This is a genomic window from Tychonema sp. LEGE 06208 (genome assembly GCF_015207505.1).
GTDB lineage: Bacteria > Cyanobacteriota > Cyanobacteriia > Cyanobacteriales > Microcoleaceae > Microcoleus.
In genome coordinates this window covers 1-53,420 of sequence record NZ_JADEWT010000026.1, presented here as the reverse complement: position 1 = coordinate 53,420, position 53,420 = coordinate 1, and the positions used below count along the sequence as shown (strand labels likewise).

Annotated in this window: 70 protein-coding genes and 1 pseudogene; 19 read left to right on the top strand and 52 right to left on the bottom strand. The window is 46.6% G+C overall.

Annotation, left to right across the window (positions count from 1 at the left end):
* Positions 1 to 156: 156 nt before the first annotated feature.
* Both IQ263_RS09670 and IQ263_RS09665 read right to left on the bottom strand, forming a co-directional pair.
* Complete coding sequence (locus IQ263_RS09670; RefSeq protein WP_333092051.1) at positions 157 to 522, bottom strand: helix-turn-helix domain-containing protein; 366 nt, start codon at positions 520 to 522, stop codon at positions 157 to 159.
* Positions 523 to 702: 180 nt separating this feature from the next.
* Positions 703 to 1,059 carry a helix-turn-helix domain-containing protein gene (locus IQ263_RS09665; protein WP_333092052.1) on the bottom strand — a complete coding sequence of 119 codons (357 nt, stop codon included), beginning with the start codon at positions 1,057 to 1,059 and terminating at the stop codon, positions 703 to 705.
* A gap of 136 nt (positions 1,060 to 1,195) precedes the next feature.
* Here IQ263_RS09665 and IQ263_RS09660 point away from each other — a divergent pair, with 136 nt between their 5' ends.
* Positions 1,196 to 1,612 (top strand): hypothetical protein, encoded by a 417-nt coding sequence (locus IQ263_RS09660; protein WP_194067225.1) that lies wholly within the window; start codon positions 1,196 to 1,198, stop codon positions 1,610 to 1,612.
* A gap of 15 nt (positions 1,613 to 1,627) precedes the next feature.
* On the opposite strand, the gene prfA is transcribed toward IQ263_RS09660, so the two are convergent.
* From prfA to rplC, 31 genes are all read right to left on the bottom strand, one after another.
* Positions 1,628 to 2,722, bottom strand: a complete 1,095-nt coding sequence (prfA, locus tag IQ263_RS09655) for a peptide chain release factor 1 (RefSeq protein WP_194010364.1) — start codon at positions 2,720 to 2,722, stop codon at positions 1,628 to 1,630.
* Positions 2,723 to 3,068: 346 nt separating this feature from the next.
* Positions 3,069 to 3,377 (bottom strand): 50S ribosomal protein L31, encoded by a 309-nt coding sequence (gene rpmE / locus IQ263_RS09650; RefSeq protein WP_194010363.1) that lies wholly within the window; start codon positions 3,375 to 3,377, stop codon positions 3,069 to 3,071.
* Between the two features lie 290 nt (positions 3,378 to 3,667).
* On the bottom strand, positions 3,668 to 4,081 hold the full coding sequence (gene rpsI, locus IQ263_RS09645; protein WP_194067224.1) for a 30S ribosomal protein S9: 414 nt from the start codon (positions 4,079 to 4,081) through the stop codon (positions 3,668 to 3,670).
* Positions 4,081 to 4,536, bottom strand: coding sequence for a 50S ribosomal protein L13 (gene rplM, locus IQ263_RS09640; protein ID WP_194067223.1), 456 nt, complete (start codon positions 4,534 to 4,536; stop codon positions 4,081 to 4,083). Before rplM ends, rpsI begins: the two co-directional genes overlap by 1 nt.
* Before the next feature lie 124 nt (positions 4,537 to 4,660).
* Complete coding sequence (truA, locus tag IQ263_RS09635) at positions 4,661 to 5,503, bottom strand: tRNA pseudouridine(38-40) synthase TruA (RefSeq protein ID WP_194067222.1); 843 nt, start codon at positions 5,501 to 5,503, stop codon at positions 4,661 to 4,663.
* Between the two features lie 29 nt (positions 5,504 to 5,532).
* Positions 5,533 to 5,883 (bottom strand): 50S ribosomal protein L17, encoded by a 351-nt coding sequence (rplQ, locus tag IQ263_RS09630; RefSeq protein ID WP_194010371.1) that lies wholly within the window; start codon positions 5,881 to 5,883, stop codon positions 5,533 to 5,535.
* Between the two features lie 129 nt (positions 5,884 to 6,012).
* On the bottom strand, positions 6,013 to 6,957 hold the full coding sequence (locus tag IQ263_RS09625) for a DNA-directed RNA polymerase subunit alpha (RefSeq protein ID WP_333092058.1): 945 nt from the start codon (positions 6,955 to 6,957) through the stop codon (positions 6,013 to 6,015).
* A 177-nt stretch (positions 6,958 to 7,134) separates the two neighbouring features.
* On the bottom strand, positions 7,135 to 7,533 hold the full coding sequence (rpsK, locus tag IQ263_RS09620) for a 30S ribosomal protein S11 (protein ID WP_006634980.1): 399 nt from the start codon (positions 7,531 to 7,533) through the stop codon (positions 7,135 to 7,137).
* Between the two features lie 84 nt (positions 7,534 to 7,617).
* Complete coding sequence (gene rpsM / locus IQ263_RS09615) at positions 7,618 to 8,001, bottom strand: 30S ribosomal protein S13 (RefSeq protein ID WP_194067221.1); 384 nt, start codon at positions 7,999 to 8,001, stop codon at positions 7,618 to 7,620.
* Positions 8,002 to 8,083: 82 nt separating this feature from the next.
* On the bottom strand, positions 8,084 to 8,197 hold the full coding sequence (gene rpmJ, locus IQ263_RS09610) for a 50S ribosomal protein L36 (protein ID WP_015178722.1): 114 nt from the start codon (positions 8,195 to 8,197) through the stop codon (positions 8,084 to 8,086).
* A 363-nt stretch (positions 8,198 to 8,560) separates the two neighbouring features.
* Complete coding sequence (infA, locus tag IQ263_RS09605) at positions 8,561 to 8,785, bottom strand: translation initiation factor IF-1 (RefSeq protein WP_006276978.1); 225 nt, start codon at positions 8,783 to 8,785, stop codon at positions 8,561 to 8,563.
* 449 nt (positions 8,786 to 9,234) lie between these two features.
* A complete protein-coding gene (locus IQ263_RS09600; protein ID WP_194067220.1) occupies positions 9,235 to 9,816 on the bottom strand; it encodes an adenylate kinase in 582 nt (193 codons plus the stop codon).
* Positions 9,817 to 9,821: 5 nt separating this feature from the next.
* On the bottom strand, positions 9,822 to 11,126 hold the full coding sequence (secY, locus tag IQ263_RS09595; protein ID WP_194010358.1) for a preprotein translocase subunit SecY: 1,305 nt from the start codon (positions 11,124 to 11,126) through the stop codon (positions 9,822 to 9,824).
* Positions 11,127 to 11,228: 102 nt separating this feature from the next.
* Complete coding sequence (gene rplO, locus IQ263_RS09590; RefSeq protein ID WP_194010357.1) at positions 11,229 to 11,675, bottom strand: 50S ribosomal protein L15; 447 nt, start codon at positions 11,673 to 11,675, stop codon at positions 11,229 to 11,231.
* Positions 11,676 to 11,821: 146 nt separating this feature from the next.
* A complete protein-coding gene (rpsE, locus tag IQ263_RS09585; RefSeq protein WP_194067219.1) occupies positions 11,822 to 12,370 on the bottom strand; it encodes a 30S ribosomal protein S5 in 549 nt (182 codons plus the stop codon).
* 127 nt (positions 12,371 to 12,497) lie between these two features.
* Complete coding sequence (rplR, locus tag IQ263_RS09580; RefSeq protein WP_194067218.1) at positions 12,498 to 12,860, bottom strand: 50S ribosomal protein L18; 363 nt, start codon at positions 12,858 to 12,860, stop codon at positions 12,498 to 12,500.
* A gap of 2 nt (positions 12,861 to 12,862) precedes the next feature.
* Entirely contained in the window at positions 12,863 to 13,411 is a 549-nt protein-coding gene (gene rplF / locus IQ263_RS09575; protein ID WP_194010354.1) for a 50S ribosomal protein L6, read from the bottom strand.
* A gap of 237 nt (positions 13,412 to 13,648) precedes the next feature.
* The gene (rpsH, locus tag IQ263_RS09570) at positions 13,649 to 14,053 is read right to left on the bottom strand and encodes a 30S ribosomal protein S8 (RefSeq protein ID WP_194010353.1); all 405 of its coding nucleotides are present in this window, start codon (positions 14,051 to 14,053) and stop codon (positions 13,649 to 13,651) included.
* Between the two features lie 22 nt (positions 14,054 to 14,075).
* Positions 14,076 to 14,621: a 50S ribosomal protein L5 gene (gene rplE / locus IQ263_RS09565; protein ID WP_194010352.1), complete on the bottom strand. Its 546-nt coding sequence runs from the start codon at positions 14,619 to 14,621 to the stop codon at positions 14,076 to 14,078.
* A gap of 120 nt (positions 14,622 to 14,741) precedes the next feature.
* Positions 14,742 to 15,104, bottom strand: coding sequence for a 50S ribosomal protein L24 (gene rplX, locus IQ263_RS09560; RefSeq protein ID WP_228041975.1), 363 nt, complete (start codon positions 15,102 to 15,104; stop codon positions 14,742 to 14,744).
* Position 15,105: 1 nt separating this feature from the next.
* Positions 15,106 to 15,474 carry a 50S ribosomal protein L14 gene (gene rplN / locus IQ263_RS09555; RefSeq protein ID WP_194010351.1) on the bottom strand — a complete coding sequence of 123 codons (369 nt, stop codon included), beginning with the start codon at positions 15,472 to 15,474 and terminating at the stop codon, positions 15,106 to 15,108.
* A gap of 114 nt (positions 15,475 to 15,588) precedes the next feature.
* Positions 15,589 to 15,837: a 30S ribosomal protein S17 gene (gene rpsQ / locus IQ263_RS09550; protein WP_194010350.1), complete on the bottom strand. Its 249-nt coding sequence runs from the start codon at positions 15,835 to 15,837 to the stop codon at positions 15,589 to 15,591.
* Positions 15,838 to 15,900: 63 nt separating this feature from the next.
* On the bottom strand, positions 15,901 to 16,182 hold the full coding sequence (gene rpmC / locus IQ263_RS09545; protein WP_194067217.1) for a 50S ribosomal protein L29: 282 nt from the start codon (positions 16,180 to 16,182) through the stop codon (positions 15,901 to 15,903).
* A 157-nt stretch (positions 16,183 to 16,339) separates the two neighbouring features.
* Positions 16,340 to 16,759, bottom strand: coding sequence for a 50S ribosomal protein L16 (gene rplP, locus IQ263_RS09540; protein WP_194010369.1), 420 nt, complete (start codon positions 16,757 to 16,759; stop codon positions 16,340 to 16,342).
* A 109-nt stretch (positions 16,760 to 16,868) separates the two neighbouring features.
* The gene (gene rpsC / locus IQ263_RS09535; RefSeq protein WP_194067216.1) at positions 16,869 to 17,597 is read right to left on the bottom strand and encodes a 30S ribosomal protein S3; all 729 of its coding nucleotides are present in this window, start codon (positions 17,595 to 17,597) and stop codon (positions 16,869 to 16,871) included.
* 192 nt (positions 17,598 to 17,789) lie between these two features.
* Positions 17,790 to 18,149, bottom strand: a complete 360-nt coding sequence (gene rplV, locus IQ263_RS09530; protein ID WP_194010347.1) for a 50S ribosomal protein L22 — start codon at positions 18,147 to 18,149, stop codon at positions 17,790 to 17,792.
* 98 nt (positions 18,150 to 18,247) lie between these two features.
* Positions 18,248 to 18,520 carry a 30S ribosomal protein S19 gene (rpsS, locus tag IQ263_RS09525; RefSeq protein ID WP_194010346.1) on the bottom strand — a complete coding sequence of 91 codons (273 nt, stop codon included), beginning with the start codon at positions 18,518 to 18,520 and terminating at the stop codon, positions 18,248 to 18,250.
* Positions 18,521 to 18,645: 125 nt separating this feature from the next.
* The gene (gene rplB / locus IQ263_RS09520) at positions 18,646 to 19,509 is read right to left on the bottom strand and encodes a 50S ribosomal protein L2 (protein WP_194067215.1); all 864 of its coding nucleotides are present in this window, start codon (positions 19,507 to 19,509) and stop codon (positions 18,646 to 18,648) included.
* Between the two features lie 156 nt (positions 19,510 to 19,665).
* Positions 19,666 to 19,974 carry a 50S ribosomal protein L23 gene (locus tag IQ263_RS09515; protein WP_194010344.1) on the bottom strand — a complete coding sequence of 103 codons (309 nt, stop codon included), beginning with the start codon at positions 19,972 to 19,974 and terminating at the stop codon, positions 19,666 to 19,668.
* The gene (gene rplD, locus IQ263_RS09510) at positions 19,967 to 20,599 is read right to left on the bottom strand and encodes a 50S ribosomal protein L4 (RefSeq protein ID WP_194067214.1); all 633 of its coding nucleotides are present in this window, start codon (positions 20,597 to 20,599) and stop codon (positions 19,967 to 19,969) included. Before rplD ends, IQ263_RS09515 begins: the two co-directional genes overlap by 8 nt.
* Before the next feature lie 175 nt (positions 20,600 to 20,774).
* Positions 20,775 to 21,410: a 50S ribosomal protein L3 gene (gene rplC, locus IQ263_RS09505; RefSeq protein WP_194010342.1), complete on the bottom strand. Its 636-nt coding sequence runs from the start codon at positions 21,408 to 21,410 to the stop codon at positions 20,775 to 20,777.
* 170 nt (positions 21,411 to 21,580) lie between these two features.
* Between rplC and IQ263_RS09500 the strand changes: the two genes are divergently transcribed.
* Positions 21,581 to 21,769 (top strand): hypothetical protein, encoded by a 189-nt coding sequence (locus IQ263_RS09500; protein ID WP_194067213.1) that lies wholly within the window; start codon positions 21,581 to 21,583, stop codon positions 21,767 to 21,769.
* Here the strand turns inward: IQ263_RS09500 and IQ263_RS09495 are convergent.
* Positions 21,766 to 21,951: a hypothetical protein gene (locus IQ263_RS09495; RefSeq protein WP_194067212.1), complete on the bottom strand. Its 186-nt coding sequence runs from the start codon at positions 21,949 to 21,951 to the stop codon at positions 21,766 to 21,768. The two genes, IQ263_RS09500 and IQ263_RS09495, sit on opposite strands and share 4 nt — an antisense overlap.
* 9 nt (positions 21,952 to 21,960) lie before the next feature.
* On the opposite strand from IQ263_RS09495, the gene ndhN reads away from it, so the two are divergent.
* From ndhN to IQ263_RS09480, 3 genes are all read left to right on the top strand, one after another.
* Entirely contained in the window at positions 21,961 to 22,437 is a 477-nt protein-coding gene (ndhN, locus tag IQ263_RS09490) for an NAD(P)H-quinone oxidoreductase subunit N (protein WP_194067211.1), read from the top strand.
* Between the two features lie 118 nt (positions 22,438 to 22,555).
* A complete protein-coding gene (locus IQ263_RS09485; protein WP_194067210.1) occupies positions 22,556 to 23,161 on the top strand; it encodes a vWA domain-containing protein in 606 nt (201 codons plus the stop codon).
* 73 nt (positions 23,162 to 23,234) lie between these two features.
* Positions 23,235 to 23,741 carry a salt stress protein, Slr1339 family gene (locus IQ263_RS09480; protein ID WP_194067209.1) on the top strand — a complete coding sequence of 169 codons (507 nt, stop codon included), beginning with the start codon at positions 23,235 to 23,237 and terminating at the stop codon, positions 23,739 to 23,741.
* Here the strand turns inward: IQ263_RS09480 and IQ263_RS09475 are convergent.
* The gene (locus IQ263_RS09475) at positions 23,711 to 24,655 is read right to left on the bottom strand and encodes a histone deacetylase family protein (RefSeq protein WP_194067208.1); all 945 of its coding nucleotides are present in this window, start codon (positions 24,653 to 24,655) and stop codon (positions 23,711 to 23,713) included. The genes IQ263_RS09480 and IQ263_RS09475 overlap by 31 nt on opposite strands.
* A gap of 101 nt (positions 24,656 to 24,756) precedes the next feature.
* On the bottom strand, positions 24,757 to 25,029 hold the full coding sequence (locus IQ263_RS09470) for a helix-turn-helix domain-containing protein (RefSeq protein WP_228049922.1): 273 nt from the start codon (positions 25,027 to 25,029) through the stop codon (positions 24,757 to 24,759).
* Positions 25,030 to 25,133: 104 nt separating this feature from the next.
* On the opposite strand from IQ263_RS09470, the gene IQ263_RS09465 reads away from it, so the two are divergent.
* Positions 25,134 to 25,385, top strand: a complete 252-nt coding sequence (locus IQ263_RS09465; RefSeq protein WP_194067207.1) for a hypothetical protein — start codon at positions 25,134 to 25,136, stop codon at positions 25,383 to 25,385.
* 91 nt (positions 25,386 to 25,476) lie between these two features.
* On the opposite strand, the gene IQ263_RS09460 is transcribed toward IQ263_RS09465, so the two are convergent.
* The 6 genes from IQ263_RS09460 to IQ263_RS09435 form a co-directional block, all read right to left on the bottom strand.
* Positions 25,477 to 26,061 carry a deoxycytidylate deaminase gene (locus IQ263_RS09460; RefSeq protein ID WP_194067206.1) on the bottom strand — a complete coding sequence of 195 codons (585 nt, stop codon included), beginning with the start codon at positions 26,059 to 26,061 and terminating at the stop codon, positions 25,477 to 25,479.
* A 44-nt stretch (positions 26,062 to 26,105) separates the two neighbouring features.
* On the bottom strand, positions 26,106 to 26,534 hold the full coding sequence (gene dut, locus IQ263_RS09455; protein WP_194067205.1) for a dUTP diphosphatase: 429 nt from the start codon (positions 26,532 to 26,534) through the stop codon (positions 26,106 to 26,108).
* Positions 26,535 to 26,690: 156 nt separating this feature from the next.
* Positions 26,691 to 27,413 (bottom strand): FAD-dependent thymidylate synthase, encoded by a 723-nt coding sequence (gene thyX, locus IQ263_RS09450; protein ID WP_194067204.1) that lies wholly within the window; start codon positions 27,411 to 27,413, stop codon positions 26,691 to 26,693.
* A gap of 423 nt (positions 27,414 to 27,836) precedes the next feature.
* Complete coding sequence (locus IQ263_RS09445; protein ID WP_194067203.1) at positions 27,837 to 29,174, bottom strand: sensor histidine kinase; 1,338 nt, start codon at positions 29,172 to 29,174, stop codon at positions 27,837 to 27,839.
* Complete coding sequence (locus IQ263_RS09440; protein WP_194067202.1) at positions 29,167 to 31,974, bottom strand: hybrid sensor histidine kinase/response regulator; 2,808 nt, start codon at positions 31,972 to 31,974, stop codon at positions 29,167 to 29,169. The genes IQ263_RS09445 and IQ263_RS09440 overlap by 8 nt, the downstream gene beginning before the upstream one ends.
* 253 nt (positions 31,975 to 32,227) lie before the next feature.
* A complete protein-coding gene (locus IQ263_RS09435) occupies positions 32,228 to 32,704 on the bottom strand; it encodes a Uma2 family endonuclease (RefSeq protein ID WP_339384824.1) in 477 nt (158 codons plus the stop codon).
* Positions 32,705 to 32,895: 191 nt separating this feature from the next.
* Here IQ263_RS09435 and IQ263_RS09430 point away from each other — a divergent pair.
* Together IQ263_RS09430 and IQ263_RS09425 are read left to right on the top strand one after the other, a co-directional pair.
* Positions 32,896 to 33,407, top strand: a pseudogene (locus IQ263_RS09430) (HD domain-containing protein).
* 41 nt (positions 33,408 to 33,448) lie between these two features.
* The gene (locus tag IQ263_RS09425) at positions 33,449 to 34,582 is read left to right on the top strand and encodes an ABC transporter ATP-binding protein (protein WP_194067201.1); all 1,134 of its coding nucleotides are present in this window, start codon (positions 33,449 to 33,451) and stop codon (positions 34,580 to 34,582) included.
* Between the two features lie 364 nt (positions 34,583 to 34,946).
* Here the strand turns inward: IQ263_RS09425 and IQ263_RS09420 are convergent, their stop codons facing one another.
* Positions 34,947 to 35,108, bottom strand: coding sequence for a hypothetical protein (locus IQ263_RS09420; RefSeq protein ID WP_194067200.1), 162 nt, complete (start codon positions 35,106 to 35,108; stop codon positions 34,947 to 34,949).
* Positions 35,109 to 35,131: 23 nt separating this feature from the next.
* Here IQ263_RS09420 and IQ263_RS09415 point away from each other — a divergent pair, with 23 nt between their 5' ends.
* Positions 35,132 to 35,536 carry a hypothetical protein gene (locus IQ263_RS09415; protein ID WP_194067199.1) on the top strand — a complete coding sequence of 135 codons (405 nt, stop codon included), beginning with the start codon at positions 35,132 to 35,134 and terminating at the stop codon, positions 35,534 to 35,536.
* A 75-nt stretch (positions 35,537 to 35,611) separates the two neighbouring features.
* Here IQ263_RS09415 and IQ263_RS09410 read toward each other — a convergent pair whose 3' ends face one another.
* The 3 genes from IQ263_RS09410 to rbfA all read right to left on the bottom strand — a co-directional run bounded on the left by IQ263_RS09410 (position 35,612) and on the right by rbfA (position 38,362).
* Complete coding sequence (locus IQ263_RS09410; protein WP_228049921.1) at positions 35,612 to 35,845, bottom strand: DUF4327 family protein; 234 nt, start codon at positions 35,843 to 35,845, stop codon at positions 35,612 to 35,614.
* A gap of 355 nt (positions 35,846 to 36,200) precedes the next feature.
* Positions 36,201 to 37,847: a glycoside hydrolase family 3 protein gene (locus IQ263_RS09405; RefSeq protein ID WP_194067198.1), complete on the bottom strand. Its 1,647-nt coding sequence runs from the start codon at positions 37,845 to 37,847 to the stop codon at positions 36,201 to 36,203.
* A gap of 77 nt (positions 37,848 to 37,924) precedes the next feature.
* Positions 37,925 to 38,362, bottom strand: a complete 438-nt coding sequence (gene rbfA, locus IQ263_RS09400; protein WP_194067197.1) for a 30S ribosome-binding factor RbfA — start codon at positions 38,360 to 38,362, stop codon at positions 37,925 to 37,927.
* Positions 38,363 to 38,559: 197 nt separating this feature from the next.
* Here rbfA and IQ263_RS09395 point away from each other — a divergent pair, with 197 nt between their 5' ends.
* Together IQ263_RS09395 and sipA are read left to right on the top strand one after the other, a co-directional pair.
* The gene (locus tag IQ263_RS09395; protein ID WP_194067196.1) at positions 38,560 to 38,763 is read left to right on the top strand and encodes a hypothetical protein; all 204 of its coding nucleotides are present in this window, start codon (positions 38,560 to 38,562) and stop codon (positions 38,761 to 38,763) included.
* Positions 38,764 to 39,007: 244 nt separating this feature from the next.
* Complete coding sequence (gene sipA, locus IQ263_RS09390; RefSeq protein ID WP_194067195.1) at positions 39,008 to 39,229, top strand: regulatory protein SipA; 222 nt, start codon at positions 39,008 to 39,010, stop codon at positions 39,227 to 39,229.
* A 593-nt stretch (positions 39,230 to 39,822) separates the two neighbouring features.
* Here the strand turns inward: sipA and IQ263_RS09385 are convergent.
* Positions 39,823 to 43,188 carry an EAL domain-containing protein gene (locus IQ263_RS09385; RefSeq protein WP_194067194.1) on the bottom strand — a complete coding sequence of 1,122 codons (3,366 nt, stop codon included), beginning with the start codon at positions 43,186 to 43,188 and terminating at the stop codon, positions 39,823 to 39,825.
* A 531-nt stretch (positions 43,189 to 43,719) separates the two neighbouring features.
* Between IQ263_RS09385 and IQ263_RS09380 the strand changes: the two genes are divergently transcribed.
* From IQ263_RS09380 to IQ263_RS09370, 3 genes are all read left to right on the top strand, one after another.
* Positions 43,720 to 44,160: a pentapeptide repeat-containing protein gene (locus IQ263_RS09380; RefSeq protein WP_194010217.1), complete on the top strand. Its 441-nt coding sequence runs from the start codon at positions 43,720 to 43,722 to the stop codon at positions 44,158 to 44,160.
* 167 nt (positions 44,161 to 44,327) lie between these two features.
* The gene (locus tag IQ263_RS09375) at positions 44,328 to 44,591 is read left to right on the top strand and encodes a type II toxin-antitoxin system Phd/YefM family antitoxin (protein ID WP_194010218.1); all 264 of its coding nucleotides are present in this window, start codon (positions 44,328 to 44,330) and stop codon (positions 44,589 to 44,591) included.
* Positions 44,588 to 44,914, top strand: a complete 327-nt coding sequence (locus IQ263_RS09370; RefSeq protein WP_228049920.1) for a type II toxin-antitoxin system RelE family toxin — start codon at positions 44,588 to 44,590, stop codon at positions 44,912 to 44,914. Before IQ263_RS09375 ends, IQ263_RS09370 begins: the two co-directional genes overlap by 4 nt.
* A 180-nt stretch (positions 44,915 to 45,094) precedes the next feature.
* Here IQ263_RS09370 and crtH read toward each other — a convergent pair whose 3' ends face one another.
* Positions 45,095 to 46,639: a carotenoid isomerase gene (crtH, locus tag IQ263_RS09365; protein WP_194067193.1), complete on the bottom strand. Its 1,545-nt coding sequence runs from the start codon at positions 46,637 to 46,639 to the stop codon at positions 45,095 to 45,097.
* Positions 46,640 to 46,754: 115 nt separating this feature from the next.
* Positions 46,755 to 47,078 carry a hypothetical protein gene (locus IQ263_RS28385; RefSeq protein ID WP_228049919.1) on the bottom strand — a complete coding sequence of 108 codons (324 nt, stop codon included), beginning with the start codon at positions 47,076 to 47,078 and terminating at the stop codon, positions 46,755 to 46,757.
* A gap of 249 nt (positions 47,079 to 47,327) precedes the next feature.
* Here IQ263_RS28385 and upp point away from each other — a divergent pair, with 249 nt between their 5' ends.
* The 3 genes from upp to IQ263_RS09345 all read left to right on the top strand — a co-directional run bounded on the left by upp (position 47,328) and on the right by IQ263_RS09345 (position 49,558).
* The gene (gene upp, locus IQ263_RS09355; RefSeq protein ID WP_194067233.1) at positions 47,328 to 47,978 is read left to right on the top strand and encodes a uracil phosphoribosyltransferase; all 651 of its coding nucleotides are present in this window, start codon (positions 47,328 to 47,330) and stop codon (positions 47,976 to 47,978) included.
* Positions 47,979 to 48,450: 472 nt separating this feature from the next.
* Positions 48,451 to 48,918 (top strand): TMEM165/GDT1 family protein, encoded by a 468-nt coding sequence (locus tag IQ263_RS09350; protein WP_333194281.1) that lies wholly within the window; start codon positions 48,451 to 48,453, stop codon positions 48,916 to 48,918.
* Positions 48,919 to 49,264: 346 nt separating this feature from the next.
* Complete coding sequence (locus IQ263_RS09345; RefSeq protein ID WP_194067192.1) at positions 49,265 to 49,558, top strand: TMEM165/GDT1 family protein; 294 nt, start codon at positions 49,265 to 49,267, stop codon at positions 49,556 to 49,558.
* A gap of 242 nt (positions 49,559 to 49,800) precedes the next feature.
* Here IQ263_RS09345 and IQ263_RS09340 read toward each other — a convergent pair whose 3' ends face one another.
* Entirely contained in the window at positions 49,801 to 50,307 is a 507-nt protein-coding gene (locus tag IQ263_RS09340) for a DUF4149 domain-containing protein (protein WP_194067191.1), read from the bottom strand.
* 358 nt (positions 50,308 to 50,665) lie between these two features.
* Here IQ263_RS09340 and IQ263_RS09335 point away from each other — a divergent pair, with 358 nt between their 5' ends.
* Entirely contained in the window at positions 50,666 to 51,952 is a 1,287-nt protein-coding gene (locus IQ263_RS09335; protein ID WP_194067190.1) for an MFS transporter, read from the top strand.
* 121 nt (positions 51,953 to 52,073) lie between these two features.
* On the opposite strand, the gene IQ263_RS09330 is transcribed toward IQ263_RS09335, so the two are convergent.
* A complete protein-coding gene (locus tag IQ263_RS09330) occupies positions 52,074 to 52,238 on the bottom strand; it encodes a hypothetical protein (protein WP_194067189.1) in 165 nt (54 codons plus the stop codon).
* Positions 52,239 to 52,375: 137 nt separating this feature from the next.
* On the opposite strand from IQ263_RS09330, the gene IQ263_RS09325 reads away from it, so the two are divergent.
* On the top strand, positions 52,376 to 52,624 hold the full coding sequence (locus IQ263_RS09325) for a hypothetical protein (RefSeq protein WP_194067188.1): 249 nt from the start codon (positions 52,376 to 52,378) through the stop codon (positions 52,622 to 52,624).
* 178 nt (positions 52,625 to 52,802) lie between these two features.
* On the opposite strand, the gene IQ263_RS09320 is transcribed toward IQ263_RS09325, so the two are convergent.
* Positions 52,803 to 53,420, bottom strand: a 618-nt coding sequence (locus tag IQ263_RS09320) for an ISAs1 family transposase (RefSeq protein WP_194067187.1), incomplete at its 5' end; no start/stop codon positions are given.

Genomic DNA, 53,420 nt, shown 5'->3' with positions numbered 1-53,420 from the left:
AGATTAGGTAAAAACCCGGTTTCTTTGTCGGAGTGCGTCAGTCCATAAGGGCGATCGAACTCCAGAACAAAGTAGATTTTGACTTGACAAAATACTCGATTTGTGATAATCACGAGTGGTGGAAATTTTTCAAGTGCGATCGGGATTTGTACCAGCTCAACCATACTTCCCAGAAGCTACAGCAGCAGCAGCCAGTCGATCCATACCAGCTCGAACAATCACTGCTAAGTCACTCAGTGGCATACATTGAATTTTCTTAAGCAGCTCGTTGGTATCCAGAGGTTCCTGCACCGGCTTGCCTTCAAGATGAGCCATGAGTTCTTCCATCGTAAAGCCTGCTCTTGTCGCAATCTGAGTCAAATTTTTCGTATCTGGAAGTACCTGCCCCTTTTCCCAATACAAGACAGAAGCAGCAGAAACTCCCAACAATTTGCCAAAAGCGGTCAGACTCATCGAGCCCCGCGCTAATTTAACAACCTCACTCAGTTTTTTCTTAGCTTCTGCGTCCACGGTATCAGCCACCAGATAACCACAATTCTTAGTTTACTTGTGTACCAACAAATTTGTCTGTCTTGCTTGACAGCAGAACATTTAACAGATACTATTTTAAATATATTGAAAATATTCAATTTATTTAACGCAGACTTGGGAGAAATAACAATGACCAAGAGAAGCATTCAAAAAACTCGCAATCTACTCTACTTACCCAGAAGACTCAGCAGCAGCAGCGAGCCTATCCATAACGGCTCTACCAATCACTGCCAACTCACTAATCGGCATACATTGAATTTTCTTCAGCAGCTCGTTGGTATTGACAGGTTCCGGCATTGGCTTACCTTCGAGATGAGCCATCAACTCTTCCATTGTAAAGCCCGCTTTTGCCGCAATCTGAGTCAAATTTTTCGTATCCGGGAGTACCTGGCCCTTTTCCCAATACTGAACAGCAGACCCAGAGACTCCCAATAGCCTACCAAAAGCGCTAAAACTCAGGTCGCCACGGGCTAGCTTCACAACTTCGCTCAGTTTCTTCCTAGCTTCTGCGTCCACAGTATTAGTCACCAGATCAACACAACTCCTAGTTTACTTATCTACCAAAAAATCTGTCTTTCTTGCTTGACAGCAAAAAGTTTACCAGTTAGAGTGTAAATACTTTTAAAATCGTAATTGTATTTCTAGCAAATCAGGGGTAGTAAAAATGACTCGCAAGACACGCAACACCCGTCAAAGCCTCACAGCCTCCGGTTGGCTCAAACCCCAGCGCTGGCAAATCTCCAAAATAGAAGCAGCCGAAGCTCTGAGAATGCCCGTCAACCGCATAGTCAAAGTCTACCCCAAACAACATCAAGTAATAGTCGTTTACCTGAACCAGAAAGGACAAAAATGCAGTTCCTTTTTCAGCTACAGACTATTTGCCAGATGGGAGCAAGAGACGATCGCCACAATTGCCAGTTGTAGAAACCAGCAAGCCCTCGCGCCTCTAGAAATCATTGTACAATACGACCTCGAACATTTCAACTATCCCGTTCAAAGCGCCGATGCAATTTGGGACGCCCTGCTCCACCACATCCGCCGAGCCATCACAGAACAAAGGCACACCCAAAAATGTGCCTAATTCCCCATCGCTCCATCAATTAATAGAAGCAGCCAACTCAGCCAAACGTTCCTGCTGATCCTGAGAAATACAAGTCTGAATAATCGCCTCAATATCCCCTTCCAAAACACTATTGAGCGAAAAATTTTCCCCCAAACGGTGGTCGGTAGCCCGATTATCCTTATAGTTGTAAGTGCGAATCTTCTCCGATCGCGAACCAGTACCAACCTGAGCCAAACGCCGGGACTTCACCTCATCCTGCTGTTCCCGCAACTTCATCTCATAAAGCTTAGCCCGCAAAATCTGCATCGCCCGCTCCTTATTCTGCAACTGACTGCGCTCCTCAGTACAGAAAATCCGAATACCCGTCGGCTTGTGAAACAAATCCGCAGCAGTTTCCACCTTGTTCACGTTTTGACCACCAGCGCCGCCCGATCGAGCCGTGCTCATCTCAATATCCTTCGGATCGATGTGAATCTCCACATCATCCACCTCCGGCATCACAGCCACCGTCGCCGTTGAAGTGTGAACCCGGCCGCCAGCCTCAGTCACAGGCACCCGCTGCACCCGGTGTACCCCAGCCTCAAACTTCAGTTGGCTGTACACGCTATCGCCGGTAACTTCCAGAATCACCTCTTTAAAGCCGCCCATTTCCGCCAGCGACTCGCTCACCAATTTCACCTGCCAGCCTTGAGTTTGAGCGTAGCGAGTGTAAAGCCGCAGCAAATCCCCCGCCCAAATACTAGCCTCATCTCCGCCAGTACCAGCGCGAATTTCCAGCATAATATTCTTGTCATCGTTCGGATCGCGCGGTAGCAGCAACACCTTCAAACGACTTTCCAAATTTTCCAGCTTCGACTCAAGTTCATCAACTTCCAGTCCAGCCATTTCTTGCATTTCGCGATCGCCCGCAGCTTCCTTGAGCACCTGTCGCGCGCCCACCAAATCTTCCTGAGTCGTTTTCCACAAAGCAAAAGTATCGACCACTTCCTCTAAGGACGATCGAGCTTTTGCCACCCGTTGAAACTCATAATTGTCCCTAGCCACATCCGGGTCAGCCATGCGGCGAGTCAACTCATTAAAAGTTTGCTCTACCGACTTCAATTTATCCAGCAAATAAGATTCAGCCATTGTCAGTTGTCCTCCGTCAATCGATTTTAGATTTTAGATTTTAGATTTTAGATTTTAGATTTGAAGAGCAGTTGGAGTAGAATCGCGATCGAACTTAATTGGATTTAACTCAACCGCCTGCTACGGCAAGTCTTCAATCTAAAACATCCAATCCGAGAGCGGTTCGATTTGAGATGTTTAAATTTAGATTTTAGATTTTAGAACTCAAGAGCAGTTTGGAGAGAATCTCGATCGAACTAAACTGCCCCCTACGGCAAGTCTTTTATCTAAAATCTCAAATCCTATAGCAGTCAGTTATTCGTAGAAAACACTACTCTTAACCGACTGCGGACAAATGACAATCCAGCTACTTCTTCTTTTTGCCTTTAGCAGCAGCCTTAGCAGCATCTGCTTTCGGGTCTTCCATTTTCAGAGGGCCCGAGGAAGCATCTGCCTGCGGCATTTCTACATCTGTCATGCCATATTTCCGCATAAAGCGTTCCACACGACCTTCAGTATCAATAATCTTCTGAGTGCCAGTATAAAAAGGATGATTCCCCGACCAAACATCAACTTGAAGCTTTGGTCTAGTCGAACCAACCGTCATCACGTGTTCCCCGTTGCAAAAAACCTGAGATTCGGGATACCACTCAGGGTGAATGCCATCTTTCGCCATTTTTTTTACTCTCTAATTTTTGACTTTACAACCATTTTAACTGTCGCAGGACTTGTACACCACCAACAACAGCACCAATTTTGTCTTAGACCTGTTGGAACCGGGAATCAGGAATCGGAAATAAACTTGAAAAAAAGGCAGATAAAATCTGAATGATTCTTGCCTTTTCCTTCTTCCTTCTTCCTTCTTCCTTCTTCCTTCTTCCGACGGACTTACATCCGTTACATCCGTTACATCCCGTACATTGCTCGTTGCCGAACTTCCTTCTTCCTTCTTCCTTCGTTGCTCGATTACCGTTTCGAGTATTGAGGAGCTTTCCGAGCCTTCCGCAAACCGTACTTTTTCCGCTCTTTTGCCCGCGGGTCGCGAGTCAAATAGCCCTCAGTCTTCAGAGGCTTGCGGTTATCCGGGTCTAACTGACAAAGCGCTCTAGCGACACCCAAGCGAATCGAGTCAGCTTGACCGGTCAAACCGCCACCTTCGACTTTTACCAAAATGTCATATTCATTTTCCAGACCCAAAGTTTCCAGAGGAGCCTTAGCGAGTGCCAAATAGGTAGGGTTGAATTGCAGGTACAAATCCCCTTCTTTACCGTTGACAGTCAGTATGCCTGTGCCGGGAACCAAACGTACCCGCGCTACGGAACACTTGCGGCGGCCAGTACCCCAGTAAACGGCGCGGCCGGATGTATCTGTTGCTTGCATTACTCATTTCCTCCCGGAATCGTGTGAACAATTAATTCTTCTGGTTTTTGAGCTTGGTGCGGGTGGTTGGGGCCAGCGTACACCTTTAGCTTAGTAAACAGTTGTCTGCCCAGAGAAGTGTGAGGCAGCATTCCCCGGATAGCTTCTTCGACGATTCTTTCGGGCAAACGTGCTTGCAATTTGGCAAAAGTTTCTGTTTTCATGCCGCCCGGTCTGCCAGAGTGACGGCGGTAGATTTTCTGGGTGCGTTTTTTACCAGTAACAGCGATTTTGTCAGCATTGATGACAATTACGAAGTCGCCGGTATCCATTGAAGGAGTGTAAGTGGGTTTGTGTTTGCCCCGGAGGTATATGGCAACTTCTGTTGCCAGACGGCCCAGGCGCTGGTCGGCGGCATCGACCACGTACCACTTGTGCTCTAGGGAGTCTTGAGTAGGGACGTAAGTTTTGTTCATTGTTAGTTGTCAGTTGTTATTTGTTATTTGTTAGTTGTTCATTGTTAGTTGTCAGTTGTTAGTTGTCAGTTGTTATTTGTTAGTTGTTTCCAATAACTAATAACCAATAACTAATAACCAATAACTAATAACCAATAACTAATTTTGGCTGAGTGTCGTACCAAACATCTGGGGGAAAGGGAAATTCTGAATATCCAACCCGCAGCAGGCATAAACCTCGAGCGGGAGCGGCGTATTTTACCATTTCTCGGCGTTCGTTGACCCAGATATCTGTGAAATTGTCGATCGCCCTTTCCCCGCGACCCACCTGCACCAGCAACCCCACCAGCAGCCGCATCATCCCGTACAGAAACCCGCTCGCTTGAACCTCGATATAGATAAGAGGCCCAGAACGATGACACTCTGCTGCTTGTACGTCCACCCAAGAATGGGGGCGGGCAGACCCCGCGCGGTGAAAAGCCGCCAAGTGATGCCGCCCGATTAGCGGTGTCAAAGCTGCCTGAATCAAAGATTCGTCCACAGGCGCGTGGTAGCAGTGCCAAGCATAAGGACGCACAAACAAATTAGGAATCGGGTCTGTATAAAGGGTGTAGCGATAGCGCCGCCAACTGGCTGAGAACCGAGCGTGCCAGGTAGGTTCCACCTTTGCCGAAGCTCGAATTAAAATATCTTTTGCCAGTCGAGAGTTGAGAACGCTTGCCCAGCGGTGAGCCGGAATTGGGCCGCAGGCGTCAAAATGGGCTACTTGAGCAGCGGCGTGAACTCCTGCGTCAGTTCTCCCGGCAGCGTGCAGCGTTACCGGACGTTGCAGGACAGTCGATATTGCTGTTTCAATTTCTTCTTGTACTGTACGCTGGTTCGGCTGTCGCTGCCAGCCGTGAAAGTTAGTGCCGATGTATTGGATCACTAAAGCAACGCGCTGTATCGATCGGGCATCTTCGATTGGGGATTTTGGATTGTCAGTCATAAATCAAAAATCTCCAACCCAAAATTTCATTAAACCAGTTCAACGATCGCCATTTCGGAATTGTCTCCTTGACGGGGGACAGTTCGCACTACGCGGGTGTAACCCCCATTGCGCGAGCCGTACCGTTCTGCGGCAGCCTCAAACAAGGCGTGTACTAACTGTTTGTCGTAGATATAGCCCATAGCTTGGCGGCGAGCGGCCAAGGAGCCTTCTTTTGCCAGGGTAATCATTCTGTCCGCTTCTGGGCGCAGCGCTTTGGCGCGGGCGAGAGTGGTAGTGATTTTACCGTGACGGATTAATTCGGTGGTCAGCGAGCGCAACATGGCGCGGCGCTGGTCAGCCGGTTTGTTTAGTTGGGGGACGCGACAGCGGTGGCGCATGGTAATTGGTAATTGGTAATTGGTAATTGGGCGCGGGGATAGATAGTCTGCGAACTCCGGGGGTGAATTCTGGGTTTTTAAGAACTCACCCACTTAAAATTCCGCACTTTTTTACCCGTTACCCGTTGATTAACTTTTAGCTGATTTTTCCTGCGGCAGGGTAATCCCCAAGCGTTTTTGTAAAGCTTCAATCACTTCTTCTGCGGACTTCTGCCCGAAGTTCTTGATCTCTAGCAAGTCTTCTTGGGTATAATCCAATAAGTCTGCGACTGAGTTGATCTGAGCCCGCTTGAGACAGTTGTAAGCCCGGACTGACAACTGCAATTCTTCGATCGGGATTTGGCTCGTAGGATCGGCCTCACCTGGATACTCTGGTTTGAGAGAATCGTGGGTGATGTCTTTGAGAGGGGCAAACAAATCTACCAGGATGTGGGCAGATTGACTCAGAGCTTCTTGAGGAGTCACGCTGCCATCAGTCCAGATTTCCATAATCAGCCGGTCTTTCTCGGCCGTGCCACCCAACCGAGCATCTTCAACGCTGTAGTTGACTCTGCGAATCGGCATAAAGATGGCGTCAATTTGGAGAAAATCCAAAGCCGACCCATCATCGCGACTGCGGTCTACTGCTCGATATCCGATGCCTTTTTCAATTCTGAATTCCATTTCCAGAACTGAACCGGGGGAGAGAGTCGCAATGTACTGCGATTTATCGATCAATTCCACCTCAGAAGGTAAATCGAATCGATCGGCAGTAACTGTGACTGGCCCCTCAATCCGCAACCTGCCGATTTGCGGCTGCTGGGAATGAGTTTTAAGAACCACCTCTTTCATGTTCAGGAGAATTTCCAGAACATCCTCCCGTACCCCTTCGATCGTTGCAAACTCGTGATTGACACCCGCGATGCGGACTGAAGTTACTGCCGTTCCTTCCAAATTTGACAGCAGCACTCGCCGAAGCGCATTCCCAACCGTTGTTCCCTGACCGCGATCTAGGGGTTCTAGAACAAATTTTCCGTACTGACTGCGGTCTTTGTCAGTGTTAGACTCTATACATTCAATTTGAAACTGCGCCACGGAGTGACCTCCCTTTTCCACTTTGGATTTTTGATTTTGGATTTTAGATTGCAGAGCATACCCCTGAACGGATTTCGGATTTTGGACGGACGGGGCAACAGTTGAAACCATTATTAGTTTTTGATTTTAAGCAGTTAACCATTATCCAAAATCTAAAATCTAAAATCTCAAATCGTTTTAGACTCTACGCCGCTTGGGAGGGCGACAGCCGTTGTGAGGAATCGGGGTAACATCTCTAATCAGGGTAATTTCCAGTCCCGCCCCTTGCAGAGCCCGAATTGCAGTTTCTCGACCTGCTCCGGGCCCGCTCACCATTACTTCTATTTGGCGCATTCCTTGGTCGTTGGCCCTGCGGGCTGCACTTTCTGCTGCTGTTTGAGCTGCAAAGGGAGTCCCTTTTTTCGCTCCTTTAAAGCCGCTGGAACCTGCTGATGCCCAGGATATTACTTCCCCGTTGAGGTCGGTAATAGTCACAATCGTATTGTTGAAGGTAGACTGGATGTAGCCTACCCCATTGGGTACATTCCGTTTCTGTTTTTTTGCACCAGATTTCTTGCCTGTTTGTTGTCGCGCCATATTAGTCTCTTTAACGTTTCTCTCAACTAATGTCCCGAAGCGCTAGGAGCCAGCAGCCCCCAGCGTAGTTTTTCCAAAAAGAAGTTACTTCTTGGAAGGTGCCTTTTTCTTGCCCGCAACTGTGCGGCGAACGCCGCGACGGGTTCTGGCGTTGGTACGGGTTCGTTGGCCCCGCACAGGCAGACCCAAACGGTGACGCCTACCCCGGTAAGTCCCGATATCCATCAGGCGCTTGATGTTCATTGACTCCCAGCGCCGGAGGTCTCCTTCGATTTGGTAGGTGCTTTCTACGTGAGCCCGCAGAGCAGTCACGTCCGTTTCTGTTAAATCCTTGACGCGAGTGTCAGGATTTACGCCTGTTGCAGCGATGATTTTTTGGGCCCGCGACAGGCCTATTCCGTAAATGTATGTCAGACCTATTTCGACGCGCTTATCGCGTGGAAGGTCTACCCCGGCAATCCGTGCCACACTTTTGTCTCCCTAGTTTTCCTGTTTGGCTACAATGTTGAATGAGGCGGCACTTGCGTGCAGCGCCCAATCTTGCTGTTGTCTAACCTTGGCGCTGTTTGTGTTTTGGGTTAGTGCATATCACCATCACTCGACCGCGACGGCGGATGACGCGACATTTTTCACAAATCTTTTTGACAGATGCTCGAACTTTCATCTTTCTTCCTGCCTGGAGAACCCCGCTCTACCGGAACTCAGCCACGCTGGCCCGTAGAGCGGTGGGAGGAGAGGCTGGGCAAGGTGTAGGCCTCTCCTCGATTAAATTGTATAAAGTACGGGTTGTTTCTTGAAGGAGCCCGCTTGCACCCACTCCCTTTGTTGGGGTCAAATTCGCTTGCACCCAAATTTGGGCGATCGATACTTTTACCGCGTAGCAGTCACTTAGCCCTCTACGCTGGTGGGTTGTTGACGCCCTTCTCGCCAACACTACAAACGTAGCATTATAGCATAAATTTGAAGCTTTTTACCAAGTTCTCTCTAATAAAACTTAAAATTAGTTTTTAGAAAGTTTTATCTAAGCCTATTTTTTCCGAAGGCGATATGTAATTCTGCCTTTGGTCAAGTCGTAGGGAGTTAATTCGACTTTGACGCGATCGCCGGGCAAAATCTTGATATAGTTGCGACGAATCTTGCCGGAAATGTGAGCTAGCACGTTAAACCCATTATCTAGGTCAACGCGAAACATCGCATTGGGAAGAGATTCCGTCACTGTCCCTTCCATTTCAATTAAATCTTGCTTAGACAATTTGGTATTTACCTCAATTTTACATTTGATTAACTAGGAGTATCCCGGTATTGGCTTCAAAACCTATTTACCAACTAAGAATCTGCCGATTTTAGATTTTAGATGCTTCGACTTCGCAAGCGAACAAGTTTTAGATTTTAGATTGACTCCACAGAGGCATCAAATGAGCAGAAACTGCGGTCTAAAATCAGGGTTTGCGACGATGATTGTCGGTGGCTTGTATCCGTTTTGGGCGGGTCTAAGGCGAACGGGGCAATAATTCGGGCGACTCGATCGAATGCTTGACTCTAATTAACTTGTTGCTTCAGCTTTACTTGAGTAAAGTTGTGGCAAGTATAATCGAGTTCAATCCTGTTTCTAACAACCCTCACAAAACCCGATCGCACACAAAGCTCCTAGTTAACATATCTTAGCAAAATTTGGTGAGTAACAAGCTCTATTGAGAGGGTTCAAGAGTCGCCAGAGAGGGCTTGTTGCAGTTCAGCAGTGACTAATCCCATATCGCGATCGCCATCAACCGCAACTAACTGTTCGCGAGCGCTGTAAAACTCAATCAAAGGCTCAGTTTGTTCGCGATAAACTTGCAACCGGCGGCGGATCGTCTCCTCATTGTCATCCTGGCGCCCCCGCGACAATAGGCGAGTCACCAAAACATTATCAGGTACGTCCAAATTTACAGCTCTGAGATCGCAGTCCTTACCAGACGTACTTCCCTCTACACCAACATCACAGAGCAGTTTGTCAAAAAACGCTGCCTGTGCCACAGTGCGGGGAAAGCCGTCGAGAATCCAGCCTGCACTTGCATCTGGTTGATTCATGCGTTCTTGGACGATATCCATCAATAACTGGTCGGGAACCAACTCACCAGCATCCATGTAGGCTTTCGCCTGTAGGCCCAAGGCTGTTTTCGCCACCACGCAGGCGCGCAGAATGTCACCAGTAGAAATGTGCGGTATTTTCCAGAGAGCGGCTAATATTTGAGCCTGAGTTCCCTTACCTGCCCCTGGAGGCCCCATAAAAATCAGTTGCATTGCGATTACTTCACCATTCCTTCATATCGTTGGGAGATGACGTAAGTTTGAATTTGCTTAGCAGTTTCGATCGCGACACCCACTAGAATTAGCAGGGAAGTTGCACCAAAACCTCTAAAAGTTTGCACGCCGATGGCACTTTCTACAGCCGTTGGTACAATAGCCACCAGACCGAGAAATATCGCGCCCAAGAAAGTCAAACGGTTCAAAACCTTCTCCACATAATCGCTCGTTTTCTGACCAGGACGAATGCCAGGAATACTAGCGCCCATTTTCTTCAAGTTCTGAGACATATCTACAGGGTTGACAATCAACGAAGCGTAGAAATAGCTGAAGAACAGAATCAAAGTCAGATAAAACAGCGCGTAAGCCCAAGGCGCAGGCCCGTTAGGACTCAAAACATTAGCAACTTGAACCAAAAATGGGTTATTCAAAGACTGAGCGAGGAAAGAAGGCACAATCAACACCGAAGATGCAAAAATAATCGGCATCACTCCGCCTTGATTCAAGCGCAGGGGCAGATAGCTGCGACTCTCCCGATAAACCTTGCGTCCGACTTGGCGGCGGGCAGAAATAATCGGAATACGGCGAGTACCTTCCTGAACAAACACAATCCCGACAATCGTTACCAAAAATACCAGCAGCAGAACCACTACGCGACCGACAATCGCGTTATCGCCACTTTGGGCCAATTCAAAAGTTTGTCCCAAAGAGCGCGGCAAAACCGACACAATGTTGATAAATATCAGCAGCGACGCTCCGTTCCCGATGCCTCGTTCCGTCACCAATTCCGATATCCACATGACAAACATCGACCCTGCTGTTAGAGCCAAAGCAGTTTGTGCTATGAATAAGGGCGCTGGAGCTTGAGCAAAAGGGCTGACCCAAATCGCAATGCCAATGCTTTGCAGAATTGCCCAGCCCAAAGAAACGTAACGAGTAATTTGAGAAATCTTGCGCCGCCCCGCTTCTCCTTCATTTTTCTGCAAGTCTTCTAAACTTGGCAGAGCCGCGGTTAGAAGTTGCACGATAATTGAAGCATTGATGTAGGGCAAAATCCCCAGCGCAAAAATCCCCAATGCTGACAGGCCGCCTCCTGAAAACAAGTCCAAAAAGCCAATTAAAGGGCTATTTTGGACGTTTTGGGCAAAGGCAGCTCGATCGATGCCGGGGACTGGCAAGTGGACACCCAGACGCACTAAAATCAATAAGCCAAGGGTTACGAGGATACGGCCCCGCAAACCTGCAGCTTGAGCCATCTGCATGAATGTCTCTTGTGCAGTTGGCGCTTTCTCTCTACTAACGTCCATAGTTACGATTTGGGATTTTAGATTTGGGATTTTCGACTAAATCATTTTCTGATAGCAAACTTGAGGATTTGAGATTTGGACTTCTTCTCAAACCTCAAATCTTCAGGCAATTAATTCGCAATTTCCGCCTGCGGCTTCAATTTTGGTGCGAGCACCTGCGGTAAAAGCCTTGGCGCGGACTTGCAGGGGCACATTTAGTTCGCCATCTCCTAAGATTTTCAGCGGGCCATTGTCAGCGGTGACAATTTTTGCTTGGAGCAAAGAGGTGAGAGTCACTTCTGTGTTTGCTGGCAGCGATGCTAATTTACTTACATTAATGGTAGTGTACTCTTTGCGGTTCACGATCGGGAAGCTTTTGAGCTTGGGCAGGCGGCGGTAGAGAGGATTTTGGCCACCTTCAAAACCCGGTCTAGTGCCGCTACCGGCTCTAGATTTTTGACCGCGCATCCCTTTACCGGAGCTCGCGCCTTGACCGGCAGAAATACCTCTGCCTAAGCGTCGCGGGCGCTTTTGGGAGCCTGCTTTGGGTCGGGCGTCTTGCAATCTCATAGTTTTAGTAATTGGTAATTGGTAATTGGTATTTAGAGAGCCGGCGCGCAGTAGTTTTGAGTGCGTGAGTTTTGAGTTGCGGATTTTTTTGATTCTCAACGCCAGCACTTAACACTCAAAACTGACAGTTTGCCATTCCCTATGCCCTAACCGTAGAGGTTTTCTACTGGAATTCCGCGTTCTTGAGCAACTTCGGACAAGGTGCGGAGGGTGGAGAGGGCGTTGACTGCAGCTCGGGCGTTGTTCAAGGGGTTTCCAGAACCTAGCTGTTTGGCTAAGATGTTGCGGACTCCTGCTAGTTCGAGAACTGTTCGGACTGCTCCCCCTGCAATTACGCCTGTTCCGGCTGCGGCCGGACGCATCATGACTTTGGCTCCGCCGCCTGCACCGTCGATGGGGTGAGGGATGGAGTTTGCTTTGGTGAGGGGGACTTCAATGAGGTGTTTTTTGCCGTCAGCGACGCCTTTTTTCACTGCACCGATGACGTCGCTAGCTTTGCCGACTCCCACTCCAACTTGACCGCGTTCGTTGCCGATAATGACTATGGCGCGGAAGCTGAGTTTTTTACCGCCTTTGACTACTTTAGTAACGCGACGAATCTGAACAACTCTTTCTTGCCATTCGGATTCTTTTTCGCGTCCTTTGTTGTTGCTGCTGCTTTTTTTCTTGGTGCGCTGTTCTTTTTGTTCTGCCATAGTTTTGTCTTGGGGAATTGAGGATTAGTAACTGGTAGTCTGCAATGAGGAATTAACCATTAGGAATTAAGAATTTTATTGCTTCTTTCTTCCTTCTTCCTTCTTCCTTCTTCCTTTTTCCTTCTTCCTAAAAGTCTAACCCGGCTTCGCGAGCTGCATCTGCGAGGGCTTTAACGCGACCGTGGTAGAGGTTGCCTCCGCGATCGAACACGACTTTGACTATGCCAGCGCTGGAACAGCGTTTGGCAATCAACTGACCGACTTTGGTGCTGGCGCTGCAGTTGTTGCCAGAACTGAGTTCGGCTTTCAATTCTGGATCGAGGGTTGACGCGGCTACCAAAGTGTGCTGGGCGGTGTCGTCGATTACTTGGGCGTAGATGTGCTGGTCCGATCGAAATACCGCTAATCTGGGACGCTCGGCGGTGCCGAACACCTTGCGCCGCACGCGGCGGTGTCTGCGGTGGACTGATTCTTTGCGAGTAAGCTTCATGTTTACTTCTTACCTGTTTTGCCTGTTTTACCAGCTTTGCGCCGGATGACTTCGCCGCTGTAACGAATGCCTTTACCTTTGTAGACTTCAGGCGGACGCACAGCGCGGATGCGGGCTGCTGTGTTACCTACGAGTTCTTTGTCAATGCCGGAGACAATGACGTTGGTGTTGCCTTCAACTGCCATTGTGATGCCTTCTGGAGGGGGCATTTCAACTGGCTTGCTGTAACCGACGTTTAAAATCAGGTTCCGTCCTTGAACCTGTGCCCGATAACCTGTGCCGACAATTTCCAGACGGCGCTGAAAACCTTCTGATACACCTTCGACCATGTTGGCGACTAGGGTGCGGCATAAGCCGTGCAGTTGTCTGGCGACGCGAGATTCGTCTCGGCGGGTAACGAGTAAAGTCTCGCCTTCGAGTCCCATGAGGATTTCTGCTGGTATCACTCTGGAAAGTTCACCTTTTGGACCTTTGACGGCTACTTTTTGGCCGTCTAGGGTGATGGTGACTTTAGTGGGAATGCTAATCGGACGCTTGCCAATTCGCGACATATTTTTTGTCCTTTGTTTTTAGTGATTAGTGCTTGATTGTTAGTCTTTAGTTATTAGTCTTTAGCGATCGATTCTGGAGTTTGTTGCCAATAATCGGCGACTAATGACCCGCAAGAAACGGGTACTGTGCCCCGATACTTTTGAGTTGATGCTCCCAAAATGTTAGATTTTTGTTGAAACTCTCAGATTCACTGCGCTGGAGCGTCAATCTAAAATCTAAAATCGACTGACTAATGACTACCAAACATAACAAAGCACTTCTCCGCCCAAACCTTGGCGTCGGGCTTCTCTATCGGTCATAATGCCGCTGGAGGTGGAGATAATGGCGATGCCAATTCCGCCTAATACTCGGGGCAATTCTTTACGGTTCGAGTAAACGCGAAGTCCTGGTTTGCTGACTCGCTTAAGTGCGGTGATAATGGGCTTGCGAGTTTTACCTTTGTACTTTAGAGAAAGCACTATAGTTCGCTTGACCCCTTCTGGTTCTGCTTCTTCAAATTCGCTGATAAAGCCTTCATTTTTGAGGACTTGGGCGATGCTACGGGTCATTTTTGTAGCTGGAATTTGTGTTGTCTGGTGGCGCGCCATGCAAGAATTGCGAATGCGCGTCAACATATCTGCTATGGTATCGTTAGCTGCCATCTTTTGCTTCTTACTCTAGTGCTTAGTTGTCCCGGAACGGCATTCCCATTTCTTTAAGCAAAGCGCGTCCTTCTTCGTCGGTTTTTGCTGTGGTGATAATTGAAATGTCCATGCCTCGAATTTGATCGATGCTGTCATATTCTATTTCTGGAAAGATGAGCTGTTCTCTCAGGCCCAAGCTGTAGTTGCCGCGACCATCGAAGCTTTTGGGGCTGATGCCGCGGAAGTCGCGGATGCGGGGTAGTGCGAGGTTGATCAGCCGATCGAGAAAATCATACATCCGATCGGCGCGTAGCGTCACCATCACGCCGACTGGTACTCCTTTGCGGATTTTGAAGCCTGCGATCGCTTTTTTCGCCCGCGTCACCACTGGTTTTTGTCCGGTGATGATGCCAATTTCGTTGATGGATGAATCTAGTGCCTTAGCATTTTGAGATGCTTCTCCCAAACCGCGGTTCACGGTGACTTTGACGAGTTTGGGAACCTGATGGATATTAGTATATTTAAACTGATCCATCAGTTTGGGAACGATTTTTCCTTGATAAAGAACTTTGAGTTTGTCCGGCATAGTTTTTGTGTTTCGTTAACTGTCCCTGGGCTTGGTCAGGGAATTGTTCTTTGTCAGTTGTTAGTTGTCAGTTGTCAGTTGTCTTTTAAGAACTAAGGACTAAGGACTAAGGACTGATGACTAATTATCGAGGATTTCTCCGGTTTTTTTGAGTTGTCGCAGTTTGCGGCCGTCTTCACTAAATGTATAGCAGACGCGGCTGGCGATTTTCTCTTTTTCGGAATAGTGCATGACATTTGAGCTGTGAATGGGAGCCTCAAAGGTGACTATTTTTCCGGATTCTCCCTCTTGCTGGGGCTTGACGTGCTTGGTTCGGATATTTACGCCTTTAACAATTACTTTGCTGACTTTGGGATATGTCTTGAGGATTTCTCCGACTTTTCCTTTTTCTTTGCCAGTAATTATTTGCACGGTGTCGCCTGCTTTGACGTGCATTCTGTAGCGCTGCGGTTCGCTAGTTGCTTTACCCTTTTTTCCGTACATTTTAAAGTACCTCCGGGGCTAAGGAAATGATTTTAGTAAAGTTTTTGTCGCGCAATTCGCGGGCGACGGGGCCGAAAACGCGAGTGCCTTTGGGGTTGCCTTCTGGATTGATGATGACGGCGGCGTTGTCGTCAAAACGAATGCTCATGCCGCTGTCGCGACGCAAGCCTTTGCGGGTTCTGACAATGACGGCTCTGACGACATCGGATTTTTTGACTGCCATATTGGGGATGGCGTCTTTGACGACGGCAATGATGACATCGCCGACTCCGCCGTAGCGACGGTTGCCGCCTCCCAATACGCGGATGCACATTAGTTTGCGGGCTCCGCTATTGTCGGCGACATTGAGGTATGTCTGGGGTTGAATCATGGTGATTGGGGAAAAGGTAGTTTGATGCTTGCTAACTGCTAACTGTGAATTGCTAATGGATGGTCGATCGAGCTCGATCGCCAATCGCGCTTTTGAGCAATCCAGAATTAACTGTTAGCCATTTTTTGCACCGAAAATCTCAGCAACCGTCCAGCGTTTGGTTTTGCTCAAGGGGCGAGTTTCAGTGATGCGGACGCGATCGCCTGGTTTGCACTGATTTTCTTCGTCGTGAGCTTTGTACCGCTTGGTGCGGACTACGATTTTGCCGTACTTACTGTGGGAGGAGCGGTTTTCGATCGCTACTACGACGGTTTTGTCCATCTTGTCGCTGACTACTACGCCAACTCGTTCTTTAACTGCCATAGCTATCTATCTTTATTGTGCAATTGAGTTTTTTTGAACTACTGTGCGAGCTTCGGCTGCTGCTTACTCGGGGCTGACTGCGGTTGCAGCTTGCTGTGCGTCGGCTGCTTTCGATGCGGCTTTTTCGGCTTTAGCTTGAGCGTCGGCTGCGATTTGGCGCTCGCGTTCAACTGTCATTAATTGAGCCAGCCGATGTTTGGCGTGCTTGAACAGGTGAGGCTTTTCCAGGCGGCCGGTAGCTTGCTGGAGCCGCAGATCCATGAGTTGGCGCTTGACGGCTAAAATTTGCTCTGCTACTGCTGCATCGCTTAATTCTCTAGCTTCTTTAATCTTGGTCAAAGACATAATTCTGTGCTTTATCGTGAGCGATCGAAAGAGTGAAGACTTAATTGTCTAGATGCTGAAGGTCGAAGGAAAGAAAAGTTATGAATTGCCGATTTTAAATTGCTGTCGCCCTTTAAAATTCAGACCAATGCCGACCTAACTCTACCTTCGATTTTCGCTAGGACTGGCCTTCTTCGCGGCTGATGAACTTGGTTTTAATCGGTAATTTGAAAGATGCCAAACGCATTGCTTCGCGGGCTGTTTCTTCGGCTACACCGCCAATTTCAAACATGATCCGGCCTGGTTTGACGACGGCTACCCAAAACTCCGGCGCGCCTTTACCAGAACCCATCCGGGTTTCTGCTGCGCGCTGGGTGACTGGTTTGTCGGGAAAAATGCGAATCCAGATTTTACCGCCCCGGCGGATATAGCGGGTCATGGCGCGCCGTCCGGCTTCGATTTGGCGGGAGGTTATCCAGGCGGGTTCGACGGCTTGGAGCGCGAAGTCGCCAAAGCTAACTGTGTTGCCGCGGGTGGATTGACCGCTCATTCGCCCGCGCTGTTGTTTGCGGAATTTTGTTCTTTTAGGGCTTAACATGGCTTTGGGAGTTGGGATTTTGGTATTTGGTAATTGGTAATTGGCAATTGGTAATTGGCAATTGGTTTTAAATGACAATTGACCATTGCAACTAACAGTTAACAATTAGCTAGCCTTCGTTCGATCGATCTTCAAAGTTCTGGCGACGGCGCTTTTGTTTAGTCCGGGGCACTGCTGCATTTGGTGCAGATTCTTGTTCTTGTCCGGGAATAATTTCGCCTTTGAAAACCCAAACTTTAATGCCCAGAATACCGTAGATGGTTTGAGCGGTGCAGTAGGAGTAGTCGATGTCGGCCCGCAGCGTGTGCAAGGGGACTCGGCCTTCGCGCGTCCATTCGGTACGGGCGATTTCTGCGCCGTTTAGCCGTCCGCTGACTTGAATTTTGATGCCTTGGATGCCGACTTTTTGGGCGCGGGTGATTGCTTGGCGGACTACTCGGCGGAAGGATACGCGCCGTTCTAGTTGCTGGGCAATGTATTCTGCGATCAGTGTGGCATCGGCGTCTACGCGCTGAACTTCGACGACGTTGATGCGAATTTGGCGGTTGTTACCGAGTAGCTGTTGCAAACCGACGCGCAAGGTTTCGATACCTGCTCCGCCGCGACCTACGACAACGCCCGGTCTGGCGGTGAAGACTTCTAGGTCGATTTGATCGGCTTTCCGTTCAATTCTGACTGAGGAAATGCCAGCATTGCTGAGGGTTTTGCGGACGTACTTGCGGATTTTGTAGTCTTCTTGCAAGAGTTCTGGATAGTTCTTCGGGTCAGCAAACCAGCGAGAGCGGTGCTCTTGGGTAATGCCGAGACGAAAACCAATTGGATGTATTTTTTGGCCCATAATATTTGATTAGTTAATTGGGAAAAAGGTAATTGGTAACTGGGAATAAGTTCGAGGGAAGTCGGAAGAAGGAAGATGTAAAAAACAACTATCTGCGACTCCGTGATTTCCGTGCTTTGAGGAAAAGGTAATTGGCTATCGCCTATTTTTTCAACTTTAAGCTGTTTATTACCTATTACGTTTTTCCTAGGTTTAGTCTTCTAGGATCGGAGCAACTATTACGGTGATGTGACAAGTTGGCTTGCGGATTTGGTAGGCGCGACCTTGAGCGCGGGGTCTGAAGCGCTTGAGGACTGGACCTTGGTCTGCGTAAGCTTGAGAGACTACTAGCTTACTTTTGTCTAATCCTGCGTTGTGTTCGGCGTTGGCTACTGCCGATCGCAAAACTTTGACGATCGGTTCGCAGGCGCGGTAGGGCATGAATTCGAGTAAAATCAGGGCTTCTTGGTAGCTTTTGCCGCGAATTTGGTCGAGGACTCGGCGTACTTTGAAGGGGGATGACCGAATGTAACGGGCGATCGCCTTAATTTCGGATGTGGTATCTATAACCATTTCGATTTGGGTAAGTTGGTAATTGGTAATTGGGAAAAAGGTAATTGGTAATTGGGAAAAACTTTTTCCAGTTACCTATTACCTGTCACCTAATTTGGCTATCTTTTTGCCTTTTTATCGCTGTGACCTCTAAAGGTGCGAGTCGGGGAGAATTCTCCGAGTTTGTGACCTACCATTTGGTCGGTGAGGTAGACTGGGACGTGCTGTCTGCCGTTATGAACTGCGATCGTGTGACCTACCATTTGAGGCAGGATTGTGGAAGAGCGCGACCAAGTTTTAATTACTTGTTTTTTGCCTTCGGCGTTGAGTTTTTCAATTTTTGTGAGCAGGTGATCTGCTACAAAGGGGCCTTTTTTTAGCGATCGAGACATGGTTTTTTTAGTAAGTCATTAGTCATTAGTCATCAGTCATTAGTCATTAGTCATTAGTCATCGGTACTTTTTTGTTAATTAGTTTGCAGTTAACAACAAAAGGACTGATGACTGCTGACTGATGACTAACTTTGTCTGCCGCCCTTGCCGCGCTTGGAAGATTTGCGGCGGCGACGGACGATTAAAGAGTCGCTGCGCTTTTTCTTTTTTCGAGTTTTGGCACCCAATGCTGGTTTACCCCAAGGTGTGACGGGCCCAGAGCGTCCGATGGGCGCTCTGCCTTCGCCACCGCCGTGCGGGTGATCTACCGGGTTCATGACGCTACCGCGAACGGTTGGTCTGCGGCCTTTCCAGCGGGTGCGGCCTGCTTTACCGAGGCTGATGTTTCTAGCGTCTGTGTTGCCAACTTGACCGATGGTGGCGTAGCAGTCGGCGCGGACTTTGCGCTGTTCGCCGGAGGGCAGTTTGAGGGTGACGTAGGTACCTTCTTTTGCCATTAGCTGAGCGCTGGAGCCTGCGGAACGGACGATTTGTCCGCCTTTTCCGGGTACTAGCTCTACGTTGTGGATGCTGGTACCGAGGGGGATGTTTTTCAGGGGTAGGGCGTTGCCGATTTCGATCGGCGCGTCTGGGCCTGAGACTATTACTGTACCGACGGCTAAGTTGAGCGGGTGCAGGATGTACCGTTTTTCGCCGTCTTTGTAGAAGACTAGGGCGATGCGGGCGTTGCGGTTGGGGTCGTATTCGATCGACTTGACGGTAGCAGGAATGCTGTGTTTGTCGCGCCGGAAGTCGATGTCTCTATAAAGCCGTTTGTGACCGCCTCCCCGGTGGCGACAGGTGATGACGCCTCGGTTGTTGCGGCCTTGTTTGGTGTGCTTGTTGCTGGTTAGAGACTTTTCGGGTTCTGACGTGGTAATTTCAGCAAAGTCCGAGACAGTTTTTTCTCGGGTGCTGGATGTATAAGGTCGGTAAGAACGAATGCCCATAATCGATTTTAGATTTTAGATTTTAGACTTGGGATTTTAGATTTTAGATTTGGGATTTTAGATTTGGGATGATCTGTTAACCTTGCTGTTTCCTGGATTGGGAATTTGCACGAGCTAACTGCAATCTAAAATCTAAAATCTAAAATCCAAAATTGGCTAAACTTCTGGGAATAGCAGTTTGCGGATCGACTCTCCGTCTAGCAAAGTTACGGTGGCTCGCTTGTAACAAGGTTTAAAGCCGACGAATTTACCAACTCGACGCTTTTTGCGCGGCGGGTTTTGGGTATTTACGCCGATGACTTTGACCTTAAATAGCTCTTCGATGGCTGCTTTGATTTGAGGCTTGGTCGCTTTGGGGGCTACGTCGAATGTAAATTGATTTAATTCCATCATTCTGGTAGCTTTCTCGGTGAGAATCGGACGCTGGATCAAATCTGCGTAGTCGCGGGGGTCGATTTTACTCACCGTAAATCTCCTGAATTTTTGTTATGGCGGTAGAGGTGACAATGATTTTGTCAGCCGCGAGAACGTCGTAAACGTTCAGGGAAGTTGCCAAGATGACGTTGACTAATTCGATGTTGCGTCCTGACAAATAGACGTTTAGTTGCGGTTCTGGCAAGATTAACAGAACTTTTTTATTTGGGTCGATGCCCCAACGGGCGATCGCGCTCAGCAAGTCTTTGCTTTTCGGTCTCGGAAATTGCTCTGCAAATTCTTCAACCACAATCAGGTCTTCGGTACGACTGAAGAATGCTGTCCGCAAAGCGAGACGGCGTTCCTTTTTGTTCATTTTGACTTCAAAGTCTCTGGGTTTTGGCCCAAATATGACACCGCCGCCCCGCCACAGCGGAGAACGGATCGAACCGGCTCTGGCTCGACCGGTGCCTTTTTGACGCCAAGGTTTGCGGCCGCCACCTCTAACTTCCGATCGAGTTTTGGTGCAAGCATTTCCTTGACGGGCGTTATTCAGTTGCCGCGTCAATGCTCTGTGAACGATGTGAGACGCATTTTCTTCTTTGGCTACGCGCAGTTCTAAAGTTGTTTCCCCAACTTCTTCGCCTTGCCAATTTCGCACTACACAATTAACCATATCTTTTGTCCTTTGTCTGTTGTTAGTTGTCTGTTTTTTAGTTGTCGCTTTGTCGCTTTGTCACTTTGTCGCTTTGTCGCTTTGTCAGCTTTAAGTTTTTGGCTCTTAGTTCTTCTTGCTACTCGCCCGCCAACCACTATCTACTGACTGCTGACTGCTGACTGCTGACTGCTGACTAACGTCCTACTTTTTTCTCAGGCACAACATTGACTAAGGCGCCAGGTTTGCCGGGAACTGCTCCCTTAATTAGCAACAAATTCTGCTCTGCATCCACCCGGACAATTGTGAGTTTGCGGACGGTGACTTGAACGTTGCCCATACGTCCCGCCATTCTTTTACCGGGATAGACGCGGCCGGGAGTTGTTCCAGGTCCGATCGATCCAGGTTCGCGGTGATTTTTGGAACCGTGAGACATGGGGCCTCGTTTGAAGTTGTGGCGCTTTTGAAAGCCTGCAAAACCTTTACCGATGCTTGTACCGATGACATCTACTATTTGTCCCGGTGTAAAGCTATCTGCTTTTAGTTGTTGACCTAATTCAAAGGAACTGGTGTCTTCCAATCGGTATTCGTGCAAGTGGCGCAATGGAGTCGCCCCCGACTTGGCAAGGTGTCCCAATTTTGGCTGGTTGAGAGCCTTCGGCTTAACGTCGCTGTATCCAACTTGAACGGCACCGTAGCCGTCAGTTTGTTTTGTTTTGATTTGAGTTACTGTACAAGGCCCTGCTTGAATGACGGTGACGGGGATTGCTCTCCCTTCTTCGTCAAACACTTGAGTCATGCCTAGTTTTGTACCAAGAATGCCTACAGACACGGATTTTTTCCTTTTATTTACGCAAGAGGTTTCGGATTGAGAATTTTTTTACGTCAATCCGCTTGCTCTTGTGCAGAAACATTTATTTCAGTGTTCCTGCAATTAACTGTTATCAACCAACAGCTTTCCTCGGTGTTTAAAATTTGAGTTTTAAATTTGGGAGCGAGCTTGTGGAAGTCTTGCAAGGGTTGAGATGCGCGGCTTTTTACCCGATCGCCCTCCGAGTTTTGTCTCGGTCTTGCTTTTTTGTGCCAGGACTTGAGCGGCAAGCTACTCAGTATCCTTTACGGCGACAATTCACAATAGTATATGAAGTGTTTGCCGTTTGTCAAGGCCGCGAGCATAAGTTGATGAATTAACCACCGGTGGCCGGAAACCGGAAATTTTTTAACGACAATACTTTGGTCAAACCGTCAATCAGATTGAAAAACCCGGTTTTTTGATTCGGATCGTCCCGGACTAAACTTTTCGCCTCAGCTTGAGGATTTATAATACTCCAAGCTCGCAATTGGCGATCGACCACATTTAAAACAGCAGGCAAGACAAATTTATGGGACTGATTACGACTGGTTCGGATATGATTCGGGATTTGGAAAAGTCGGGGTCGCTAGCCCTGTACGTTCCTTTAGAGGGAGGATTTGAGGGCCGTTACCTGCGGCGGCTGAGGGCTGCGGGCTACGGTGCCCATACAATTACGGCGCGGGGCTTGGGCGATTTGGCGATGTATTTGACGGGGGTTCACGGAGTGCGGCCGCCGCATTTGGGCAAAAAAACTACTGGCAATGAAGGGGCTGTCGGTTATACGTACTACCTGCCGCCGATGTTGAAAACTCAATTAGACAATTTGCCGCCGAAAGCAAAAGGACTGGTGCTGTGGATTATTGAAGGGCAGGTTTTGTCGAGTCAGGAAGTTGAGTATTTGACTGTTTTGCCGACGTTAGAACCGCGAGTTAAAATAGCAGTGGAGATGGGGGGCGATCGAGTTTTTAGCTGGAAGCCGCTTACAGAAGCTTTAGTTACAGCTTAAATTCTGCTATTTGCGATCGCAAATCAACTAAAAAACGCAGCGAGCAACGAAAGCTCAACAGCTTCGGCTCGCTGGTTTTCTTCTTTTTTGGAAAAAATTTAATTAACAGGAAAATCTTATGCTTCAGAACCGCGATTATACAATCATCATTGACAAAAGCGGCAGTATGTACACCAAAGATCGGACTGGCGGTAAAAGTCGGTGGGCGCTGATCCAAGAATCGACGATCGCCCTAGCGAATAAATGCGAAGAACTTGACCCAGACGGCATCACCGTTTATGTGTTTTCCGGTCGTTTCAAGCGCTACGACAACGTAACATCAGCTAAAGTCTTGCAAATATTCCAAGAAAACGAACCTTCGGGGAATACAAATTTAGCTGCGGTACTGCTAGACGCTCTAAACAGTTATTTTCAGCGCAAAGCATCCGGTAAGACCAAGCAAAATGGGGAAACAATATTAGTGGTGACGGACGGGGAACCGGACGATCGCAAAGAAGTGATGAAAACGATTATAGAGGCTTCGCGGAAGATCGATCGAGATGAAGAGTTAGCAATTTCTTTCATTCAAGTAGGGAATGCGCCGGAAGCTACTAAATTTCTCAAAATATTAGATGACGAACTGCAAAGCGCTGGGGCTAAATTTGATATCGTTGATACTGTGACGATGGACGATCTTGAAGACATGACGCTGACGGAAGTATTGCTAAATGCAATCACTGATTGAAGAATCGGGGAAATTTCGCGCGATTATATTTGTGGCTGGTTGCTGGGCAGCATTTTTTAGAGGGTTTTAAGTTATGGAATCGATCGATCGCCTGTTAGCTGAACTTAAGGCAGAATATCAAGCATCTCAAAAACTTCGCGAGGTACAAAGTCAGCCGTCAGTGGAAGCACAACCGCTTTCGCAACCAGCAGCAGTGCCGTCAAATAAAACATCAAAAACAACAAATATCAATTTGTATCCTGGTGCTTTAGAGAAGGATTTAGCTGAAATTAAGGCTGAATGCGAAGCACAAAATAAAAATCAGGAAGTTGCTGCACAAAAACCGCTTAAGTCTCCGCAAAAAGTAGAAAATAAAGCTCAGGAAGTGACTGCACTAGCACCGCAACCCCCAGAAAAGATTGTGCAGTCAGAGCTAGACATCCAAACCCGCAGACAGAAGGTTAGGCAAGCTCAAGTTTGGCTGAAAAATTTGGATAAGAATTCCGATGAGAGATATTGGTTCGATCAGTTTGCTTTTAAGTATAGTTCGAGGATAGATGCGGCGATCGACTATTTACAAGTTGTGGACGAGTTTGATTGAGCGATCGAACTTAAACATTGCCTAATTGTCTCCAAGACTGAGTTCGAAAGGCTGTCTAATTCATACCCACCCTCTAAACCAAACATAACCCTCGGTGTAATTTCTAGACTGTATTGCGTAAGTGCAGCATAGTCTTGGGGCTGTAGATTTATTTTAGACAGTAAATCGGCTTGGTTGGCATCGTAGCCTGCGCTGACAATAAGCAAATCTGGGCAAAAGTTATGGAAAAAGGGGAGAACTTTGGTTTCAAACAATTGATGGTACTTTTGTATAGTGCTACCTGGGGTTATGGGGAGATTCAAAATGTTGTTAAATTTGCCCTGTTCTTGTGATTTTCCTGTGTGCGGATAACCGGGCGATTGATGAATCGAACAGAACGCGATGTTGGGGTAATTTTCTACAGCAGCTTGGGTTCCATTGCCATGATGGACATCCCAATCTAGAATGCCAACACGCTTGATGTTCTCATTAGTAAGTGCGTAAATAGCGGCAATGGCTGCGTTGCAGAAAATGCAAAACCCCATGCCTTCATCTGGGAGTGCATGATGTCCTGGAGGTCTTGCTAAAACGAAAACAGGTTTTCCTTGCATCCAAACTCTATCAACCCCATCTAACCAAGCATTCACAGCCAGCTCCGCCACTTCAAAGCTTTTCGGAAAAATCTGGGTTGACTCAAAGCAGCCCCAACCTCTTGCAGAATAAGCACTCACCAAGTCGATGTAGGTCATGGAATGAACCCGTTTAATCGCCTCGATTGCATTTCTGGAGGAAGAAGGCTCGACCCATTCAATTAAGTTGGCAACTGTTGAGGCTTTTAATCTATTTATAATTGCCGTAAGTCGCTCGGGCTGTTCGGGGTGCATGTACCCGGTTTGATGTTCGAGGAATTGCGAGGAGTAGATGATGGTAATCATTTAGTCACAAGCCAAAATAATGCGTCTCGAATTATATCATAAGAAGGCTTAAGCTCTGGCTTATAAACTAGAGCTTGGCTCGATCGCCGAGTTCCTTAAATTTAACTGTTGTCCTCCTCCCGAAGATCGTTTTTCTCAACGAATCGCCCCAGATACAGATTGATAAAATCTTCCGCAGCAGCTTCATCAATATTTCCTAAAGCTTTGACTATTTCCGTTACCGCTTCAGCTAGAGGATCGCTGACTTCGTTCACCCACTGGTAAACAGTAGATCGATTAATGCCCATTGTCACCGCGAGGCGATTTTGGCTGATACCGTAAGTTCCTAAGACTTGCCTGAGTGCTTTTCCTGCTTTTCCCATGCCTCCAATCATCTCAGAGGATTTTAACGACGTAAATGTTTGTAACTATAAACATCAAGTAAGGTATGATGTTTGTAGTTACGAACATTATTTGGTTAGAAACTTGGTAAAACCCTATGTCAGAGAAATTACCTGCACAAGCCGATGGCTCCCCTGCTAGCCTTGTCGCCGACGCTTTAACGATAGACGGCCGGCCGGCAAACCGAATGATTTTGCTCGGCGATCCCAAATGGGTTAAGGGCATCATCCACCGCTTGCACAGTTTGGGGATAGCCGAATTCGGATCGTGGAGCAAGTTGACACGAACTCGCAACCCAGGAGAAGTCATCAGCATCCTGAAGCGTTCCAGAGGACAAGATCGAGCTTGAGAAAATGCCCGTCTCACAGCTAGCTTTGAAGCGGTAAAAACCTCTCCCCAACCCCTAGGCTTGCAAACAGAGGGGTTGGGGGGGTTAGGTTTTATTCTTTGCCTGGGCCTACAATTCCTGTTACAGTATCTTTTGGAACAGACGTAGGATTCAGCAGAAATGAAGCTGCTGTTTTTGCTGTGATTTCAGATAGCTGAATTTGTGTAAACTCAACAATACCTTCAGCTATAAAAGAATCTCTCAACTCAGCTTTTTCTCCGCTGTTAAAAACTGTTTCATAAAATACTTCGCGAATCCCTGCAGAAATGATTAATTTCAAACAATAAATGCAGGGTTCTAAAGTCACGTAAATGCTAGATCCAGCCGTAGATATCCCGTGTTTGGCCGCTTTGGCGATCGCATTTGCTTCAGCGTGTACCGCCCGCGACGGCAAAGTTTTGCTGGCGTCGCAACTGCTTAAACCCGGATAGCAAAAGCCTTGAGTCGTACAGTGTACCGAACCTGACGGCGAACCGTTGTAACCCGTGGCTAAAACTTGCCTGTCTTTAGCAATTACTGCGCCGACGGGAAAAGCCAGACAAGTCGATCGAGTAGCAGCTAATTTTGCTAACATTAAAAAGTATTCGTCCCAATTTGGTCTGTGAGGGGGTTCGTAATTGTCTGGTGTATTGTTCATTTAAAATCTAGAATGAGAACTGTATTGAAACGAGAAATTTATTGTCATAGTCCAGTTGAGCCAAATCCCTTATCTCCCCTAGAACTCGAACTTAACATTTTAATCTCTTCAATTTCCACACGAATTACTGGCGCTATTACCATTTGAGCAATTTTCATGCCTCTTGTCACTTGAAAGGAAGTTTGACCGTGATTGATTAAGATGACTTTGATTTCGCCTCGATAGCCTTCATCTATGGTTCCTGGTGCATTGAGTACAGTGATTTGGTGCTTGAGAGCTAAACCGCTTCTGGGACGGATTTGAGCCTCCGTTTTTTCTGGTAATTCTATTGATATTCCTGTATGAATTAACTGGCTTTCTCCCGGAGAAATTTCTAATTCATCTATAGAAAACAAGTCTAGTCCAGCATCGGAATGATGGGCATATTTGGGAATTATGGCTGAGTCATGCAGTTGCAGGATTTTTAGTTTCATTTTGTTTTGTGAGTGGAAGGAAGAAGGAAGAATAATAACACAGAAAAGTTTTTAGCTATCCCAACTTCAGTTGTATCGGAATGATTTAACCGCTCTTGGCGCAGAGGACACAGAGGAGGAGAAGAGAGAGATGAATAATTTCTATGATGGCAATTATTACGGCGCTAGTCTGGCTTTTCCCAGACGAGTAGCTGTGTACCACTTGGCAATGTCGGGTGCCCAATTCTCAAAGTGAGGCCACATCATTTCGCAGAGTTTTTGAATTTCTAGTTGAGCATTTTTCTTGTTTCTTAAGTCGGCAAAATGCAGGAAAGACCTCAAATTGAAACTGACTACAAAATGCTGGCGGTAGTCAAAGGGTAATTTGCCTCTGGCGTGTTCCTCCGACATCCCGCCGTCGAAGTCAATTTTGTAACGTTTAGCGGCTTCTAGACACCACTCTAAATCTTTTTCTCTTTGTTCGGGTGAATAGTAATATTTTTTGCCTTCGCGATCGGTATAATAATCTACTGGACGCAGGTAAAAAATATCTTCGATATCTTTTTTACCGACAGCGGCATCAAGAAATTGATTTCCCGTGTAGCGTAGAGATTGAACATCAAATGATACTCCGACACGATGAGTCCTCGCCTGCTGCATGACACTGTGGGGAAAGTACCCGCAATTGAAGATAATTTGGGGATGCTCTAGGGGGCCGTAATGCCCACGATCGCCCGCTAGGAGTCGCTTAACAATTATTTCGCCACATTCTGCCTCAGACGGCCACGAATCCCGCTCGTCAAATACAAAGTTCTCAGTATAGTCTTGATGGAGTGCAGCATAAACTACTTGCTGAGGATTTGGTGTTTGAGAAATAACTTCTACTCTGAATCTCTCCATGATATTTTATTTGTGTTCCCAACAGTAGTTTGAAATTGCAACATCCTAGATTGTTTCATATAATAGCATTTATGGCAAGTTATTTTTATGCTAATAATTCGTTAGTTAATGTAGCTAATTTTTGGGTTACTCGCAGTATAGCTTGGGAATAGGGGGCTTCGGATGATGTGCCGATCGCCCTAGCAGGTGACAAGGGTGCATCGCACTATAACAAAAAGCATTTTTTGTTGTAGTTATAGTAATATTGCTGTAGATAGGTTCTAAGGTCTCAAATTTTGTTTGAGCGGAATTTTAATTACAAACTCCGTGCCTTCTCCAGATTGTGAATTGCAACTTAAAGTACCCTGATTGACCATACTGGGATTTTTCGGTTAACAACAGTTGAGTTTGTGCGGGGGCCGATCGCCTTTGGGACATCACCAATCATCTGTATGCTGCCCCAACACAGCTCGTTTGCTGAAAGTCTTTTACAGCGAGATCCTTCACCGGAATTGAAATCACAAACTCTGTACCTTCACCTAAATTTGAGTTGACTTCTAAAGTTCCAGAGTGTTTCTGGACTACGATTTGACGGGCGATCGCCAATCCTAGCCCTGTTCCTTGGCCCACGGCTTTGGTTGTAAACAGATGATCGAAAATTTTTTGCTTCACATCAGGAGTCATGCCAATCCCATTATCTTGAATTCGGATCGCCACCCGATCTTCCGACAATTGGGTTTTGACAGTAATTTGGTTGTGGTTGGCTTTGATCTGAGCAAAACTGCATCCTTGATTTGATTCCTCAACGGCATCGATCGCATTTGCCAACAGATTCATAAATACCTGATTCAACTGTCCCGCAAAGCATTCTACTTTTGGTAAATCACCATAGTCTGTGATGACTTTAATTTCCGGGCGAGATTCATTGGCTTTGAGGCGATGCTTGAGAATCAAGAGCGTGCTGTCAATGCCCTCGTGGATATCGAAAAAAATAGGGCGATCGCAATCAGAACGCGAGAAGGTTCTTAAACTGGTGCTGATCGTGCAAATACGAGCGACTCCTTGTTCCATCGAATCCATCAACTTAGGTAAATCTTCTTGCAAGTATTCCAAGTCTATTTCCTCCACTACTTCCTGTAGTTTTGCACTCGGATGAGATAGTTCTTGCTGGTATAAATCGATCAGTTGAAATAAATCTTTAATATAGTCTTTAGCAGGTTTGAGATTGCCAACCAGAAAGCCGAGCGGGTTATTAATTTCGTGTGCGACACCCGCCACTAAATTACCCAAAACAGACATTTTCTCGCTGTTGATTAACTGAATTTGAGATTGTTGGAGTTGTGTGAGTGCGGCTTCTAAATCAGCGGTTTTTTCAGCTACACGCTGTTCTAGATTTTTGGTTAACTGCCGTAGCTGCAAATGAGTTTTCACCCGTGCTAACACCTCAATTTCTTGAAAGGGTTTGGTGATGTAGTCCACAGCACCTAATGCAAATCCTTTCAACTTACTCTCAGCATCGGAGAGAGCGGTCATAAAAATGATAGGAATGCTGGCTGTTGCGGGATCTGCCTTCAGACGCTGGCAGGTTTCAAAGCCGTCAATTCCTGGCATTTGAACATCAAGCAAGATCAAATCGGGAGGATAAGCTCGGACTCGCTTCAGAGCGCGATCGCCGTCGATCGCGGTTGCTACTTCATATCCCGCATCACTTAAGGTTTCACAAACTACTTCTAAGTTCGCAGGGGTATCATCCACCACCAGAATTAATTCTGGACTAGACATCTGTTTTCTCCTCTGTCAGGTATTGTTTCAGCAATTCTTCAATTTCTTCGGCTTTAAATTGCTTAGCAAGATTAATAATTTGTGAGGCAAAACCAGCGTAATGAGGGTTGGATTGAGCAAGATGCTCTGTGTATTCTCGCAGCCGTTTTAAGTTGCCTTTGTTTGCCAGATTTAGCAATTCATTTATCTGTACAATGTCAGGAATTATTATTATTTCTGGCTTTTCTAAAGTAGTCGTCAAAGTGGATGCTTTAGACTCGTTGGATACTTGAATTTCATATTTCCAATTTAATTCTAAATGAGTGGCTAAAAGGTTGAATAATTCACTGACATTCACTGGTTTGTCGAGGAAATCATTTCCCCCTGCATCTAAACTCATCTGTCGGTCTGCTGGTGCCACCGATGCAGAAGAGACAATAATCTTCTGGTGTCGCAAATTATGTTCGCTGCGAATTTGTTCGAGCAGTTCAAAGCCGTTCATGACTGGCATCATCAAGTCTGTAATCGCTAAATCTGGTGGAGACTGTCGAATTTTTTTCAATGCTTCAAGTCCATTGTCGGCCTCAGTCAGCAGGAATCCAAGTGGCTCTAGCAAGTTGACGAGAACGGCTCGGTTTTCCCAACGATCGTCTACTACCAGAATACTGCGTCGTTCTCCTTCATAACCAATAATTTGTTTTCCAGTTGCGATCGAGTTTTGCTGTGCCCAATCGGTAGCGATCGCCAGTTCCACCTCAAAAAAGAAATTACTACCAACTCCGGGTTGGCTTTTAACTTGGATTTGTCCGTTCATGAGTTGGACAATTCTTTGAGCGATCGCCAGTCCTAAACCGGTACCCTCGGATTGGCGCTGGCGATCGCCAACTTGTTCAAAAGCCTGAAAAATTTTATCCAATTGCTCAGGTGCAATTCCCAAACCGGTATCTTCGACTTGAAATCCGATTCTGGGAGCGGACGGATTGGCATGATTATCAATGACGTTAACCTTAAGCTTAACATAACCTTGGTCGGTGAATTTAATCGCATTTCCTAGCAAATTGAGCAATACTTGGCGCAGCCGTTTTGCATCAACAAACATCCCTTCAGGCAACTGGGGATCGGGATCGTAAACGAAATTAATGTTTTTTTGGTCAGCACGAATGCGACAGATTTCAGCGACACCTTGAAGGAATGAGGGAAAGTGAATCGCTTGAGGTGTAAGTTCTAGTTTGCCCGCTTCAATTTTGGACAAGTCCAACACATCTTCGATCAGCCCCAGCAAATGATTTCCGCACTGGTGCATGATTTCTACCCCATGACGTTCTTTCGCTGGCAACGCGGTGCTGCGTTGGAGGATTTGAGCGTAGCCCAAAATACCGTTGAGGGGAGTGCGGAGTTCGTGGCTCATGTTGGCAAGAAATTCACTCTTTGCTTTGTTGGCATTATCTGCTACTTGTTTTGCAGACTGGAGTTCGGCGGTGCGTTGTTCAACTCGCTGTTCTAGCTGTTGGTTAGTTTGCTCTAGGGCGGTGAAGGAATCGCGCAATTGCTGCGCCATGCGGTTAAAGGATTGAGCAAGCACATCCAGTTCTTTAACACCAGAGGCTGCGACGTTTTGGTCAAGTTTTCCTTCGGCGATCGCCGACGATGCCTTACCGATCTGCAAAATTGGTCTAGCAATCCAGCGCGAGGTGTAGATACCCAAAACCGTTGCTAATCCTAATGCGCCCAAGCACAGCCAAATCCTGTTGACTGTGTTGGCATTAATTCGTCCCATAAAATCTGATTCGGGCATGGCGACGACTACCAGCCAGTCCAATCCCCATTCATCCTGCCAGGGAGTTACTTGAACAAACTCCCGCTGACTCTGGAGTCGAAAGTCTAGCTGCTGAACAGTTTTAATGCTTTTGAGATCGCCGAAGCGATCGCCTAGATGCTTCGACGTAGCTTGAATTAAAACGTCCTGACTCTCAAAACCTCGCAGTCGCTGAGGTTTGCCGTTTGTCACCGAAAATACGGGCGCATCGCTAGAGGTGGCAACGAGTAATCCGTTGCGTTCGAGAATGAACACTTTGCTGGATTTACTAACATTAATTTCACGTAAAAAGTCACTAATTTGTGAAAGGCGCTGTTCCACTCCCACACTGCCGATCAACTGATTATTCTTGTCATAAATGGGGCGACTCGTGGCGATCGACAGCGGGTAGTTATTAGTCTCCCATTGATAGATTTCGCTCCACCCAGGCTTGCCAGTCTCGGCACCTTTAGCGTACCAGCCTTCCTTCTGGAACTGATACGCTTTGGTGGTTTCAAACATTTTAGTTGGCTGGCTTCGGTCATTCGTCATGTAGTTGTACAAATCAGGATTGCCGTAGCGCTTAGGTAAAACCAGGCTAATCTCAGGATTGCCGTGGTTGAGAATGGTTGACTCGCGGTAATATCCCGATGCGATAAAGTCCCCCGTTTTAGAACCGTAGAGGATATAGCCAACGTTGTAGGTTTTTACCTGCTTTGCAAAGAATTGAGCGAGGCGATCGGCATCCTGTAAGTTCAACAATCCCAAGTCAATTTGCTCGCCGTTAATTTGAGTCAAATTGCGGGTTGCAGCCGCATAGCTGTCGAGGTGTCGATCTACACGGTTACTCACCTCCCTTTGCAACTTAGTCGCTAGTTCATTCACTGCTGTTTGTCCGTTTCGCAGCGACAGATACCCTGTCAATCCTACCACCGCGAAAATTTGTACGACAAAGGGAACAACCAGACAGCTTCGCAGGGAAACCTTTCTAAAGGCTGGAGTAGCAATTGGGGATTTAGAGAGCATAATTTTCCACAGAGTAAATATATATAGGCTTTCTCAGAAAGATGAGCTACTATCCGGCATTGGGCATTGGCCCGCGCAGGGCATTGGGCAAACAGGGCAAACAGGGCATTGGGCGGAGCGAAGCGGAGGGATTGGCCCGCGCAGGGCATACCTCACCACGCTTGAGAACCGTTATAGTGGCCCAGAGACGGTCATTGGCTCCGCTCCGTTAGTAGAAAATTTCTATTTTTTTTGAGGACAATAATAATTTATTCTAACAAATTATTATTGCCAATAATTCGCTAACTGCGATGCTAAAACCTGGAAGTATAATCTGGGTATTAACAACTTCATTCGCATTAAATAAACGCCAGCCTTGACCTGCTGCATTCACAAATACTAATCTCGCTTCAGGAAATAGCAGCCAGACTTTCTGACAGCCAGATTCCAAATATTCCTGAGCTTTCGTAAATAAGTCTTCGCCGCTGTTTTCCGGCGAAGCAACTTCTGCTATCAGGGGAAAACTTTGGGAAAATGCTGTAAAATTGCCTGATGGTGGGAGCAGTTCGGGAGTGATGTAAGCGACATCGTGACGGCGGTGTTGTTTGGCAGTTCGGCAAAGTGTTTCTGTAAAAAATTCTCCTCCCTGTCCGTTGGAGTCTTTGTTAATTCTCCAGTAACGGGCTAATTTAGATTGAGCTAAACCCTGTTTAAATTTCATGCCTGTTTTCTCCACTAAATTACCGTCAATTCACTTTATTCTCTCCGGCGGGTTGACGAAAGATTCTTCTAAAGATATAATGTTTTGCGATTGTATTTTCGTAAAATTTTCGGAGTCATTTTGAGGTTTTTTTGATAAGATTAAAGTAGTTGTCATCGTGATTGCGTCGCTTTACTCAAACATTCACGTCAATACTTTGACTCAACAAATACTCTATTGCAATGATACTCTCAAACCGTTTTTCTGAAGCCCCGATCTATGCCGCCGAATTGCACGCAACTCAAATCCGCAAAGGTTCCGGCGTTCGGTATATTGCCCATTTGTTAGGTACTGCTAGTATAGCTTTAGAATATGGGGCTTCTGAAGATGAGCCGATCGCATCGCAGCTTTGCTTCACGATGCGATCGCAGATGGAGGCGGCCCCACCACCCGCGAAGCCATCCGCCGCCGGTTTGGCGATACTGTGACAGCGATCGCATTCTTATAGCTTCTAGCTCGGTCAAATTGGTCTCGGCGGCTGATAAACTTTATAATGTGCGATCGATCCTGAAATATTCCCGTCAGTCAATTAGGCGATACTGTTTGGGAACGCTTCAAAGGCAAAAAAGAAGGTTCTCTCTGGTATTATCGTTCGTTAGTAGAAGCATTCCGCCAAGCTGAGTTAACGCCGCTCGTTGAAGAATTAGACCGCAAAGTTTTAGGATTAACCAAGCTTTATGAATACAAAAAGTAAAAATTAACAACCAATAACTAATAACCAATAACTACTAACAAATGGCCAACGTTCGCTTAGAAAATATTACCAGACGCTACCAAAACGTCACCGCAATCGACAACATAACTTTCAAAATCCCGGATGGGGAATTTTGGGTATTAGTCGGGCCTTCCGGCTGCGGAAAATCCACAATTATGCGGACGATCGCAGGTTTAGAAACTGCAACTTCTGGTAATCTTTATATTGGAGATAATTTAGTTAACAACATTCCGGCTAGACAGCGGGATGTCGCAATGGTGTTTCAAAACTACGCGCTTTACCCCCACATGACTGTCGCCGAAAATTTGGCTTTTGGATTGCGGATGCGGAATGTTGACTCGACTAAAATTCAAGAACGTGTCGAAACTGTAGCCCGATCGCTCTCGATCGACCATCTCCTCAACCGCAAGCCGAAACAGCTATCGGGCGGACAGCAACAGCGGGTAGCACTCGGAAGGGCGATCGCCCGCGAACCGCAAGTATTTCTCTTAGACGAACCGCTTTCCAACCTCGACGCGCAACTGCGAGATGACACTAGGGCCGAACTCAAACAACTGCATCAACGGCTGGGAATTACCACGGTTTACGTCACCCACGACCAAGTGGAAGCGATGACTTTAGCGGATAAAATTGTAGTTTTAAATGCGGGTAAAATTCAACAAATCGGAGCTCCGCAAAGCATTTATGCCAAACCAGCTAACCGCATGGTTGCCACATTTTTAGGCAATCCAGCCATGAACATTTTGCCGGCAATTTATGCTAACGAATCCTTTATTTTGGGAGATCAATCTTTAGCCTGTCCGCCCTCACTGGAACAAAGATTGCACCCTAGAGAAGGACAAGGATTTGATTTAGGCATCCGTCCAGAAAATATAGAAATTTTTAAGCCGCAAACAACAGAAAAAGATGATTTGAAAATCGATCTTTGGGCTTTAGAAAAAGTCCCTCTGGAAGTAGAGGTAAAAGTAGTGGAACCTCTGGGGCGAGAAACTTTAGTCCGGGCGAGTTTGCCTTTGTTGAACGCTGAAACTACTATACAGGTGCAAGTACCTGCGAGTGTTCGCTTGCGTCCGGGCGATCGGCTGAAGGTACAGCTTGACTTCGATCGACTATTTATCTTTGACCCCTCCACGGGCGAGGCGCTATATCCTTAACTGGATTCAACCTCAAATCTCACAATCTCAAATCTTCCATAGATTGTCTCGGAATCACGCTGAGTTCAGAAACCCGGTTTCTTCCTAGATTTCTCGTTCCCGGCGCAAATTTTGCTCAGAAACCGGGTTTCTCTCTATATTTCTCGTCACCCAACCCAAAAACTCAAAGATGTCAAATGGGTTCTATAGCGGTTATGAAGCGTGGTGAGGATAGCCCTGCGCGGGCCAATGCCCTGCGCGGGCCAATGCCCTGCGCGGGCCAATGCCCTGCGCGGGCCAATGCCCTATGCCGCATAGTACCTCATCTTTCTGAAAAAGGCTATATATCGCTCATTACAAAACTTTACACTTGACGTTTCTCAAGTTACAGAGTAATGGTAAAGTTAGTATGTTCGCAAGGAAAAAGCGTCCCCGAGAAACTGATATTTCCTGATTCCGGGCGATCGCGATCGATAACTTCGGATATTCCCCCAAAAAGCGGCAACCCCGCCCCATTGGGAGTAACTCGCGAACCAAAAACTCCCAACCGCCTTCTAGTGGCATTTGTAGATGAATCCCGACAACCTGCCTCAAATCCTGCAAACAGGATTTCACCTGACTTTAGGTGCAACTTCTTTTTTGATTGAGACCTTGCAAGATCCCTTAAAGCGAGAAGAAAATCTGGACAAACTCCAGTCAGATTTGAGCCTTCTCGCGGATGAGTTGCTGGAAAAAGGGGAAATGACCGAGAAAGAAGCGCGGAATTTTGTCGATACAATTTTCTCCCCACCGGGCGAGAAGGATAATGCAAGCAGCGACGAATCCGTCTCCCACCAGCAATCCGATACAGCAACTGACACTTTTTCGGAGTCGGTTGGACAGGCTGATGTAAAACAGATTCAAGAATTAACTGCACAGATGGCAGCGCTGAGGGTTGAATTGGAAAAGTTGCGCGCCGAAAATTCCCAGGATTAAAGAATTCAAAATTCTTTAACACCGCCGGATTTTAGTTGCAAACTTACTTGCAAATTTATTTAACGGAACTAAACTTTAGTCATTGTCCCATTTTTCAGAACCGATCAGGTCGCCGATGCGATCGCGCAGCAAGAAGTCCCATTTTTCTAGTTCTCCCTCGACGCAAGACCACTCTCTGGGCGGGATGAACTGACAAAGCGTGTAGATTGGTTGTTGTCGGCTAAGTACGCCCTCACGCACGAGATGGCGCGCTTCATCTTGGATAACATCTAAAGAGTAGTGAAGTTGGTTAATAGTTGAGTTAATCATGATGCGCCCTCAAGGTTTTACTAAAAAAAATTATGTCCCTGGTAATAATATAATCCAAACTTCCGAATATGTAAGTTATTTTTTTTCTGTATACACATATACTCTTGACCGATTGATTAAAAAAGATTATAGGAATCCTGAGTAAGCATCGGATCTATTTTCGGATTTTGAAACGCAGCAGATGTTCCAGGCTAACAGGCGGCGGGTTTGCTACAAAGCTGCATTCACGAATCAGACATCAGTGTCTGATTCGTGAATGCTGAATGCTTGGCCGCCAGCCAAATTTCTGGCGAGAAACCGGGTATATCGATTCAATTGCTGAGCCTGCAAAGGACATATTCAGGAGTCCGACTGTTCAACTATTGCCCGTTTGGTAAGTACCGAACAGCAATTCTAAGGCGAGGGATTGCGCGGCCGGCATTTGCCCGAAACAAAATACATAAGGAATACTGGGAGGCAAATGTGGTAAAAATTGCTCTAAAACGTAGGGACTGCCGTAAATTAGCACAGCTTGCAGTTCTCCGGTGCTTAATAATTTCTTAAACCAATCTCTAGCTGCTTGGGTTAAATCGGCACTGCCTCGGAAACAATTACCGCGAATAAAAATTTGTAGCAGTGTCGGAGAAAAATGCTCTGAACTTGAATTATGGGCGATCGCACCTGTGCGATCGTCAATTAGTTGCAATTCGTAACCCAACTCTTCGGGCCGGGCGATCGCCGGAGTGTGTTTTCCCAAAAACTCGCAACCCAAAACATCATCTACAATAATCAAATTCCGCAAAAACTGGTTTTCTGAGGGTTTTTTCGCTATTAAAGGTAGATTTCCCCCAAACTTTAAAGAATCTCGCAAAATATCGGCAGCCGTTGCCCTTGCTTCGGGATTTGCCAGCAAACCTAAGTCGCCGGAACTCTCCCCCTTAACAAAGAGGGGCTGGGCGGGGTCGAATTTAGGATTTGTGGCTGTGGGATCGATCGACAAACCTACCTTAATTTTCGCCTGCCAAATTCGCTTGACAGATTCCTTGATTTGTGATAATGAAATCCGTCCTTGAGTGACAGCTTCGCAGACAGCCAAAATCGCCCCTTCCGGGTCAAGCGGCATCAGCAAAATATCAGCACCAGCCTCAGCCGCCAAAACAGCAGCCTCGTTATGGCCGTACTTATTGGCGATCGCGCCCATCACCAAAGCATCAGTCACGATCAAACCTTCAAATCCCAACTCTTCTCGCAGCTTCCCGATCAAAATTTTGCGAGAAAGAGTAGCAGGAAACTCGGAATCCCAAGCCGGAATCAGCAAATGAGCGCTCATCACAGCATCGACTCCGCTGGCGATCGCCCGGACAAAAGGAGGCAACTCAACCTCGGTCAATCTCGCTGGCGAATGCGGCAAAACCGGCAATTCCAAGTGAGAATCAACCGCCGTATCTCCGTGGCCGGGAAAATGCTTAGCTGTTGTCAAAACCGGGTGTTCGCCTGCGCCGCGAATAAAAGCACTGGCTAATTTGCCAACAATTTCCGGCGTTTCGCCAAAAGCGCGGACGTTAATCACGGGATTGTCGGGATTGTTGTTCACATCAACCACCGGTGCGAGAATCCAATTAAGACCGATCGCCCTAGCTTCGATCGCAGTCACAGCGCCCATTTGTTCAGCATAGCGATCGGCCGCCGCTGCATCGTGCCGCGCAATTTCGGCAATAGCCATCGGTGGCCCGAACCAAGTCGCCCCGGCGAAGCGCTGGCCGACACCTTCCTCAATATCAGCCGCCAGCAGCAGCGGAAATTTTGCCCAAGACTGCAATTGGTGCGATCGAACCGCCAACTCAGCAGCACTTCCCCCCACCAAAATCACCCCGCCCACGCCCAACTTTTCCAGATAATAGCGGAGTTTGCTAGCCGTTGGTTCCCATTCGGGATAGCGAATTTGGTGGTCGAACAAGCAGCCGGAAGCCCGCACTACGAACATCTGGGCTACCAATTCGGGCAAGGAAAGATTGTCTATCATGAATTTGTCAGTTGTCAGTTGTCAGTTGTCAGTTGGCGGTTGTCAGTTGTCAGTTGGCGGTTGACTAGCTTCAGATACTAATCCTCGTCTGTTTTCAAATCATCATCATCATCATTTTCATTGCCATCCGCCAATTCTTCGTCATCAAACATACCGGGTTTGCGATCGGCAGAAAGCTGATTTAGCAGTATCAGCATTTTATCCCCGCGTTCTAGGGAACGGTCTTCGAGAAATATCACTTCCGGCGTCCGGCGCAGTTGCACCCGTTGGCCTAACTGGTTGCGGACATAGCTAGTTGCCGATTTCAAACCTTCCATAGTCTCGGCCTTTGCCTCATCAGTACCGTAAATGCTGACAAAGATTTTGGTATGCTGAAGGTCTCCCGAAACAATTACATCGGTAACGCTAACCATACCTGCACCTACCCGATCGTCCTTAATGCCGTTCAGCAGCATCAGGCTAACTTCCCGCTTAATCATTGAAGCTACGCGCTCAATGCGACGACTTGTAGCCATACCAACTATCCCCTACTTTTAGATCGGCCGTTTTCATCCCAATTGACAATTGTAGCGCGATCGGTCAGGGGTGTTACGGGCGATCGTCCGAGTTAGGGGTGAGACACAGCTTAGAGGAAAAAAATGTTTGATAACCGGTGTGGTGAATATATAGCTAATATAGAGACCTAGAGTGAGATACAGCTTAGAGGGAAAAAATGTTTGATTGGATTGTCAAAACCGTAGCCGATGCTTCAGGGCTAAGTAACCAGCTAAAGATAGCTGAATGGGCAAGATTGAACAGGACTAACCCTTTCGACATGGGAGCCAAAAACTACCAACGATGTGTTTATGACTTAGGGTTAGGGGGAAAATATCATGAACTTGAATATAACGAAGATGGCAGCCTAAAATATCAATGATTTTGCCGTAATTCCCTCGATCGTGCTTCATGATTCCATTGTAATATCCATTCCTAATTAATCAATTAAACACAAATATTCCTTTCCCATCCGCCCCTTGGGGAATGAAATTTGTTCGATTTTATAGAATAAATCCAACCTTGTAAAACTCCATAACATTGGAGAGATAGTAAGATAATTAAATCCATCCGCGTATCCGTGTTAAAATTCCTTTATCGCCGTGTTTTTTTAGGGCGCAAAACTCATGGAAAAAGAATTTACTGTCGGTCAAAAAGTCCGAGTTGTGGCGATGCCGCCCTACGTGAAAACTGCTGAACCGATGCCGATGCTGCGGCCTGCAAATTTAATTGCGATCGGCGCTGAGGGTGTTGTACTCGATCGGCGTCCCGGCAATTATTGGGGCATTCGCTTTGAAAAAGGTGCTTTTCTGTTAGACAGTCAGTACATAGAAGCAGTTGACAGTTGATAGTTGGCAGTTGGTAGTTGGCAGTTGTTAGTTGGCAGTTGTTAGTTGTTAGTTGTTAGTTGGCAGTAGGGGCGGTGGATGGTGCGTGCCCGCCCTCTTAGTTATTATTTGGCAGTTATTATTTGGCAGTTGTTAGTTGGTAGTTGTTATTGGGAATTGGGAATTGATATCGTTTCCGGTTGCATCGGAATGATTTAACCGCAGAGAACACAGAGGACACAGAGAGAGAGAATAGAGATATGAATAATTCCGATACTACCGGATTTGATATGATATCACAATTAAAATCTGCCTTTTCCTTTTTGCCTTTTGCTTCTTTTCTAGACTTATTGCATAAATCTTTATTTAATTGATATGTCAACTGCAGATGCCAGGCAAATTAAGACTGATAGACGCAGATAATATAAAAAAATGATCTCGAATGAATGTATAGCCTTTCTCAAAAAAGTGAGGTATGCCCTATGCCCTATGCCCTATGCCCTATGCCCTATGCCCTATGCCCGACATTACCTCATCTTTCGCTTGAAAGGCTATAATAGGTGTTCATTACATCCGTTAAATTTGCTAAAAAATTTGTTGCCAAACTTCCATTTTTAAGAAGCTAACTTTGCTTCCAAAGTTAGAGGATTAACCTGAAAATCTTCCAATACTTCCTCTATATGAGGAGATGTAAAGTTACAGGGTTGGGGTTTTCCCAAGAAATAACCTTGAGCGTAATCTACCCCAAGTTCCTTGATCTTATCCATAATCGCTTGATTTTCGACATACTCGGCAATAGTTTTAATTCCCATGACGTGAGCAATTTTGGTGATAGCTTCCACCATTGCGATATCAATAGGATTATCTGTGATATTTTTAATAAAATTACCATCAATTTTGATATAATCAACGGGCAAGCTTTTCAGGTAAGCAAAGGAAGACATCCCGCTGCCGAAGTCGTCTAAGGCAAACTTGCAGCCGAGTTCTTTGAGTTTCCAAATTAAGCTTGCTGCTTTGCTGAGATTGGCGATCGCCACAGTTTCGGTAATTTCAAAGCAAATTATTTGTGGCGGTATTTGATGGATAGAAAACTGCTCCTGAATAAACTCGATCAACTTTTCTTGGTTGATGCTGTCGCCAGAAAGGTTGATTGCATAAAGGGTGGGATATTTGCCAAAGGAGGATTGTGAATTAGAGTGGGGAGATCCAGCAGGTAAGGTAACAATTCGAGCGCTTTCTGCTTCTGGGTTTTGGACTAATAAATTGGCTGTAAATAATTGAGATAAGTTGCTAAATAAAGTGCGAATTACCCAGCGATCGATCGCCTGCATCAAGTTGTAGCGTTCGGCGGCGGGAATAAACGCCATCGGCGACACTAACTGACCGTTTGCAAGCTGGAGGCGCAGCAGGATTTCGCAGTGGATGCCGGTGGCTGACGGGTTGAGCAAATGTACGATCGGCTGAGAGTACAAGCGCAAGCGATTCTCTTCTAAAGCTTGATTAATTTGCACTACCCACTGGGTTTCGCCGTGCTGTTTGATTAATTCCCGATCGCCCGATCGATAAATCTGCACCCGGTTGCGGCCTTTATTTTTAGCAGCATAGCAGGCTAGATCGACCGCGCTCAACACCGCAGATGTCGATGTTGTTTTGCGATTAATTGCCACCAAACCGATACTAACGCCGATCGAAAAAGTTTTGTCCTGCCACCCAAACCGGAATTTTTGAATGCTTTGCAGCAGCAATTTTGCAACATCTAAGCCCTGTTCTGGGGGGCAATTGTACAGGAGTACAGCAAACTCATCGCCGCCGAGACGCGCCAAAATATCGGTTTTGCGGATATTGCTTTTAAATAGCTGGCTGACTTGGCGGAGCAGTTCGTCGCCTGCAACGTGACCTGCTGTGTCGTTAACTATTTTGAAGCGATCGAGATCGAGGTAAAGCATTACGTGTTCTTCGCCGTAACCTTGAGCGCTGTGCAGGGCGTGTTCTAGCTGATATTCAAATTCGCGGCGGTTGACCAATTGCGTCAAGGGGTCGTGAGTTGCCTGCCAGGTTAGCTGCCGCGCTTGAGTTCGCACTTGGGTGACATCTCGGAACACAACGACGGCCCCGATAATTTGGTCGTTGCTGGCGTGGATGGGGGCGACGCAGTGGTCGATCGCAAATTCGCGGTTGTGGCGAGCAATCAGCAAGCTGTTGTTTCCTTGGTCAACGATTCGACCTTCGTACAAAGCGATTTCGGCGATATTTTCGATCGGCATCCGGGTAGTTTCGTCAACTATTCTCAGCACGCTGGCGAGGGGCAAACCTCTTGCTTCCGAGGTTGACCAACCGGTGAGTTGTTCAGCAACTGGATTGAGGGTAGAAATGCAGCCGTTGCTGTCAGTAGCAATTACGGCATCGCCGATCGATTGTAGAGTAACTTGAGCGAGTTCTTTTTCCTCAAAAAATGCTTGTTCCATGCGCTTGCGATCGCTAATATCTCGCTGCACGGATATCCAGTGGGTGACTTTCCCCAACTCGTCAGCAACGGGTACGCTGTTAAGTTCCACCCAATAAGTAGAACCGTCTTTGCGGTAGTTGATCAATTCCAAGCGCAGCGGTTCAAGGCGAGAGAAAGCGCGGCGAATTTTGGCAACTTGAGCGCCGTCGCTGTCGGGCCCGCGCAGACAACTGGGTGTTTGGCCGATAATTTCTTCGGGCTGATAGCCGGTCATTTGGGTAAAAGCTTCGTTGACGTATATGATGGCGGGATCGGAGATATCGCTGTTTCCCGCATCCATAATCACGATCGCATCGTTAGCGTTAACTACGGCCGATTCTAGGAGTTGCAGCCGCACCTCGGCCTGCTGGCGGGTAGCGATTTCCGTTTCCAGCCGGCTGTTAGTCAAGCTGAGGGAGACAATCGCTTTTTGCAATTCGCTAGTTTGTTGTGCGACTAAATCGTGCAGCAGATCGATCGCCCCGGACATTTCCATCGGATCGAGCACGCGCAGCAAGCTACTTTGAGTAACTATTCCCAACAGTTCTCCGCGTTCGCCCCTTACTAGCAACCTGCGGACTAAACGCTGCTGCATTTCCTGATGAGCTACCCACAGCGAGTCTTCTGGCTTGAGACTAAATAAGGGGCTACTCATCACTGTGAGGGCGATCGTTTGCGACAAATCTATATCTAAAGCTTGAAATTCCACAATATCCCGTTCTGTGACGATACCTACGGGAATTGGGAACGGCAAATTCATCGATAACTCTCTGGATTCTGTAATTACCACGCAGCTAACGCGGTGCTGCGCCATCAACTCAGCTAAACTCAGAACAGACGCTGAGCGAGGCGCTTGAATCACTTCTGCGGTCATTACTTCTTTGACGCTGTGCATTTTTAAGATATTTGCCGGTTGCACCATTGCTTGGCGAATACTTTCGGGGGTAATTACTCCTAGGAGTTGACCGCTGCGATCTAATACTGGCAGGTGGTGAATTTTATGTTGGCTAAGCAGAATTAGGGCGCTAAAAATGTCTCGATCTTCATCATTTGTCAGCGTTGCCGTCGGCTGTCGCATCACTTCTGCGATCGTAACATTTTTTAAATTTTTGCCGGAAGCAATCAAATCGACGAGATCTCTCTCGGTAAAAATTCCTTGTAATTGACAATTTTGAGCAGATTGCCAGTTTGATTTTTCTAGAGATGTTTGCACCACAAAGACGCAGATCCCTCTGGCATCTCTGAGGATGTTTGAGGTGTGCGGATCGGCAATTTCTGTTAGCTGCTGGTAGAGATTGGTTGTGGGAATATCTGCGTTTAGAGGACAAGTCGGGCGCTGTTGGCCCATGAGCGTAATTACTTCTGCTAATGGGGTATCTGGCCCAACTGTCAAGGGGGAGCGGTCAATTACTCGATCTAAAGTCGGCAGATACTTGGAGGAATCGTTTTTGAACATATTTAATAGATTTTTGCGATCGCGCTGGCTCTGCGACATTCCAAAAAAGCCCTGCTTTCCAAGCACTAGCTGGAGTTTTACAGCGCTGCTGAGACAGCATAAAAATTTCTTGTAAAAAATGCACCTGTTGTTTTGCCCGGTAGCAGGCCGGTGACGGCTCTAGCTCTACCTACAAAGTTATAAGCCGATCTTTATTTTAAGTTAAATTTTGAGTCTCGTGACACTTTTATTAAAAATAGTGTGTTGGTTTTGATTTTTTTGGCGATCGAGTTACCTGCTACAACGATCGATCGCGTTATCAATCAGATCCTTCTTTAGAAAGACACATTTACGGACGATTTTGGCTAATATAGAATATGTTACTACAAAAAAGCATTGTCTTAAAGTTTGGCATTGTTAAGTTTTGCGACATTAAATTTTGCGAGCTTTAGGAAACCATCTGTGCGCTGTCAGAGGCAATCGATATCACAGTAGATATGTGATTTAGATTGCAAGTTGCGAAAACAACCGTGGTAAAATTGTAGATATAAACAGTAGAACTTAAACACATAATAGGCAGAGGAAAAAAATATGAAACGCCATCTATTAACCGCAACTCTTTTAATTGCTCCCTTACTGTTCGCCGGCCCAACCCGTGCCGAAAATCCGGCTCAAGTAAAACAGTTACTGTCAACCGGCCAATGTTTTCAGTGCGACTTGTCTGGAGCAGATTTGACCGGGGCTCATTTAATTGGTGCAGATTTGAGAGAAGCAAATTTGCAAGGTGCTAACCTCTATCGCGCTAACCTCGAAGGTGCTGACTTGACGGCGGCTAACTTGACTGGTGCTAACTTAACCGCAGTTTTCTTGACTAACGCCAGTTTAAATGATGCAGACCTCGATCGGGCAAATCTGACCGCAGCCATCATCAACACCGCCGACGTATCCGGTGCATCAATGGAAGATATGACCATTACTGATGCCAAAATCTACAATACCAAAATCGGTGTCGGCGGCAGCTACGACCAGTAAACTCTTTTTAAAGAAAGAATGCAAAGCACCCTTTTCCAGTTAAAAAACCCGGTTTCTCCCCAGAAACCGGGTTTTTAATTGATACGTCCTATTTGAACCCAGGTGCTAAATTAAAATTAGTATTGCTTTAATGCTCATAATCTTAATTCAAGTTGTCAAATACAGCCATGTCCAAACGACTCACCATTGCCCAAGCACAGCAGCAGCTTCCCAACCTACTTCAAGAACTCACCGATCAGCCGATCGTGATCACTCAAGATGGTGTTCCCGTTATGGCGGCAATCAGCTACAACTATTTGACTGAACTCCTCGAAACCTTGGATATTCTCACCGATATTGAATTCGTTACCAAACTTCGCCAAAGCATCACCCAAGCAGACGAAGGCAAAACTGTTTCCTGGGAAAATGCTAAGGCAAAACTGGGACTATGAAAGGCGAAGCAAATTCAATCGAATACGAAATCCAACTTACGCCGTTGGCCCTGGAAATGTTGGCGGAAGTCAAAGATAGACGAGAACAGGAGAAACTGCGCGATCGCATCGATAAACTCAAAATTGAACCAGAGAAGCAAGGCAAAGCGCTTGTTGATAACTTATCTGGATTTCGCAGTATCCGAGCCGTTGGACAGCGCTATCGCATTGTTTACAAAGTCGAGCAAGAGCGAGTTATGGTTGTTGTTGTAGGACTGGGGAGACGTAAAGATGGTGACAAAAAAGACATTTACTCTATCCTAGAAAAACTTTCAGATATATAGCCTTTCTCGTAAAGGTGAGGTATGTCCGACATAGGGCATAGGGCATAGGCCTCCGTGGGCATAGAGCATAGGCCACCGTGGGCATACCTCATCTTTCTGAGAACCGCTATATAACAGAATTACCTCCCAATCCATAAGTCCTGAGTTAGAAATGGGGCAACCTGTGTTGCCACATTTCTCCTAGAACCCCAAATCCACAGCAATTCGGTGCGCGCAAGCAAAGCCAGAAAACGCCACCGCATTTAAACCCTGTCCCGGAAACGTACTGTCGCCCACACAATACAAACCAGGCATAGAAGTTCGATTAAACGGCATTCCCAACAAACCCATTAACTTCTGTCGCGGAATCGGCCCGTAAGTTCCGTCTTCGCGGCCCAAAAAGCGGCGGTGAGAACGCGCAGTCCCCACTTCCATATAATCCAAACCAGCATCTAAACCGGGAAAAATTGTTTCTAATCTGTCAATAATTCTCCCCGCAGCCTCTTCTTTTTTCTCCTCGTATTCCTGCGCCGCCAGTCCTTCCCACTCTTCCATCCAACTCGAAGTAAAAGCGTGAACGATGTGATATCCTGCCGGAGCTAAATCCGGGTCTAGCACGGTCGGAATTGAGACTAAAATAGTTCCCTCCGGCGCTTCCATTTTGTCCCAAGCTTCTAACAAAATGTGGTGGCAGGCAGTACCGGCAGGGATGGCGCTTGCTTCCACTCCCAAATGTAAACTCAGGAAACTCGGTGCTTTTTGATAGCGCTGCTGCCATTTCTTCTCGCTAGCTGGCATCTCTTCTGCAGGCAGCAATTTTTCAAAAGTATCCCAGCGCGTGGCGTTAGAAACTATTCGCTTGGCGCGGTAAACTTCGCCCGTTGCGAGTTCGACTCCGACAGCGCGGCCGTTTTCTGTGATAATTTTTTTTGCTTTAGCTTTGTATTGAATTTTCCCGCCGCATTTTTCTAATCCTTCGACCAATTTTTGGGCAATTTGACCGACTCCGCCTTTGGGATAATTTATGCCGCCGTAATGTCTGTCGGAAAATACCATTCCGGCGTTAATCATCGGTGTTAAGTCTGCAGGTACTACAGACCAGTAGTAGCATTCCATGTCGATAAATTTTAGTAAAGTCGGGTCTTTTATGTAGCGCCGCGCAATGTCGCCAGTATTTTGAGGCAAATATTTTACTAATCCCAAACAGGCTAAAGGATTTTGAAAGAAGACTCGCACCAGATATCCGGGTTCTTCTAGGGATAGCAATTCCATGCCGTTGAGGCAGTTGAAGACGTTCCAGCATTCGCCATAAAATTTCTGGATTCCTTGGCGTTCGTGGGGGAACCTGTCGGTTAATTCTTGCAAGTATTTCTCATAAGGCTGGGGTACTTCCAAATCCAAGCCGTCGGGTAGGTGATAGTGAAGCTGCACGGGGTCGGGAATTGTTTCTAGGGTGACGTTGACTGCTTTGAGGGCGCGGGTGAGGAGGTTAGTGGTGCCGCGCTGTCCGAATCCAAATATCATGGAGGCTCCGACATCAAATCTGTAGCCTTCTCGATCGAAATATCCAGCACTACCGCCGGGAATTGTGTAGCTTTCGAGCACCAAAACTTTGGCTTTCTTGGCTGCTAGCTGGGTGGCTGTCACGAGTCCGCCAATGCCGGAACCGATGACTATCACATCAAATTCTTGCTCTGTAGGGCCGGAGTTGGGAGAGAATAACTGGGATTGAGTAGGAGCTGACATTAGGTTAAAAATCTTAATATTGAGATAATTTTACAGTCGATCGCCCTTCCTGAACTCTTGCCTCTGCGATTTTCCCTCTACCTCTGGTGTGTCAGCCTGTTCTAACCTATAGCTTCTAGCTTCTAGCTTCTAGCTTCGGATGCCTTCTTGTGTCTTCCCTCTTCCTTCTTCCCTCTTCCTTCTTCCCTCTTCCCTCTTCCCTCTTCCCTCTTCCTTCGGATGCCTTCTTCCCTCTTCCTTCTTCCGACGGACTTACGTCCGTTACATAATCCGTTACATCCGTTACATAATCCGTTGCCGAACTTCCCTCTTTCTTCTTCCTTCGGATGCCTTCTTCCTTCGCAAGGCTTCTGGCTTCCCAAAAAAAATGCGGGAACAGTCTACCATTGCCGACTGCCCCCGTCTGCCGATCCTTTGAGAGGAGAACACTAAAAATCACTATAGCCTTGTTGCTAATTAATGTCAACACTATTAGAAAAATATTTCAATAAGTTGGCGGCGGTCGGCAAACCAAGCCAGTTGTAGGATTTGAGATGTTCCATTTTCGATTTGAGATTTTCGATTAAAGATTGTGATAAGTTGCACAGAGCGATCGTTAGCGAAGCCCGCCCCTACGGGGGCTACGCCAACGAAAACGATCGCTCTGTGCATAAAATCCCTGAAACCTAGCAATCTCGGCAATTTCCTCATGTCCCTGCAACTGCGCGTTTACGTTCCTCCACATCCGTTAATCAAACACTGGCTGGCTGTCGCCCGCGACGCGGCCACCCCATCGGTACTTTTTCGTTCTGCGATGACAGAATTGGGAAGGTGGCTGGCCTACGAGGCAATTCGAGATTGGCTGCCGACTGTGGAGACAACGGTGCAGACACCTTTGGCACAATGTCCGGCGACGTTTATTAACCCGGAAGCTCCGTTAGTTGTGGTACCGATTTTGCGGGCGGGTTTGTCGCTGCTGGAAGGAATTCAGACGGTGGTGCCGCTGGCTTCGGTTTACCATCTGGGGATGGCGAGGAATGAGGAGACGCTGCAACCGAGTTGTTATCTGAATAAATTGCCGGCGCAGTTTAATCCCCAAACGCGGGTGATAATTAGCGAGCCGATGCTGGCGACTGGTGGTACGATTGGGGCGACTATGCGGGAGTTGACTTCGCGGGGAATTGATCCGAGCTTGATTCGGATTATTTCTGTGGTGGTTGCTCCTCCAGCTTTGAAGATGCTGAGTGCAGAGTACCCGAATTTGATTATTTACACGGCGACGATCGACGAAACAGTCAACGAACAGGGTTTTATTGTACCTGGTTTGGGTGATGCGGGCGATCGAACTTACGGCACCTAATACAATTTTAGATTTTGGATTGTGGATTGTGGATTGTGGATTTTTGATTGAAAAATTGATTCCACAGATAAATCTCGCGGTTGTATCATTTTTCCTAAATCGTGCAACTGTAGGGAAGCGTCATATCATGTGCGATCGATTACTATAACAAAAACGGATCGCCCGTGCCGAATGCGAGTCCGCAACGCAAGAGCGGACACTGACTGACGTACTACGAACCTTACTGATTGCGGTCAATTCACCGGACATGAGATTAAACCCATATCCAGTGAATCATCCCCAATTCTTCAATCTAAAATCTAAAATTGTCTGGTTCGATTTGTGCGTATTTAGGCGCGGTGAGTGGTTTCTGGAATTAGTTTCTGGAAACTCCGGTAAAAAAGATTACCCGGGCGCAAGTAAAATCAGGCACAGAGAAAGTTAAGATTAAAACTAGAAGTCAAAAATAAATAGCGTTTAGCACTCATTGCCCGTGAAACTTGATTCTTTACCGCCAAGCTTGTCTGGTTCTGACTCACCCACCCCCAATTCCGACTTGCCACAACACCTACAAACACAAATAATAGAGGCTTCTAAGAGTTGTGCTGCTTTAACCCCGGAGCAGGTTGAACTCTCAGTGAGTACAAATGCCGATATTTGTCAGGAAGAAAAAGGACTGAAGCCCAACCACTGGGCAATTTTTGCTTCGACGTTTGGAACTATTTTTTTTGCTGAAATTGGAGACAAAACTCAGCTCGCGATTTTGCTGATGACGGCTGAATCTCGGAATCCTTGGATTGTTTTTGCGGGTGCGGGTTCGGCTTTGATAGCAACCAGTTTGCTGGGGGTTTTGCTGGGAAGGTGGCTGGCTAGTCGGATTGCTCCGAAAACTTTGGAGAGAGCTGCTGGGGTGATTTTGCTGCTGATTGCGGCGGCTTTGCTGTGGGAAGTGCTGGGATAAACGATTTGAGATTTTAGATTTTAGAAATGGTAATTATATCATGTCAGGTTGCACTCATACATGATGTTAACTGTTAACTGTTAACAGTCAGCAGTCAACAGTCAGCAGTCAACAGTCAACAGTCAACAGTCAACAGTCAACAGTGAATTTACTATTCCGATGAAGAGAGGATTTGATATTACTGATTGGGTGGGGATAAGTTGCAAGAAACCTGGTTTCTGGCTGCATCTTTGGGTGAAACCGAAGATTTTGGAGAGAAACCTGGTTTCTGGGAGCCTGTGGGTAAGTCTACAAATTCAATCGGTGCGCGTTGTGCGCCCTACAAATTCATAACTAAAAAATAAACATGGATTGGCAACTTTTAGGAATAACTTTTATGACGGTGTTTTTGTCAGAATTGGGTGACAAAAGTCAATTAGCTACGATCGCCCTTGGTAGCAGTTCTAACTCGCCTAGGGCTGTATTTTTCGGCACTGCGTCGGCGCTGTTGCTGGCTAGTTTAATCGGTGTTTTGGTTGGACAAGGTACGGCGGAGGTGTTACCGGAACAATTGGTAAAGACGATCGCGGCGATCGGATTTGCGGTAATGGGCTTGCGGTTGCTGTGGCCAAAATCTGATGAGGCGGAAGCTTCCGAGTAGGATTGACTGAAATATAGCCTTTTTCAGAAAGATGAGGTAGTATGCGGCATTGGCCAAACAGGGCGAGCGCGAAGCGGAGGGATTGGGCCTTGGGCATCGGGCATTGGGCATACCTCACCACGCTTGATAACCGCTATATATCAAGATGGCTAAAATTTCCAAAAATTAACGGCGGGTGTGAATTCACGCCCGCCGCTAATTTTTGAGTTTTTTATCAACTCAACCTCTGAGGATTGTGTCGGTTAAACTTGGTTTTGGTAGCACCAGCCCACTAAGGTAGCGCCGAGGGTCAACTTCGCAGCTTCTAAGACAAAATATCCTTGGTGCAGTAAATTCATTCCGGCGGGGACTTCTGCTGCTGAATCGAACAGATTTAGCTGCATTCCCAAGGCGCTCATTTGAGGTGTGAGGCTGTAGGTGTCAATTAGGGCGATCGCCAGAAGTACCAATGATAATATGATTGCTGTGCGACTGCGCTTGCCGAAGTCACCGAATAAATTGCTCAAAACCATCAAACCCGTTGCTACCACGCCCGAACAGATCAACTCAACGCGGTTGAATCCCCAGAACATCATATTTCCGGCTGTTGCAAACTCAGGAGATGTCATCATTCCCGATACAAACAGGCTGGGCATAATTACTAAATCCATAATCAGGCTAGCGCTGAGCCAGAAAATTAGGGCTACCATGACAATTGCTTGCCAGCGCGGTTTGATTGATTCCACTCTTGATGTTGTAATAGCTGTCATATAATTAGACCCTCTAAAATTTTTTTCTGCCTTTTCTAGAGTTTAACTAACTTTTCTAGAAAATCGTGTTAAGTATTTTTAAATGAATGGTAACTTTTTTAACTGACTTAGAAGAATTGTTAAGCTGGCGGGAAAATGTTCGATCGCGCGATCGAGCATTTGTAATTTTAGGCGCAACCGCAGCGGATTGTTTTATAGATAATTAACGGCTAAAAGCTGAGGCACGCTACTAATTTAGTCCGTTGTAGGGTGGTGCGTCAGCGGGGATTGTTCGATCGATATATTGACCGCTCAAAGCTGAGACACCCTATTAATTTACCACTAATTGCTAACTCCATCGACCTACAATCTGCTGTATATGCCTAAATTGAAATTTCAACTATCATCTTGGCTTCCCCGTCTCCCCACTCAAGTCTGGATTCTCGCCGCAGGCAGATTCCTCTCCCAAAGCGGCACCGGTTTTACTTTATTTTATGCGCCGATCTTTTTTGTCGATCGCGTCGGTTTATCTGCAACTGCTGTTGGTATCGGTTTGGGTATCGGTTCAATTGCGGGAATATTCGGCCGCGTTTTGGGCGGTTCTTTTTGCGATTCTAAATTTTGGGGAAGGCGGCGAACTTTATTGCTGGCGACAATGATTGCGGCTGTGGCTTCTTTTGTACTGGCGGCAACTAATAATTTCGGCGGCTTAGTTGCAGGAAATGTACTGATGGGTTTTGGCGTGGGTTTGTATTGGCCTCCAACGGAGACAATGGTGGCGGATTTAACGGAGGGCGATCGGCGACAGGAGGCTTTTGCTTTGACGCGGCTTGCTGATAATTTGGGTTTGCAAGTTGGGATTATTTTTGGCGGTGTTTTGATTGCGGTAACGGGGAATTATCGATCGCTCTTTATTATCGACGGTATCTCGTTTATAGTGCTGTTTGCGGTGGTGGCGATCGCGATTTCAGAAACCTATAAACCTTCTACTGCAACAGATGCAAGCCCAAAAAATCTCAAAAATGGCTGGATGGTGGCGTTGAACGATCGCACTTTGCTAGTATATGCCTCGGTAAATATTTTGTTCACTCTCTACATTTCCCAAATTCAAACCACAATGCCGCTGTATTTTAGTAAGTTTGTGCAGGTGGGGACATCGGGAGGAGGCTTTTCTACAGGTACAATTACCGTTTTGTTTGCTTTTAGTACATTTTTAACGGTAGCTTTGCAACTGCCGATTGTGAAAGCTTTGAGGGGGTTTTCCCATCCAAAAGCTTTGATGATTTCGGCGCTGCTGTGGGGAATGGGATTTATCGCGATCGGCTTGACGGGAATGGCAGCAACTGGCAATCTATTTTTAGCTGTTTTAGGCTTGAGCTTTTTGTCCTTAGCGACAGTTGCTTATACGCCTTTTGCTTCGGCTTTGGTGGTGGATTTAGCGCCGGATTCTTTGCGGGGCGTGTATTTGGCGCTTAATTCTCAGTGTTGGGCGATCGGCTATTTAATCGGGCCGCCGCTGGGCGGTTTCGCCTTGGATCAGGGTAAATTGGGGGCGGATAATTTTTGGTTGGGTTTGGCTGTTAGCGTGATATTGGCGATCGCGATTTTGCGAAAGCTCGATCCCATGTTGAAAGAAAAAATTATTGCAAAAAAACAACTTTTGTGATATGTCAACTAGACAAATAAATAAATTGCCAAAAATGCCGATCGCCCTCAAATTGCGATCGGCATTTTTGGCATACACACCCGAACCAAGAAACCGGATTTTGGAACCGAAATAGAAAGTTTTAAGCAAATATTGTGCCGAAAAACCCGGTAGAGCGATCGTCGCCCCTGCTTCCGCAAACTAAAGCAATTATTTTATACAAAGTCGCCTCCGTACACAGTCTATCTGTATAGTAACTCGGCGCACCTGAACCCCTACCAAGAGCACAGCGACACCATTTTTGCATAATCTATTACAGAACTTATTAAAGATATAAAAAATCTAAAAGTCATGAATTTAAAACTTGTGGATTTGGCTACCAAATAGATTTACAATCGCTAGAAAGCTACTAGCAATTTTAGAATTTCTTGGTGAGGAGTCGCAATGAAAACACATTTACTATTTAGTGCCGGCGGAGCAGGTTTACTGTATCTACTTGTTGGTTCTTTACCATTGGCAGCCATGCCACCGATTGCAGATCGAGAAACATTAAGCACTCAAGACTTCAAAGAGTCAGATGATAAAATTAGCCTGAATACAACTGTTGAAAATCCGCTCAAAATCCCTCAAACATCAGAATTCAAACAAATCGAGGAGCCACCAGTTGATAGTACCACATCAACAGCAGGGTAAACGCATCTAAATTAAGTTGACAAAAAATCATATTTGTGCGTGAGTCTTTTTCTGAAAAAATCTTTCTTAAAACTATTAAATCCGATGGAATTAACCCAGTAAAAATCGAGCTTTAAGAACTTCTGAATTCTCGAAGCTGAATCAATTTAGATCGGGAATCTGTTTGAGTTTTCGAGCGTTAACTGGCAGAGTTTAATATTTGGACTAAATAATTATTATCCATTCCCGCCAGATACCGCTTCATTTTTAAACTTCCTTTAAATCCTTTTTCTTGTTTCAGTAAATTGATGGCTAAACGACGTAGAAGAGCAAAGTTTTCAGGAGAATTATCTTTACGAATCCGACTCTTGTCTTCACAAAAAGTAACATCCAATGTCCAATGTAAGCTATTTTCAATACCCCAATGACTGCGAATTGCTTGAGAAATCTTCTCGGCATTACTGGCTAAACTACTTAAATAAAAGCGAACTTCTGTGGTTGTTTTATTCCACAAACGTCTTTCACTTACGATCATCACAACCGTTTTTAATCCAGTCCATAATGATTGATTATGAAGAGATGGAAGCTCTGAGACTGCCACGGTCCAAATTTGTCTTTTTTCAACTCGATGATGCCCGGCTTCTATTTGTTGATAATAGCTATGCTCTCTGCCACCAAACTCTTCTTTTTGAGCTAATTCAAACCAGGTTTTTACGTCTTCATGAAGAAGTTTTTGATTCCCTTTTAGCGCTAAAAGATAATCTCCTTTCTTCTTAATTATGAGCGCTGCTATTTCTTTCTGACATCCCAAAGCATC

Excerpts from the sequence above, each read along its gene's own strand:
- IQ263_RS09485 (WP_194067210.1), top strand. The coding sequence starts at position 22,556 with ATGCTTCAGAACCGCGATTATACAATCATCATTGACAAAAGCGGCAGT.
- upp (WP_194067233.1), top strand. The coding sequence starts at position 47,328 with ATGTCCCTGCAACTGCGCGTTTACGTTCCTCCACATCCGTTAATCAAA.
- rpsE (WP_194067219.1), bottom strand. The coding sequence starts at position 12,370 with ATGGCAGAACAAAAAGAACAGCGCACCAAGAAAAAAAGCAGCAGCAAC.
- IQ263_RS09480 (WP_194067209.1), top strand. The coding sequence starts at position 23,235 with ATGGAATCGATCGATCGCCTGTTAGCTGAACTTAAGGCAGAATATCAA.
- IQ263_RS09460 (WP_194067206.1), bottom strand. The coding sequence starts at position 26,061 with ATGAACAATACACCAGACAATTACGAACCCCCTCACAGACCAAATTGG.
- rplP (WP_194010369.1), bottom strand. The coding sequence starts at position 16,759 with ATGTTAAGCCCTAAAAGAACAAAATTCCGCAAACAACAGCGCGGGCGA.
- rpmJ (WP_015178722.1), bottom strand. The coding sequence starts at position 8,197 with ATGAAAGTTCGAGCATCTGTCAAAAAGATTTGTGAAAAATGTCGCGTC.
- rplO (WP_194010357.1), bottom strand. The coding sequence starts at position 11,675 with ATGAGATTGCAAGACGCCCGACCCAAAGCAGGCTCCCAAAAGCGCCCG.
- crtH (WP_194067193.1), bottom strand. The coding sequence starts at position 46,639 with ATGTCAGCTCCTACTCAATCCCAGTTATTCTCTCCCAACTCCGGCCCT.
- rplM (WP_194067223.1), bottom strand. The coding sequence starts at position 4,536 with ATGAACAAAACTTACGTCCCTACTCAAGACTCCCTAGAGCACAAGTGG.
- rpsH (WP_194010353.1), bottom strand. The coding sequence starts at position 14,053 with ATGGCAGCTAACGATACCATAGCAGATATGTTGACGCGCATTCGCAAT.
- IQ263_RS09330 (WP_194067189.1), bottom strand. The coding sequence starts at position 52,238 with ATGCAAAAATGGTGTCGCTGTGCTCTTGGTAGGGGTTCAGGTGCGCCG.
- rpsC (WP_194067216.1), bottom strand. The coding sequence starts at position 17,597 with ATGGGCCAAAAAATACATCCAATTGGTTTTCGTCTCGGCATTACCCAA.
- IQ263_RS09335 (WP_194067190.1), top strand. The coding sequence starts at position 50,666 with ATGCCTAAATTGAAATTTCAACTATCATCTTGGCTTCCCCGTCTCCCC.
- rplD (WP_194067214.1), bottom strand. The coding sequence starts at position 20,599 with ATGGTTAATTGTGTAGTGCGAAATTGGCAAGGCGAAGAAGTTGGGGAA.
- rplB (WP_194067215.1), bottom strand. The coding sequence starts at position 19,509 with ATGGGCATTCGTTCTTACCGACCTTATACATCCAGCACCCGAGAAAAA.
- IQ263_RS09425 (WP_194067201.1), top strand. The coding sequence starts at position 33,449 with ATGGCCAACGTTCGCTTAGAAAATATTACCAGACGCTACCAAAACGTC.
- rplE (WP_194010352.1), bottom strand. The coding sequence starts at position 14,621 with ATGCCGGACAAACTCAAAGTTCTTTATCAAGGAAAAATCGTTCCCAAA.
- IQ263_RS09440 (WP_194067202.1), bottom strand. The coding sequence starts at position 31,974 with ATGCTCTCTAAATCCCCAATTGCTACTCCAGCCTTTAGAAAGGTTTCC.
- IQ263_RS09465 (WP_194067207.1), top strand. The coding sequence starts at position 25,134 with ATGTCAGAGAAATTACCTGCACAAGCCGATGGCTCCCCTGCTAGCCTT.
- IQ263_RS09415 (WP_194067199.1), top strand. The coding sequence starts at position 35,132 with ATGAATCCCGACAACCTGCCTCAAATCCTGCAAACAGGATTTCACCTG.
- IQ263_RS09470 (WP_228049922.1), bottom strand. The coding sequence starts at position 25,029 with ATGATTGGAGGCATGGGAAAAGCAGGAAAAGCACTCAGGCAAGTCTTA.
- rplR (WP_194067218.1), bottom strand. The coding sequence starts at position 12,860 with ATGAAGCTTACTCGCAAAGAATCAGTCCACCGCAGACACCGCCGCGTG.
- IQ263_RS09405 (WP_194067198.1), bottom strand. The coding sequence starts at position 37,847 with ATGATAGACAATCTTTCCTTGCCCGAATTGGTAGCCCAGATGTTCGTA.
- rpsQ (WP_194010350.1), bottom strand. The coding sequence starts at position 15,837 with ATGGCAGTTAAAGAACGAGTTGGCGTAGTAGTCAGCGACAAGATGGAC.
- IQ263_RS09370 (WP_228049920.1), top strand. The coding sequence starts at position 44,588 with ATGAAAGGCGAAGCAAATTCAATCGAATACGAAATCCAACTTACGCCG.
- IQ263_RS09395 (WP_194067196.1), top strand. The coding sequence starts at position 38,560 with ATGTTTGATTGGATTGTCAAAACCGTAGCCGATGCTTCAGGGCTAAGT.
- IQ263_RS09385 (WP_194067194.1), bottom strand. The coding sequence starts at position 43,188 with ATGTCGCAGAGCCAGCGCGATCGCAAAAATCTATTAAATATGTTCAAA.
- ndhN (WP_194067211.1), top strand. The coding sequence starts at position 21,961 with ATGGGACTGATTACGACTGGTTCGGATATGATTCGGGATTTGGAAAAG.
- IQ263_RS09475 (WP_194067208.1), bottom strand. The coding sequence starts at position 24,655 with ATGATTACCATCATCTACTCCTCGCAATTCCTCGAACATCAAACCGGG.
- rbfA (WP_194067197.1), bottom strand. The coding sequence starts at position 38,362 with ATGGCTACAAGTCGTCGCATTGAGCGCGTAGCTTCAATGATTAAGCGG.
- prfA (WP_194010364.1), bottom strand. The coding sequence starts at position 2,722 with ATGGCTGAATCTTATTTGCTGGATAAATTGAAGTCGGTAGAGCAAACT.
- IQ263_RS09600 (WP_194067220.1), bottom strand. The coding sequence starts at position 9,816 with ATGCAACTGATTTTTATGGGGCCTCCAGGGGCAGGTAAGGGAACTCAG.
- truA (WP_194067222.1), bottom strand. The coding sequence starts at position 5,503 with ATGACTGACAATCCAAAATCCCCAATCGAAGATGCCCGATCGATACAG.
- rpmE (WP_194010363.1), bottom strand. The coding sequence starts at position 3,377 with ATGGCGAAAGATGGCATTCACCCTGAGTGGTATCCCGAATCTCAGGTT.
- IQ263_RS09445 (WP_194067203.1), bottom strand. The coding sequence starts at position 29,174 with ATGTCTAGTCCAGAATTAATTCTGGTGGTGGATGATACCCCTGCGAAC.
- rplN (WP_194010351.1), bottom strand. The coding sequence starts at position 15,474 with ATGATTCAACCCCAGACATACCTCAATGTCGCCGACAATAGCGGAGCC.
- IQ263_RS09345 (WP_194067192.1), top strand. The coding sequence starts at position 49,265 with ATGGATTGGCAACTTTTAGGAATAACTTTTATGACGGTGTTTTTGTCA.
- rpsI (WP_194067224.1), bottom strand. The coding sequence starts at position 4,081 with ATGCAAGCAACAGATACATCCGGCCGCGCCGTTTACTGGGGTACTGGC.
- rplQ (WP_194010371.1), bottom strand. The coding sequence starts at position 5,883 with ATGCGCCACCGCTGTCGCGTCCCCCAACTAAACAAACCGGCTGACCAG.
- rpmC (WP_194067217.1), bottom strand. The coding sequence starts at position 16,182 with ATGTCTTTGACCAAGATTAAAGAAGCTAGAGAATTAAGCGATGCAGCA.
- IQ263_RS09340 (WP_194067191.1), bottom strand. The coding sequence starts at position 50,307 with ATGACAGCTATTACAACATCAAGAGTGGAATCAATCAAACCGCGCTGG.
- rpsS (WP_194010346.1), bottom strand. The coding sequence starts at position 18,520 with ATGTCTCGATCGCTAAAAAAAGGCCCCTTTGTAGCAGATCACCTGCTC.
- dut (WP_194067205.1), bottom strand. The coding sequence starts at position 26,534 with ATGAAACTAAAAATCCTGCAACTGCATGACTCAGCCATAATTCCCAAA.
- rplV (WP_194010347.1), bottom strand. The coding sequence starts at position 18,149 with ATGGTTATAGATACCACATCCGAAATTAAGGCGATCGCCCGTTACATT.
- rplX (WP_228041975.1), bottom strand. The coding sequence starts at position 15,104 with ATGTACGGAAAAAAGGGTAAAGCAACTAGCGAACCGCAGCGCTACAGA.
- IQ263_RS09660 (WP_194067225.1), top strand. The coding sequence starts at position 1,196 with ATGACTCGCAAGACACGCAACACCCGTCAAAGCCTCACAGCCTCCGGT.
- IQ263_RS09410 (WP_228049921.1), bottom strand. The coding sequence starts at position 35,845 with ATGATTAACTCAACTATTAACCAACTTCACTACTCTTTAGATGTTATC.
- rplF (WP_194010354.1), bottom strand. The coding sequence starts at position 13,411 with ATGTCGCGAATTGGCAAGCGTCCGATTAGCATTCCCACTAAAGTCACC.
- IQ263_RS09380 (WP_194010217.1), top strand. The coding sequence starts at position 43,720 with ATGAAACGCCATCTATTAACCGCAACTCTTTTAATTGCTCCCTTACTG.
- IQ263_RS09375 (WP_194010218.1), top strand. The coding sequence starts at position 44,328 with ATGTCCAAACGACTCACCATTGCCCAAGCACAGCAGCAGCTTCCCAAC.
- rpsK (WP_006634980.1), bottom strand. The coding sequence starts at position 7,533 with ATGGCGCGACAACAAACAGGCAAGAAATCTGGTGCAAAAAAACAGAAA.
- sipA (WP_194067195.1), top strand. The coding sequence starts at position 39,008 with ATGGAAAAAGAATTTACTGTCGGTCAAAAAGTCCGAGTTGTGGCGATG.
- IQ263_RS09325 (WP_194067188.1), top strand. The coding sequence starts at position 52,376 with ATGAAAACACATTTACTATTTAGTGCCGGCGGAGCAGGTTTACTGTAT.
- secY (WP_194010358.1), bottom strand. The coding sequence starts at position 11,126 with ATGGACGTTAGTAGAGAGAAAGCGCCAACTGCACAAGAGACATTCATG.
- thyX (WP_194067204.1), bottom strand. The coding sequence starts at position 27,413 with ATGGAGAGATTCAGAGTAGAAGTTATTTCTCAAACACCAAATCCTCAG.